General features: G+C 67.9%; 43 protein-coding genes and 5 pseudogenes. 27 read left to right on the top strand and 21 right to left on the bottom strand.

Annotated features, from left to right (window positions below; genetic code table 11):
* From NC4_RS37505 to NC4_RS37515, 3 genes are all read left to right on the top strand, one after another.
* Positions 1 to 746 (top strand): hypothetical protein (locus NC4_RS37505; RefSeq protein WP_218021398.1); only part of this gene is annotated, 746 nt, incomplete at its 5' end.
* A 17-nt stretch (positions 747 to 763) separates the two neighbouring features.
* Positions 764 to 1441, top strand: coding sequence for an endonuclease NucS (gene nucS / locus NC4_RS37510; RefSeq protein WP_067548991.1), 678 nt, complete (start codon positions 764 to 766; stop codon positions 1439 to 1441).
* An 11-nt stretch (positions 1442 to 1452) separates the two neighbouring features.
* Positions 1453 to 1764, top strand: a complete 312-nt coding sequence (locus NC4_RS37515; protein WP_067548994.1) for an Rv1322 family protein — start codon at positions 1453 to 1455, stop codon at positions 1762 to 1764.
* Between the two features lie 178 nt (positions 1765 to 1942).
* Here NC4_RS37515 and NC4_RS37520 read toward each other — a convergent pair whose 3' ends face one another.
* Positions 1943 to 2899 carry a coiled-coil domain-containing protein gene (locus tag NC4_RS37520; RefSeq protein WP_084530169.1) on the bottom strand — a complete coding sequence of 319 codons (957 nt, stop codon included), beginning with the start codon at positions 2897 to 2899 and terminating at the stop codon, positions 1943 to 1945.
* Between the two features lie 86 nt (positions 2900 to 2985).
* Positions 2986 to 3456: a methylmalonyl-CoA epimerase gene (gene mce, locus NC4_RS37525; RefSeq protein WP_439957592.1), complete on the bottom strand. Its 471-nt coding sequence runs from the start codon at positions 3454 to 3456 to the stop codon at positions 2986 to 2988.
* 115 nt (positions 3457 to 3571) lie between these two features.
* Between mce and NC4_RS37530 the strand changes: the two genes are divergently transcribed.
* From NC4_RS37530 to NC4_RS37545, 4 genes are all read left to right on the top strand, one after another.
* Positions 3572 to 4750 carry an acetyl-CoA C-acetyltransferase gene (locus NC4_RS37530; RefSeq protein ID WP_067549003.1) on the top strand — a complete coding sequence of 393 codons (1179 nt, stop codon included), beginning with the start codon at positions 3572 to 3574 and terminating at the stop codon, positions 4748 to 4750.
* Between the two features lie 144 nt (positions 4751 to 4894).
* Complete coding sequence (locus NC4_RS37535; protein ID WP_157555461.1) at positions 4895 to 5104, top strand: hypothetical protein; 210 nt, start codon at positions 4895 to 4897, stop codon at positions 5102 to 5104.
* Positions 5105 to 5159: 55 nt separating this feature from the next.
* Positions 5160 to 5510: a DUF3817 domain-containing protein gene (locus tag NC4_RS37540; protein ID WP_439957593.1), complete on the top strand. Its 351-nt coding sequence runs from the start codon at positions 5160 to 5162 to the stop codon at positions 5508 to 5510.
* Between the two features lie 58 nt (positions 5511 to 5568).
* The gene (locus NC4_RS37545; RefSeq protein WP_067549012.1) at positions 5569 to 6420 is read left to right on the top strand and encodes a tetratricopeptide repeat protein; all 852 of its coding nucleotides are present in this window, start codon (positions 5569 to 5571) and stop codon (positions 6418 to 6420) included.
* A gap of 97 nt (positions 6421 to 6517) precedes the next feature.
* Here the strand turns inward: NC4_RS37545 and NC4_RS37550 are convergent, their stop codons facing one another.
* The 5 genes from NC4_RS37550 to NC4_RS37570 form a co-directional block, all read right to left on the bottom strand.
* A complete protein-coding gene (locus NC4_RS37550) occupies positions 6518 to 6742 on the bottom strand; it encodes a hypothetical protein (protein WP_067549014.1) in 225 nt (74 codons plus the stop codon).
* 306 nt (positions 6743 to 7048) lie between these two features.
* Entirely contained in the window at positions 7049 to 7423 is a 375-nt protein-coding gene (locus NC4_RS37555; protein WP_067549017.1) for a VOC family protein, read from the bottom strand.
* 55 nt (positions 7424 to 7478) lie between these two features.
* Positions 7479 to 9647 carry a 1,4-alpha-glucan branching protein GlgB gene (gene glgB / locus NC4_RS37560; RefSeq protein WP_067549020.1) on the bottom strand — a complete coding sequence of 723 codons (2169 nt, stop codon included), beginning with the start codon at positions 9645 to 9647 and terminating at the stop codon, positions 7479 to 7481.
* Positions 9644 to 11647 carry an alpha-1,4-glucan--maltose-1-phosphate maltosyltransferase gene (locus NC4_RS37565; RefSeq protein ID WP_067549023.1) on the bottom strand — a complete coding sequence of 668 codons (2004 nt, stop codon included), beginning with the start codon at positions 11645 to 11647 and terminating at the stop codon, positions 9644 to 9646. The genes glgB and NC4_RS37565 overlap by 4 nt, the downstream gene beginning before the upstream one ends.
* Before the next feature lie 32 nt (positions 11648 to 11679).
* Positions 11680 to 12339 carry a PaaI family thioesterase gene (locus NC4_RS37570; protein WP_067549026.1) on the bottom strand — a complete coding sequence of 220 codons (660 nt, stop codon included), beginning with the start codon at positions 12337 to 12339 and terminating at the stop codon, positions 11680 to 11682.
* A gap of 288 nt (positions 12340 to 12627) precedes the next feature.
* On the opposite strand from NC4_RS37570, the gene glgP reads away from it, so the two are divergent.
* Both glgP and NC4_RS37580 read left to right on the top strand, forming a co-directional pair.
* Positions 12628 to 15222 carry an alpha-glucan family phosphorylase gene (gene glgP, locus NC4_RS37575; protein WP_067549028.1) on the top strand — a complete coding sequence of 865 codons (2595 nt, stop codon included), beginning with the start codon at positions 12628 to 12630 and terminating at the stop codon, positions 15220 to 15222.
* 78 nt (positions 15223 to 15300) lie between these two features.
* On the top strand, positions 15301 to 15507 hold the full coding sequence (locus NC4_RS37580; protein ID WP_157555462.1) for a dehydrogenase: 207 nt from the start codon (positions 15301 to 15303) through the stop codon (positions 15505 to 15507).
* Positions 15508 to 15510: 3 nt separating this feature from the next.
* On the opposite strand, the pseudogene NC4_RS37585 reads toward NC4_RS37580, so the two are convergent.
* Positions 15511 to 16341: pseudogene (locus tag NC4_RS37585) on the bottom strand (AMP-binding protein); the annotation flags it as partial.
* 24 nt (positions 16342 to 16365) lie between these two features.
* Between NC4_RS37585 and NC4_RS37590 the strand changes: the two are divergent.
* Positions 16366 to 16917 carry a DoxX family protein gene (locus NC4_RS37590; RefSeq protein ID WP_067549101.1) on the top strand — a complete coding sequence of 184 codons (552 nt, stop codon included), beginning with the start codon at positions 16366 to 16368 and terminating at the stop codon, positions 16915 to 16917.
* A 139-nt stretch (positions 16918 to 17056) separates the two neighbouring features.
* Here NC4_RS37590 and NC4_RS37595 read toward each other — a convergent pair whose 3' ends face one another.
* The 3 genes and pseudogenes from NC4_RS37595 to NC4_RS37610 all read right to left on the bottom strand — a co-directional run bounded on the left by NC4_RS37595 (position 17057) and on the right by NC4_RS37610 (position 21368).
* Positions 17057 to 19117, bottom strand: coding sequence for an ATP-dependent DNA helicase (locus tag NC4_RS37595; protein WP_067549033.1), 2061 nt, complete (start codon positions 19115 to 19117; stop codon positions 17057 to 17059).
* Positions 19118 to 19194: 77 nt separating this feature from the next.
* Positions 19195 to 19762 (bottom strand): annotated as a pseudogene (locus NC4_RS39785) (nicotinamidase).
* Positions 19763 to 20054: 292 nt separating this feature from the next.
* On the bottom strand, positions 20055 to 21368 hold the full coding sequence (locus tag NC4_RS37610; protein WP_067549104.1) for a nicotinate phosphoribosyltransferase: 1314 nt from the start codon (positions 21366 to 21368) through the stop codon (positions 20055 to 20057).
* Between the two features lie 135 nt (positions 21369 to 21503).
* On the opposite strand from NC4_RS37610, the gene clpS reads away from it, so the two are divergent.
* From clpS to NC4_RS37660, 10 genes and pseudogenes are all read left to right on the top strand, one after another.
* The gene (gene clpS, locus NC4_RS37615; protein ID WP_157555464.1) at positions 21504 to 21860 is read left to right on the top strand and encodes an ATP-dependent Clp protease adapter ClpS; all 357 of its coding nucleotides are present in this window, start codon (positions 21504 to 21506) and stop codon (positions 21858 to 21860) included.
* Between the two features lie 22 nt (positions 21861 to 21882).
* Positions 21883 to 22452, top strand: coding sequence for an oxidative stress transcriptional regulator AosR (gene aosR / locus NC4_RS37620; RefSeq protein ID WP_067549111.1), 570 nt, complete (start codon positions 21883 to 21885; stop codon positions 22450 to 22452).
* A gap of 281 nt (positions 22453 to 22733) precedes the next feature.
* Entirely contained in the window at positions 22734 to 23807 is a 1074-nt protein-coding gene (locus NC4_RS37625; RefSeq protein ID WP_067549043.1) for a P1 family peptidase, read from the top strand.
* Between the two features lie 137 nt (positions 23808 to 23944).
* Entirely contained in the window at positions 23945 to 24370 is a 426-nt protein-coding gene (locus NC4_RS37630) for a M67 family metallopeptidase (protein WP_084530170.1), read from the top strand.
* A gap of 32 nt (positions 24371 to 24402) precedes the next feature.
* Positions 24403 to 24681 (top strand): MoaD/ThiS family protein, encoded by a 279-nt coding sequence (locus tag NC4_RS37635; protein ID WP_067549046.1) that lies wholly within the window; start codon positions 24403 to 24405, stop codon positions 24679 to 24681.
* Between the two features lie 2 nt (positions 24682 to 24683).
* Positions 24684 to 25646: a PLP-dependent cysteine synthase family protein gene (locus NC4_RS37640; protein WP_067549049.1), complete on the top strand. Its 963-nt coding sequence runs from the start codon at positions 24684 to 24686 to the stop codon at positions 25644 to 25646.
* Positions 25647 to 25790: 144 nt separating this feature from the next.
* A pseudogene (locus tag NC4_RS37645) lies at positions 25791 to 26480 on the top strand (rhomboid family intramembrane serine protease).
* A gap of 69 nt (positions 26481 to 26549) precedes the next feature.
* Complete coding sequence (locus NC4_RS37650) at positions 26550 to 27314, top strand: cyclic nucleotide-degrading phosphodiesterase (protein WP_067549052.1); 765 nt, start codon at positions 26550 to 26552, stop codon at positions 27312 to 27314.
* 21 nt (positions 27315 to 27335) lie between these two features.
* Positions 27336 to 28112: a ribonuclease PH gene (gene rph, locus NC4_RS37655; RefSeq protein ID WP_067549055.1), complete on the top strand. Its 777-nt coding sequence runs from the start codon at positions 27336 to 27338 to the stop codon at positions 28110 to 28112.
* Positions 28112 to 28720, top strand: coding sequence for a non-canonical purine NTP pyrophosphatase (locus NC4_RS37660; protein ID WP_067549059.1), 609 nt, complete (start codon positions 28112 to 28114; stop codon positions 28718 to 28720). The genes rph and NC4_RS37660 overlap by 1 nt, the downstream gene beginning before the upstream one ends.
* Positions 28721 to 28786: 66 nt before the next feature.
* On the opposite strand, the gene NC4_RS37665 is transcribed toward NC4_RS37660, so the two are convergent.
* Entirely contained in the window at positions 28787 to 29341 is a 555-nt protein-coding gene (locus tag NC4_RS37665) for a TetR/AcrR family transcriptional regulator (protein ID WP_067549062.1), read from the bottom strand.
* A 131-nt stretch (positions 29342 to 29472) separates the two neighbouring features.
* Here NC4_RS37665 and NC4_RS37670 point away from each other — a divergent pair, with 131 nt between their 5' ends.
* Positions 29473 to 30633 carry an FAD-dependent monooxygenase gene (locus tag NC4_RS37670; protein WP_067549065.1) on the top strand — a complete coding sequence of 387 codons (1161 nt, stop codon included), beginning with the start codon at positions 29473 to 29475 and terminating at the stop codon, positions 30631 to 30633.
* Between the two features lie 178 nt (positions 30634 to 30811).
* Here NC4_RS37670 and NC4_RS37675 read toward each other — a convergent pair whose 3' ends face one another.
* The 5 genes and pseudogenes from NC4_RS37675 to NC4_RS39790 form a co-directional block, all read right to left on the bottom strand.
* Complete coding sequence (locus NC4_RS37675) at positions 30812 to 31153, bottom strand: DUF3817 domain-containing protein (RefSeq protein WP_157555465.1); 342 nt, start codon at positions 31151 to 31153, stop codon at positions 30812 to 30814.
* A 53-nt stretch (positions 31154 to 31206) separates the two neighbouring features.
* On the bottom strand, positions 31207 to 31686 hold the full coding sequence (locus tag NC4_RS37680) for a transcriptional regulator (protein WP_067549071.1): 480 nt from the start codon (positions 31684 to 31686) through the stop codon (positions 31207 to 31209).
* Between the two features lie 70 nt (positions 31687 to 31756).
* A complete protein-coding gene (locus NC4_RS37685; RefSeq protein WP_245722200.1) occupies positions 31757 to 32611 on the bottom strand; it encodes an oxidoreductase in 855 nt (284 codons plus the stop codon).
* 205 nt (positions 32612 to 32816) lie between these two features.
* Positions 32817 to 33023 (bottom strand): sigma factor-like helix-turn-helix DNA-binding protein, encoded by a 207-nt coding sequence (locus NC4_RS43780; protein WP_067549074.1) that lies wholly within the window; start codon positions 33021 to 33023, stop codon positions 32817 to 32819.
* Positions 33024 to 33117: 94 nt separating this feature from the next.
* A pseudogene (locus NC4_RS39790) lies at positions 33118 to 33819 on the bottom strand (sigma-70 family RNA polymerase sigma factor); the annotation flags it as partial.
* A 110-nt stretch (positions 33820 to 33929) separates the two neighbouring features.
* On the opposite strand from NC4_RS39790, the gene NC4_RS37700 reads away from it, so the two are divergent.
* On the top strand, positions 33930 to 34583 hold the full coding sequence (locus NC4_RS37700) for a TetR family transcriptional regulator (RefSeq protein WP_067549080.1): 654 nt from the start codon (positions 33930 to 33932) through the stop codon (positions 34581 to 34583).
* A 68-nt stretch (positions 34584 to 34651) separates the two neighbouring features.
* The gene (locus NC4_RS37705; RefSeq protein ID WP_067549083.1) at positions 34652 to 36691 is read left to right on the top strand and encodes an MDR family MFS transporter; all 2040 of its coding nucleotides are present in this window, start codon (positions 34652 to 34654) and stop codon (positions 36689 to 36691) included.
* A 52-nt stretch (positions 36692 to 36743) separates the two neighbouring features.
* On the opposite strand, the gene NC4_RS37710 is transcribed toward NC4_RS37705, so the two are convergent.
* The 3 genes from NC4_RS37710 to NC4_RS37720 all read right to left on the bottom strand — a co-directional run bounded on the left by NC4_RS37710 (position 36744) and on the right by NC4_RS37720 (position 39650).
* Positions 36744 to 37931, bottom strand: a complete 1188-nt coding sequence (locus NC4_RS37710; RefSeq protein ID WP_067549086.1) for an FAD-dependent monooxygenase — start codon at positions 37929 to 37931, stop codon at positions 36744 to 36746.
* Positions 37932 to 38154: 223 nt separating this feature from the next.
* Positions 38155 to 38778 carry a PadR family transcriptional regulator gene (locus tag NC4_RS37715; protein ID WP_067549089.1) on the bottom strand — a complete coding sequence of 208 codons (624 nt, stop codon included), beginning with the start codon at positions 38776 to 38778 and terminating at the stop codon, positions 38155 to 38157.
* Positions 38779 to 38837: 59 nt separating this feature from the next.
* Positions 38838 to 39650, bottom strand: coding sequence for a helix-turn-helix domain-containing protein (locus NC4_RS37720; protein ID WP_067549092.1), 813 nt, complete (start codon positions 39648 to 39650; stop codon positions 38838 to 38840).
* A gap of 166 nt (positions 39651 to 39816) precedes the next feature.
* On the opposite strand from NC4_RS37720, the gene NC4_RS37725 reads away from it, so the two are divergent.
* Positions 39817 to 40260 carry a hypothetical protein gene (locus NC4_RS37725; RefSeq protein WP_067549095.1) on the top strand — a complete coding sequence of 148 codons (444 nt, stop codon included), beginning with the start codon at positions 39817 to 39819 and terminating at the stop codon, positions 40258 to 40260.
* Between the two features lie 30 nt (positions 40261 to 40290).
* A complete protein-coding gene (locus NC4_RS37730) occupies positions 40291 to 41313 on the top strand; it encodes a zinc-dependent alcohol dehydrogenase family protein (RefSeq protein ID WP_067549098.1) in 1023 nt (340 codons plus the stop codon).
* Here the strand turns inward: NC4_RS37730 and NC4_RS37735 are convergent.
* Positions 41253 to 42128, bottom strand: coding sequence for a LysR family transcriptional regulator (locus NC4_RS37735; RefSeq protein ID WP_218021399.1), 876 nt, complete (start codon positions 42126 to 42128; stop codon positions 41253 to 41255). The two genes, NC4_RS37730 and NC4_RS37735, sit on opposite strands and share 61 nt — an antisense overlap.
* A gap of 117 nt (positions 42129 to 42245) precedes the next feature.
* On the opposite strand from NC4_RS37735, the gene NC4_RS37740 reads away from it, so the two are divergent.
* Entirely contained in the window at positions 42246 to 42764 is a 519-nt protein-coding gene (locus NC4_RS37740) for a nuclear transport factor 2 family protein (protein ID WP_218021400.1), read from the top strand.
* Positions 42765 to 42898: 134 nt separating this feature from the next.
* A pseudogene (locus NC4_RS37745) lies at positions 42899 to 43179 on the top strand (hypothetical protein); the annotation flags it as partial.

Consider the following 43179-nt stretch of genomic DNA (forward strand, 5'->3'; position numbering starts at 1 on the left):
GCGTATTCATACGCTGTTGCACGGCAACCGATTCGGCGAAGCTCACCCCCATGAAGAAGTACTGGGGGTTGTTCTGGGCGTTCGCCGCGTTGATCATCGTGGTTGCCGCCCTTGCGATATGGGCCGAGGTCGATACCGAGACGGTGATCGGCGCGGGCCTCGGATTCATCAGGTTCTTCTGGCTGGTCGTCGTCATCACGGTGCCGTGGAATGTCTACTTCGCCGCCCGCCAGGCCGGTCATCGCGCCGAAGCCGCACGGCGACGGCAGGTTTCGGTGCATCCGGAGTACGACGCCGAGATCACGACACTGAGCAAGCGGACCCTGACCATCGCCATCGCGGCGCACGTGCTGTCCGCGGTCATCGCGGCGCTGGTGGCGGTGCTTTCGGGATACGCGATCGGGTACTACGCGGCCGGGTTCTTCCTGGGGAGCATGGTTTTACGCCCTGCGGCAGCGTATTTCGCCTACCTTCGCACCAGGATCGCGACGATCTCACACGAGGTCGCCTATCCGCCCGACGATGTGCGCGAACTCCGGCAGCGGCTGGAGGACGTCGAACACGAGTTGAAGGAGCGTCGGGAGGAGCAGCGGAATCTACGCGAGGTGGTCGCCAGGCATGATCGGCACATTGTCACGATGAAGGCGCATTTCGACTCCACCCTTGACCGGGTGATCGATCGGGAGGAAATCATTGCCGGTCTACGCGCTTTCGCGCGCCTCCTGCGCGAAGCGCCCGAGGCGTGAACCTCTAGACTCGACCGGTGCGCCTCGTGATTGCTCGTTGCCAAGTGGACTACGTCGGCCGACTCACCGCTCATCTGCCGATGGCGCGTCGTCTTCTCATGATGAAGGCCGACGGCTCGGTGCTGGTGCATTCCGACGGCGGCTCCTACAAGCCGCTCAACTGGATGAGCCCGCCGTGCTGGCTGGAGGAGCGCGACTCTGAGACGGAGGCCGCCAAACTCTGGGTCGTCACCAACAAGGCCGGTGAGGAACTGCGCATCACCATCGAGGAGATCGAACACGACTCCTCGCATGATCTGGGCATCGATCCGGGCCTGCAGAAGGACGGCGTCGAGGCGCATCTGCAGGAGTTGCTGGCCGAGCACATCGAAACCCTCGGCGCGGGTTACACACTCATTCGCCGCGAGTACATGACGGCCATCGGCCCGGTCGACATTCTCTGCCGCGACGCCGATGGCGCGACGGTCGCGGTGGAGATCAAGCGCCGCGGCGAGATCGACGGCGTGGAGCAGCTGACCCGGTATCTCGAGCTGCTCAACCGCGACCCGCTGCTGGCTCCCGTGGCCGGTGTCTTCGCCGCGCAGCAGATCAAGCCGCAGGCGAAGACCCTCGCCACCGACCGCGGTATCCGGTGCCTCACTCTCGACTACAACGCCCTCCGCGGCACCGAGAGTGACGAATTCCGCCTGTTCTAGGCTCATAGTCCATGCCCCGCCGGAAGCCTCCTCGCGCCAACCAGTCGCAGGCGCGGTCGCAACGCGAGCCGCGCCCGCTGGGCGATGTCTTCGGCCGCACCGAATCCGGTCCGGGTACCGACGAAACGTACATAGTTCGCACCGTCCCGGGCACTCGCGCCACCAAGTACTACCGCTGCCCCGGTTGCGATCATGAAATCCCGCCGGGCACTGCCCATATCGTGGCTTGGCCCGCCGATGGCGGCGAGGATGACCGCAGGCACTGGCACACCGGCTGCTGGAAGGGCCGCCACACTCGCGGCATCACCCGCCGCTGGTCCTGAATCACGCTGTGCGCGTGGCTGTCCGGGTGGGCGCGTGGCTGTTCGGGTAGCGGGCGGGCCATTCGGGCATAAGGCACAGGCATCCGGACATAAGGAAGGCCGCTCCCGGGATGGGAGCGGCCTTCGAGGTGGAGTGGGTTGTCGCCCGGTCGGTTTACTAGCTGGAGATGTCCGCGTTCTAGCGCTCTTCGTCGACGATGTCGTCTTCGCGAACGTCGGAGATCGCCTTCCGACCGACGGTCTTACCGCCGAGCGAGCGCTGTTCCGGCGCGCCGTCGAGCAGTTCGCTTTCGCGGTTGACCGCCGCCAGCATGGCGGGGACGGAATCGAGCTGGCCGCGGATGCCGAGCAGCTGGGCCAGGACGCGGCCGCGCAGTACGCGCATTTCCTCGGCCAGTTCCTTGGCGTGCGCGATCTTGCGATCGGCGGTCTGGGTGGCGGAGGTGATGAGGCGGTTGGCCTCGTCGGTGGCATCCTTGATGCGCTGGGCGGCCTCGGCGCGGCTGGTGGCCTCCAGCTCCTCCATGGCGCGGGTCAGCTTGGTGCGCCGCTCGGCCATGGTGACCTCGAAGTCCTGCTGCGCGGCCTTGCGCTTGGCCTCGGACTCCTTGGTGAGGCGGTCGGCCTCGGCGTTGGCGGCGTCGATGATCTTGGCCGACTCGGAGCGGGCATTGGAGAGGGTCTGCTCGAATTCGATTTCGAGCGCTTCCCGCTTCTCCTTGGTCTCGGCGAGGAGCGACTCGTACTTGCCGCGCATCTCGGTGGCCTGCTGCTCCGCGATGGAGATCATCTCGGCGGCCTCGGCCTGGGCCTGCGCGCGCACCTCGGAGGCCTCGTCGGAGGCCAGGCGCAGCATGCGGGAGATGCGGTCGGACATGCCCTCGGCCGTGGTCGGCGGCACCGAGAGGCGGTCGACCTCCTTGCGGAGCTCGTCGATCTCGTCGCGCGCGTCCTCGAGCTGGGCGGCCAAATTATGGGCCTGCGCAGCGGCGGCATCGCGATCGGTCGCGGTGACCCTTAGCTCGGCATCAAAACGGTCGAAGTAGTTGCGCACCTCATCACGGTCATACCCCTTCCGCACGACGGTAAAGGGCAGAGCAACGAAGCGATTACGATCGGGCTCAGTGGACGACATGCCCCACAAACTACAGCCTGGCGACCACTGATGGTGACCCGACCGCGAATGTTGTTACAGCCTCTTTAGGGTGTCCGATTCCGGTACTAGTGAGTAGATTTCGCGGCTGGCTCCACTAGTTCGACCAGCACACCGCCAGCATCCTTGGGGTGGATGAAATTGATGCGCGAACCTGCGGTTCCGGCGCGTGGCGCCTCGTACAGCAAACGCAAGCCCCGTTCACGCAGAAATGTGGCGACAGCCTCGATATCGGTGACCCGGTAGGCGAGCTGCTGCAGGCCAGGGCCGTTTCGATCAATGAACTTGGCGATCGTGGAGTCCTCGTTCAAGGGCGCGAGCAACTGCAGGGAAACTGAGCCCGCCGGTGCCGCCGCAAACGACAGCATGGCCTCGTGAACGCCCTGTGCCTCGTTGATCTCGCGATGCGTCTCCACCATCCCGAGATTGTCTCGGTACCAGGCGATGGCGGAATCGAGATCGGGTACGGCGATACCGACGTGATCGACGGCCGTGACGTATTCCGCGGGGATGAATTCGGTGTTCTCGGTGGTGCTCACCCTTCGAACGGTAGCGCGTACCCACATAGTGGGCCTTTCGGCGCTCCCGTTACCTTTGAGTAGGGCTCCGATGGTTGGCGGAGCCAGACATACACGACGTAAGCGAGGGCTCATCGTGACCACCACCGTCATCGTCTCCGGCGCGCGCACCCCGATGGGCCGGTTGCTCGGATCGTTGAAGGACTTCAGCGGGTCGGACCTGGGCGGTATCGCCATCAAGGCGGCCCTGGAGAAGGGCGGCGTGCGTCCGGACCAGGTCGACTACGTGATCATGGGCCAGGTGCTCACCGCGGGTGCGGGCCAGATGCCCGCCCGGCAGGCCGCCGTGGCCGCGGGCATTGCCATGGATGTTCCGGCGCTCACCGTTAATAAGGTGTGTTTGTCCGGAATCAATGCAATTGCGCTGGCGGATCAGCTGATTCGCGCCGGAGAGTACGAGATCGTCGTCGCCGGTGGCCAGGAATCCATGACCAATGCGCCGCATCTGCTGGAGAAGTCCCGTGAGGGCTTCAAGTACGGCGATGTGAAGATGCTCGACCACATGGCGTACGACGGCCTGCACGACGTGTTCACCGATCAGGCCATGGGCCTGCTCACCGAACAGAAGAACGACGTCGAGCCGGTCTCCCGCGAGGATCAGGACGCCTTCGCGGCCGCCTCGCACCAGAAGGCCGCGGCCGCCTGGAAGAACGGCGTCTTCGACGACGAGGTCGTGCCGGTGTCCATCCCGCAGCGCAAGGGCGACCCGGTGAAGTTCGCCACCGACGAGGGCGTTCGCGGCGACACCACCGCCGAATCGCTGAGCAAGCTGCGCCCGTCCTTCCGCAAGGACGGCACCATCACCGCCGGGTCCGCCTCGCAGATCTCCGACGGCGCCGCCGCGGTGGTCGTCATGTCCAAGGCCAAGGCCGAGGAGCTCGGCCTGACCTGGATCGCGGAGATCGGCGCCGCCGGTGTCGTCGCCGGTCCGGACTCCAACCTCCAGGACCAGCCCGCCAACGCCATCCTGAAGGCCTGTGCGCGCGAAGGCATTTCGCCCGCCGATCTGGATGTCGTCGAAATCAACGAGGCCTTCGCCGCCGTCGGCGTCGCCTCCACCCGCATGCTCGGCATCGATCCGGCCAAGGTCAACGTCAACGGCGGCGCCATCGCCGTGGGCCATCCCCTCGGCATGTCCGGCGCCCGCATCGTCCTCCACCTCGCCCTCGAACTGAAGCGCCGCGGCGGCGGCGTCGGCGCAGCCGCCCTCTGCGGTGGCGGCGGCCAGGGCGACGCCCTCATCATCCGCGTCTAGCACGCGACGCACGTTCGGGCCCCGATTCGGCAGGATCGGGGCCCGAAATCGTGTGGCGGGGCTCTCGCCGCGGCGGATATCCTGGTCGGCTCGCCGTTCGGTGCGGCAGCACGGGTGGCGGTCGCCACCGGGCCGGAGGTCGAGATGTCTCGAACGGACAACACCATGCCCTATCGCATCCAGGTGCGGGACGGGAAGACCATGTTCACTCGGGGCGGCGCGTACCGCGGAATCCGCAAGGAGGCCAAGGTATTCGAGCGGCGCGCACGCCAGCGCAAGCGTCTCGCGCTGCACAAGGGGGTCGAGGTCGAGCCGACTCGCCACCGCCACGGTGCGAAGTGGAATTACTACTGAACTTGTGACGAGGTCCACTACGGGGTGTCGTAGTGCATACGGCACAATGGGGGCCGTGGAAATCTTCGATCTGAGCACGGTCGCGAAGCGGGTTCGATTCTTCGGGATCCTCGAGGCCATCACCTGGGTGTTCCTGCTGACCGGTTCGGTGCTGAAGCGACTGCCGGAGCCCATTACGTGGCCGGTGATGGTGTTCGGGATGGCGCACGGCATCGTGTTCATCATCTTCGCCATCAGCTGCCTGCTCGCCTCGCGCGAGTTCGAATGGCCCGCCAAGACCACGCTGCTGGCGCTGGCGTCGACCATCATCCCGTTCGCCAGCTACTTCTTCGAGCGGTGGGCTATCAATACCGGCCAGCTCGGTGAACTGAGCCGTACCCCGGGGACTTCCGCCGCCCGTTCGTGACAGACTGGATGTCGTGACTCGACCTGCACGACGACCCTCTGCCGCCGTCGCCGCCGCCATGTCCGGCGCGGTGGACCTGTCCGCCCTCAAGCAGCAGCCCAGCGCAGATGTGCCCGGCGGCCATACTGTCACCGAGGCCGATTTCGAGACGAAGGTGCTGCGCCGCTCCACCCAGGTGCCGGTGGTCGTGGCGCTGTACTCCCAGCGAAGTCCGGGCAGCGTCGAACTGGTGCAGTTACTCGAGCGCCTGGTCGGCGAATCCGGCGGCGACTGGGATCTGGCCGTCATCGAGGCCGAGCAGAACATGCGCATCGCGCAGGCCTTCGGGGTGCAGGGCATTCCGACGGTGATCGCGGTCGCCGCGGGCCAGCCGCTCGCCGATTTCCAGGGCAATCAGCCCGAAGCCCAGGTCACCCAGTGGCTGGCCGCGGTGGTGGATGCCGTGCGCGGCAAGCTGCCCGGTGTGGGTGAAGGCGGCGAGGAAGAGCCGCAGGTGCCGGAGGACCCGCGTTTCGTGGCGGCCGAAGAGGCTTTGGAGCGTGGCGATTTCGCGACCGCCGAGGCGGCGTACAAGGCCATTCTGAATGCCGAGCCGGGCAATGTGGACGCCAAGGCCGCGCTGCGCCAGGTCCAATTCATCGCGCGCGTACAGGATCTCGATCCCGCCTCGGTCGGCAAGGCCGATGCCGATCCGTCCGATATCGACGCCGCGCTCGCCGCCGCCGATCTCGAAATGTTCAACCAGCAGCCGGAAGCCGCCTTCGATCGCCTGATCGCCCAGGTCAAGCGCACCGCCGGTGACGACCGCACCCGGGTCCGCACCCACCTGCTGGAACTGTTCGAGCTCTTCGACCCGGCCGAGCCGATCGTGGTCGCGGCCCGCCGCAAACTGGCCGCCGCACTGTACTGACGCACTCGGGCAACCGAAGACAATCGCAGGAAACCAGCGCAACCGCGCCGCTCGAGCGGCGCGGTTGCGGTATGAGTACCCTTTGCAGTTTCGCGAACTACGGGGTGGCCGGGGTCGGCGCGGTCTTGGAGCTACCCGAGGACAGCGCCTTGATCACGTCGGTGAGGGCCTGCGACGACCCGGTGCCGTTCGGGCTCGGCTCACCCGGGGCGACGATCGGGGCCACAGTGCTGTGATCGTCGGCGGAGGCCATACCGGCGCCGAAGGCCAGAATTCCGGCCGCGGCCATACCGATGATCGCGAACTTGCCCAGCTTCTTCATGTGGTTCCGTTCCTATCGAGTGAAGATTTCAAATCGGGGGGTGTGCGGCGCCGCGACCTCAAATCCACTACACGGCAATATATCTCGGAAAGACCAGACTCTTCGGGTCAATAAACCTATGGGGCCGTGCACATCTCACGGAATGCGTGGTAACGAATTCAACGCGGCGTCGATACGGGACTGTGGGAGTTCGTAGTCGGCCATTTCGCCCGAGCGATGGCGTTCGGCCGCGGCAACTCGGACTCGTCCAGCGTGATCTTGGTGCGCCCGTCCACGGGAGCCTCCTGGCTCGAGATCAGTGCCTATTCAAGGTGCGACCGATTCGAGCTTGGCGGTGTCGAATTCGACGTATTCGATCTGCGCGCCACCCGGGTGCCGGACGGTCAGATTGCGGCCGGTGGGCACATCGTTGGGGCCGTCGAGAATATCCGCGTTCGTTTCGGCCAAGAGGGCGAGGACCGCGTCCAGATCGTCGACGATCGTCGTGGCATGCGTACCTCGGTACGGCGCCAGGGCCTCGGGCGTACCGGCGATGAGCAGGTAGTCGCCGATCCTTGCCAGCTCCAGATCCTGATAAGGGAACCGCAGGCCCGGCTGTAGTCCGGTGAGTGCGGTGAAGGTCGGCAGGGCGGTGTTGAGATCGTCGACGTACACACGCGCCAGGGTTTCGAGAACTGCCATGGATCCTCCTCGGGCTCTGCGCATTCCGAAGATGTGAGCCTCCGCGGTCGGCAGGTTATTCCCGTTCGAGGGGGAGGCCGCGCAGCCAGACGGCGCTGTGCGGGGCGAGGGTGAGGGCGGCCGACATCGGGCGGCCGTGCCAGGGTTCCGGATCGGCGGTGACCTGGCCGAGGTTGCCGATCCCGGCGCCGCCATAGGCGATCGCGTCGGTATTGAGGATCTCGGTCCAGGTGGTGCGATCCGGGTCGGGCAGGCCGATGCGGTATTTGTCGAGCTGGCGGCCGGAGAAGTTGTAGACGCAGGCGAGGACGGAATCGTCGGTGCCGTAGCGGAGGAGGGACAGGACATTGTTGTCGCGGTCGTCGGCGTCGATCCAGGAGTAGCCGCCGGGGGAGGTATCCTGGCTCCACAGGGCCGGATTGGCGGTGTAGACGGCATTGAGGTCGCGGACGAGGGTCTGGATGCCGCGGTGCAGCGGATTGCCGAGTTCGTGCCAGTCCAGGCCGCGGTCGTGATCCCATTCGCGGAACTGGCCGAATTCCTGGCCCATGAACAGCAATTGCTTACCGGGATGCGCCCACATGTAGGCCAGCAGGGCGCGGACGCCACCGGCTCTGGTGTAGTCGTCGCCAGGCATGCGGGTCCACAGCGTGCCCTTACCGTGCACCACCTCGTCGTGGCTGATGGGCAGGACGTAGTTCTCGCTCCAGGCGTAGGTGAGGGAGAAGGTCATCTCGTTGTGATGCCAGGCGCGATGCACCGGATCGTGGCCGAGATAGCCGAGGGTGTCGTGCATCCAGCCCATATTCCACTTCATGGTGAAGCCGAGACCGCCCACCTCGGTGGGGCGGGTGACGCCGGGCCAGGTGGTGGACTCCTCGGCGACGGTGATCACGCCAGGGTGCAGTTTGTGCACGGTCGCGTTCATTTCCTGCAGGAACGCAACGGCTTCCAGGTTCTCGCGGCCGCCGTGGACATTGGGTTCCCAGTCCGGGCGCGAGTAGTCCAGGTAGAGCATGGAGGCGACGGCGTCGACGCGCAGGCCGTCGATGTGGAACTCCTCGATCCAGTACAGCGCGTTGGCCACCAGGAAATTGCGGACCTCGTAGCGGCCGAAGTCGAAAACATAGGTGCCCCAGTCGAGTTGCTCGCCGCGGCGGGGATCGGCGTGCTCGTAGAGGGGCGTGCCGTCGAAGCGGGCCAGGGCCCATTCGTCGCGCGGGAAGTGCGCGGGCACCCAGTCGAGGAGGACGCCGATCCCGGCGCGGTGCAGGTGGTCGACGAAGGCGCGGAAGTCGTCGGGGGAGCCGAAGCGCGCGGTGGGTGCGTAGTAGGAGCTGACCTGGTAACCCCAGGAGCCGCCGAAGGGATGCTCGGCGATCGGCAGCAGTTCGATATGGGTGAAGCCCTGGGCCGCAACATATTCGGCCAGCTGCTCGGCGAGTTCGAGATAGCCGAGGCCGGGCCGCCAGGAGCCGAGGTGCACCTCGTAGACGCTCATGGGCGCGCGCGTCGGATCCCGGCGTTCCCGCGCGGTCACCCACTGCGCGTCCTGCCATTCGTAGTGGCTCTCGGTGACGACCGATGCCGTGGCGGGCGGCTTTTCGGTCGCGAACGCCATGGGGTCGGCATGGTCGACGGTGCGCCCGTCGGCGCCCTGGATCCGGTACTTGTACTTGTCGCCCGGGCCGATGCCCGGCACGAACAGCTCCCACACCCCCGAACCGCCGAGTCGGCGCATGGGCGCGGTATTGCCGCTCCAGCCGTCGAAATCGCCGATGACGGCCACACCGCGCGCATTCGGCGCCCACACCGCGAACGAGGTGCCCGAGACCTCCCCGTCGAGGGTGTCGTAGCGGCGCGGATGCGCGCCCAGCACCTCCCACAGCCGCTCGTGGCGTCCTTCGGCGAGCAGATACAGATCCATGGCGCCCAGCGTGGGCAGGAACCGATAGCCGTCGGCGTCGATCACGGTGCGGCCGTGCGGATACGAGGTGACGATCCGGTAGTCCCACAGCTCCGGGAACGGCGCCACGCCCTCGAAGACCCCTTGCTCGACATGCTCCAGGGGATGATCCTCCCCGCCGATGCGGGCCAGCACGGTCTCGGCGTGCGGCCGCAGCACCCGGATGACGGTGCCGCCCGGATGCGGATGCGCGCCGAGCACCGTGTGCGGATCGGGATGGGTGCCCGCGGCCAGCAGCAGCAGGTCGCGCCGGTTCATCGGAACGAACGCCGATAGGCGAGCTCGGTGCGGGCCGGGGCCGCCACCGGCGGCAGCGCGAGAATGTGCGCCACCGCGCGCGCCGGATCCAGCCGCACGTAATTGCTTTGGCCCCAGTGATATTCCTCGCCGCTGATCTCGTCGTACACCACCGGCCGATCGTGCCACTCCCGCCCGATGGCGGGCAGATCCAGCGACACCATGCCCTGTTCGGCGCCGAACGGGTTGAGGTTCACCACGATCAGCACCGCGTCGCCGGTGGTGGGATCGACCTTCGAATAGGCCAGCAGCGAATCGCTGTCGGTCTGATGGAAGTGGATGCAGCGCAGCTGTTGCAGCGCCGGATGCGCCCGCCGGATCTCATTGAGCCGGGTCAGCCACGGCTCCAGGGATTCTCCGCGCGCCGCCGCCTCCGCGAAGCGCCGCGGCCGCAGCTGATACTTCTCGGAATCGAGGTACTCCTCGCTGCCCGGCTGCACCGCTTGATGTTCGTACAGTTCGAAACCCGAGTACACGCCCCAGGTCGGTCCCAGCGTGGCCGCCAGCACCGCGCGAATCGCGAACATGCCGGGCCCGCCGTATTGCAGTGTCTCGTGCAGGATGTCGGGCGTATTCACGAACAGGTTCGGCCGCGCCTCATCGGCCTTGGCGGCCAATTCCCGTCCGAACTCCTCGAATTCGTGCTTGTGCACCCGCCAGGTGAAGTACGTGTAGGACTGGCTGAACCCGCGCCGCGCCAGCCCGTACAGCCGCGCCGGGCGGGTGAACGCCTCGGACAGGAAGATGATCTCCGGGTGCTCGCGATGGACCTGCCCGATCAGCCACTCCCAGAAGTCCGCCGGTTTGGTGTGCGGATTGTCGACCCGGAATATGGTGACGCCCAACCCGATCCAATGCCGCACCACGCGCAGCACCTCGGCGTAGAGCGCGTCCGGCTCGTTGTCGAAGTTGAGCGGGTAGATGTCCTGATACTTCTTGGGCGGGTTCTCGGCATAGGCGATGGTGCCGTCCGGCAGGGTGGTGAACCATTCCGGATGCGCCGCCACCCACGGATGGTCCGGGGCGCACTGCAGGGCCAGATCCAGGGCGACCTCCATGCCCAATCCCCGTGCGGACTCGACGAATTCGGCGAAGTCCGCCTCGGCGCCGAGCGCCGGGTGAATCGCGTCGTGCCCGCCCTCGCCGGATCCGATGGCCCACGGCGAGCCGACATCCCCGGGCGCGGCCGTCAGGGAATTGTTGGGCCCCTTGCGATTCACCTTGCCGATCGGATGCACGGGCGGCAGGTACACCACGTCGAAGCCCATGGCGGCAATGCGCGGCAGCTCCTTGGCGGCGGTGGCGAAGGTCCCGTGCAGCGGCCGGCCCTCGGCATTCCATCCACCCGTGGATCGCGGAAAGAATTCGTACCAGGCGCCGAACAGCGCCCGCTGCCGTTCCACCAGCACCGTGTGCTGCGGACCGGCGGTCACCAGTTCGCGCAGCGGATTGGCGCGCAGGATCTCGCCGACCTCACTGCTGAAGGCAGGCGCGACCCGGGCGGGCAGTTGCGCATCGGCCCGCAGCGCCTCGGCCGCGGCCCGCAGGGTCTCCCACTGCTTCTTGGGCACCGCCTGCGCGGCCTTGTCCAGCAGTCGCGCGCCGAGCTCCAGATCATTGGCCAGATCGACCGCGCTCTGCCCGACCGCGAGCTTGGCCTCCACCGCGGCCCGCCAGGTCGTGATCGGATCGCTCCACCCTTCGATGCGGTAGGTCCACACGCCCGGCTTGGCCGGTGTGAAGGTGGCATTGAAGACGTCGGGCTCGTAATTCGGGGTCATCCGGATGCGCTGTGTGCGCGAGGAACCGGGCGCTCGCACCGCGAGGGTGGCCGCCACCGCCTCGTGCCCCTCCCTCCACACCACGGCCCGCACCGGGAAGACCTCGCCGACCACGGCTTTCGCGGGCCGACCGCCGGGAATCGCGGGGGCAGTGTCATCGATGGCGATGCGGCCGGTCACGATGTCGAACTTACCGGTGCGGCCCCGGTGGGCTATTGCTGGCCGGGCTTCAGCATGAGGAACAAGCCGTTGGCCTCGGCGCAGAGGCGGTCGCCGTCGTGCAGGGTGGCGCGCACGAAGACCTTGCGGCCCTCCACCCGCTCCACCCAGCCGTGCACCCGCAATTCGGTGTTCAGCGGCGTGATGGAGCGGTAGTCGACGTGCAGATAGGCCGTGCGGGTGACGGCGCGGGTGTGCACGGCCGCGGTCATGCCGAGCAGATCGTCGAATCCGAGCGCGATATGCCCGCCGTGGGCGGCGCTGTTGCCGCCCAGATGGAAGGTCCGGAAGGTGATGCGCGCAGTGACGCCGTCGCGTCCGGCATGGTCCACCAGGAACGGCGGCAGGGTGATATTGCCGCGCGAGGGCAGATCGGTGCGATGCCAGGTGGGTGCGGACCATTCGTCCACCACGGCCCTGTCGAGCTTGTCGTTGAGCTCCTTCAACGTGGCGATGGCCTCCAGGGCCAGCTCGTCGTCCGGGCTGGCGAGGCGCACCTTGTCCATGAGCGTGCGCATCTGCTCGATGAGCTCGCCGTAGTGGGGACCGCCCTTGGTGGTGTCGCGCGCCAGTTGCTCGATCGGCCGGAACCCGCCCTCGTGATGCTCCTGGGTGGGCAGCGCTTCGACCGCCTCGACCTGCTGTTCGCTCATAAGAACACGTTATAGGTAGCCTGCCGTCTGCTCACCTCAGGTGCCATTTCGCGCCCGGGGAACGTGGTTCACCACCGGTCCGGAGGTCGGGCCTGCGCCCGCCCCGAGCGCGGGCTGTATTGCGGCGCAGCGCATCTGGCGGTCGCCCGGCCGCGGCGTGGGCGGATGTCCGAGCGCGGCGCCCGACGTTCGAGTCCGGTCTGGTCCGGACCGAACGGAGGGCGGGAGGAACGAGACTTTGCGGGACTCGAACACGCCCGCAGCGAAGCGCAGGGCAAAATAGGCACAGTGAAGGCATTGCGTCGTTTCACCGTCCGCGCCCATCTGCCCGAGCGGTTGTCCGCGCTGACCGAGCTGGCGACGAATTTGCGCTGGTCTTGGCATGGGCCCACGCAGGATGTGTTCGCCGAGCTGGATCCGCGGTTGTGGGTCGAGGTCGGGCGGGATCCGGTGCGGATACTGGGGGAGGTGCCCGCGGAGCGGCTCGACGAGCTGGCTCGGGACGAGGCGTACCTGCGGCGTGTGGACGCGGCGGCTGCGGATCTGCGCGACTACCTGACCCGGCCGCGGTGGTTCGGCAAGCAGGAGCAGGGGCCGCAGGGGATCGCGTACTTCTCCATGGAGTTCGGCGTGACCGAGGTGCTGCCCAACTATTCGGGCGGGCTGGGCATCCTGGCGGGCGATCATCTCAAGGCCGCCTCGGATCTGGGATTGCCGCTCACCGGGGTGGGGCTGCTGTATCGGTCCGGATACTTCCGGCAGGCGCTGACGGCCGACGGCTGGCAGCGCGAGCACTATCCGGCGCTGGATCCGCAGGGGCTGCCGCTGCGGCTGCTCACCGGCGGGGGCGGTGGGGCGGGAGCGGACACGGTCGGCGCGCCGGTACTGATCCATGTGGCCATGCCCGAGGGGCGGGTGCTGCGGGCGCGGGTGTGGATCGCGCAGGTAGGGCGGATTCCCTTGCTGCTCTTGGATTCCGATATCGCCGAGAACGATCCGGAGCTGCGCGCGGTCACCGACCTGCTCTACGGCGGTGATCAGGATCATCGGATCAAACAGGAGATCCTGGCCGGTATCGGCGGGGTGCGGGCGGTGCGCGCCTTCACCCGCGCCAACGGGCTACCGGATCCGGACGTGTTCCATATGAACGAGGGGCACGCCGGGTTCCTGGGCATCGAGCGCATTCGCGAATTCATGAACACCGGAATGGATTTCGACGCCGCGCTGACCGCGGTGCGGGCCGGGACGGTGTTCACCACGCACACCCCGGTGCCCGCCGGTATCGACAGGTTCGCGGGCGCGCTGGTGCGCCGCTACTTCGGTGGCGCGCACGGCGAACGGGAATCCATTCTGCTGCCGGGCGTTTCGGTGGATCGGATCCTGGCGCTGGGCCGGGAGGCCGATCCGTCGGTATTCAACATGGCCCATCTCGGGCTGCGACTCGCGCAGCGCGCCAATGGCGTTTCGCAATTGCACGGTGAGGTCAGCCGCGGCATGTTCGCGCCGCTGTGGCCGGGCTTCGATGCCGGAGAGGTGCCCATCGGGTCGGTGACCAATGGCGTGCACGCGCCCACCTGGGCGGCGCGCGAATGGATCGACAAGGCGCGCGAGCTCATCGGTGACGAGCTGGTGGAGGAGGCGCGCGGCTGGGAACGGCTCTGCGATGTGGATCTGCGCGAGCTGTGGTCGACCCGGAATGCCCTGCGCGGCCTCCTGGTCGACGAGGTGCGCCGCCGCGTGCACGCCTCCTGGCTGGAGCGCGGGGCGGCCCCGGCCGAACTCGGCTGGATCGACGAGGTCTTCGATCCGCGGGTGCTGACCGTCGGCTTCGCCCGCCGGGTGCCCACCTACAAGCGGCTCACCCTCATGCTGCGCGATCCGGAGCGGCTGCGCGCGCTGCTGCTGGATCCGGACCGTCCGGTGCAACTGGTGGTGGCGGGCAAATCCCATCCCGCCGACGACGGCGGAAAGGCCCTCATCCAGCAGGTGGTGCGCTTCGCCGACGATCCGGAGGTGCGCCACCGCATCGTGTTCCTGCCCGACTACGACATGTCCATGGCCCGCTATCTGTACTGGGGCTGCGATGTCTGGCTCAATAATCCGCTGCGCCCACTGGAGGCGTGCGGCACCTCGGGCATGAAGTCCGCGCTCAACGGCGGCCTCAATCTCTCCATCCGGGACGGCTGGTGGGACGAGATGTACGACGGCGAGAACGGCTGGGCCATCCCGACCGCCGACGGCGTGCGCGACGAGCACCGCCGTGACGATCTGGAGGCATCGGCCCTCTACGAACTCCTGGAACGCTCGGTGCTGCCGCGCTTCTACGATCGCGATCACGACGATCTGCCGGTGCGCTGGACGGAGATGGTCCGTCACACCCTGCAGACGCTCGGCCCGAAGGTGCTGGCCTCCCGCATGGTTCGCGATTACGCCGTCGACTACTACGCCCCGGCGGCCGCGGCGTACGCGGCCGTCGCCCAGGACGACTTCAAGGGCGCCCGGGCCCTGTCGGAGTATCGCCGCCGCATCGAATCCGCGTGGCCCACGGTCAAAGTCGTGCAGGTCGACAGCTCCGGCCTGCCGGACACCCCGGTCATCGGCGCGAATCTGGCCCTGCACGCCCGGATCAATCTCGGCGGCCTCACGCCGTCGGATGTCAGCGTGCAGGCCGTCCTGGGCCGGGTGTCACCCGGCGACGACCTCTCCGATGTGCACATCTTCCCCATGACCCACACCGGAACCGACGCCGGGACGGACCTTTTCGTGGTGGAGACCCCGGTCCCGCTCTCGGGCGCGGTCGGCTACACCATCCGTATCCTGCCGCACCACCCGCTGCTGGCCTCCGATGCCGAACTGGGTTTGATCGCCACACCCAGCCCCTGATCCGGCCCGCGAACACGCCCGCGCGACACTCCGAACAGAGGTTTAGCCCCCGGTCGCCGGGCTCGTACTATGCCTGCCGTGCCAATCCAGAATGCGGGCCCGGTATGCCCGGAATGCGGAGCGGAAATGGTCAGTCGCGGACTGGTTCTCACCGAACTGGGCGCGACCGGCCGGGGCAGCGCGACCGTCTGGGGGTGCGGCGATCAGCACACCTGGTGGCAGCTGTCCGGGCGGCCCGATCTGCCGCTGGAGAGCTGCCCGTTTCCCCGGCAGTTCGGCGGGTAGGGCTCAACTGGGCTGTGCCAGCATGCGTTTGAGGATCTTTCCGGTGGCATTGCGGGGCAGGGCCTCCAGGAAGGTCACATCGCGCGGCACCGAGAACCGGCTGACGCGGTGCCGGATGTAGTTGCGCACCATGTCCGAATCCAGGCCCGAACCGGGGCGCTTGACCACGAAAGCCGCCAGGCGCTGGCCGAATTCGTGATCGGGCACGCCCACCACGGCCACCTCGCACACCTGCGGGAGATGCGACAGCGCCTCCTCCACCGCGCGCGGGAAGACGTTCTCGCCACCGGAGATGATCATCTCGTCGTCGCGGCCCGCCACGAACAGCTTGCCGGTCGCGTCGAGATAGCTGATATCGCCGGTATCGAGCATGCCGTCGGCCTCATCGGGCGGGGTCGCGTCGGTATAGCCGTCGAAGAGCATGTGATTGCCGACGAAGATGCGGCCCACCGCGCCCACCGGCAGCGGCCGCCGATCCGGGCCCAGCACACCGATTTTCGTGCCCAGCGGCGGTCGCCCCGCGGTGGTGGGGGAGACCCGCAGATCCGCCGGATCGGCAATGCTGGCCCAGGACACCTCGGTGGAGCCGTACACGTTGTAGAGAATGTCGCCGAAGGCCGCCAGGAAGCGCAGCACGGTCGCCCCGGCCAGCGGCGCGCCGCAACTGGCCACGATCTTCAGGCTGGACAGGTCGTAGCGCTCGCGCACGCGCTCGGGCAGATCCAGAATGCGATTCACCATGACGGGCACCACGATCAGCGCCGTCACCCGGTGTTCGGCAATGCGGCGCAGGCAGTCCTCGGCGTCGAACCGGTCCGACAGCACCACAGAACTGACCGATGAGGAATGAGTAGAGCAATGACCGCACCCACTTCCGAAAAGGCCACCGCCACCACGCGAAACACCGTCGACGCCACCGCATCCGATATCGGCCTGCTGGTCCTGCGCGTCGGGTTCGGCGGCCTGCTGGCCGTGCACGGCGCGCAGAAGCTGTTCGGCTGGTTCGGCGGCTACGGCCTGAGCGCCACCCAGGCGGGCTTCGAGCAGATGGGCTACAACCCCGGCAAGCTGTTCGGCACCCTCGCGGGCCTGACCGAGCTGGGCGGCGGGCTGCTCCTGCTGCTGGGCCTGTTCACGCCGCTGGCCGCGGCTGTTTCGCTGGGCACCATGCTCAATGCCGTCAATGCCACCTGGGCGAGCGGTCTGCAGGGTTCGGCCGACGGGCCGGGCTACGAGATGGCGCTGCTGTTCGCGATCGCGACCGCCGCGCTGGCCTTCACCGGTCCGGGTCGGTTCTCCCTCGACGCGGGCCGCCCGTGGGCCCGGAACGGCGTCGTGTGGGGCGGTGCGGCCGTGGTGATCGCCGTGCTGGCCGCCGTGGGCACGCTCATCCTGAAGTGGGCGCTGTAAGAAAGTTTCGGGTCCCCGCGCCGCGTGCAGGGCTTGGCGCGGGGACTATGACACATCCGATGTGGGAATTGGGGGTCATCGGAGCATCGAAAGCCAATTTACTTCCGATCGGAAGTGAGAACCACCCGTGTGAGGACTTTCACACGGGTGTTTTCTTTTGCGAAAGACTCTGTGTCAAGCGCTCCAAAGCCTTTGCGACAACTTGGGGATCGGATGTTTCCCAATAGGGCGGCAATGAGGCGCGCAGATATCCGCCGTAGCGGGCGGTGGCCAGCCGCGAATCGAGAATGGCGATTACGCCGCGATCATCGGTACTGCGCAACAACCGTCCGGTGCCCTGTGCCAGCAGCAGTGCGGCGTGATTGGCGGCCACCGAGAGAAATCCATTGCCGCCCCGCGATTCCACCGCGCGCTGCCGGGCCACCAGCAGCGGATCGTCCGGGCGCGGGAACGGAATGCGGTCCAGGATCACCAGACTCAGCGACGGGCCCGGCACATCCACGCCCTGCCACAGCGAAAGCGTGCCGAACAGTGAGGTTTCCGGGTCCTCGGCGAACTTGCGCACCAGTGCGCCGGTGGCGTCCTCGCCCTGGCACAGGATGGGGGTGCCGAGGCGCTCGCGCAGCATTTCGGTGGCCGCCTTGGCCGCTCGCATGGAGGAGAACAGGCCGAGGGTGCGGCCGCCCGCGGCGGTGATGAGCCGCTCGATCTCGTCCAGATACGCGGGCGGCAGGCCGTCGCGGCCGGGGGCGGGCAGATGCTTTGCCACATAGAGGATTCCGGACTTGGCGTGGTCGAACGGGGAACCCACGTCGACCGAATTCCACCGCATCGGCTTATCGTCCGACGGCGCCTCCGCGCCGGTGGCGAGCGCCGGATCCACCTTCGTCCCCGACTGCGGCGGCAGGCCCCAGGTGACGGCCAGATTGTCGAAGGATCCGCCCACTTGCAGCGTCGCCGAGGTCAAAACCACTGTGGCGGTGCCGAACAGGCGGCTGCGCAGCAGTCCGCCCACCGACAGCGGGGCCATGTGCAGAGTGCGCCGCGCAATGCCGCGCACGTCGTCGGAGGCCAGCCAAATGACATCGCGATGGGCGGCCGGATCGGACTCCTCGAAGGTGGTGAGCACGCGCACCGCGGCATCGTGCACCTCCTCCACCGCGGCCAGGGCCTGATTGCGCGCGGCCGCGCCCTCGGGATCGCTCGGCTGCGGGGAGCCTTGCGGCGCAAGGGCGGTGCGCGCATTCCAGGCGGCGTCGCGAATGAGAGCCAGCACCGGCGTGGCCCCGTCGGGCATAGTGTCCCAGCGCCCCGGCTGTAGGTCGTCGAGCAGGGCGTGCCAGGCTTCGGCCGCGCCCTCGAGGCGGTCGACCTCCTGCTCGTCGATGAGCTTGGTGCACCGCTTGGCGGCCGCGCTGATGGCGGCGGTGGACAGCTCCGCGGTGGCCACGCCGGTCACCCGGTCCACGAGCTCGTGCGCCTCGTCGACCACCACCACATCGTGTTCCGGCAGCACCTGAATCCCACTGATGGCATCGATGGCCAGCAAAGCGTGATTGGTCACCACCACATCGGCCTGCCCCGACTCCGCCCGCGCCTTCTCCGCGAAACAGTCCTGCCCGAACGGGCACCGCGACTTCCCCAGGCATTCCCGCGAACTCACGCTCACCTGCCGCCACGCCCGGTCGGTGACACCCGGCGTGACCTCGTCCCGATCCCCCGTCTCGGTCTCCGAAACCCACTCGTTGAGCCGCTGCACCTCCCGCCCCAGCCGCGAAATGGCGAACGCATCGAACAACTCCGCCTCCGCGGGCTCGTCCGGAATCGCACTATTGATCCTATTCAAACACAGATAGTTGTTGCGCCCCTTGAGAATCGCGAACTGCGGCACCCGCCCCAGCGGTTCGGCCAACGCCTCGGCGAGCCGGGGCAGATCTCGGTCGACGAGCTGCCGCTGCAAGGCGATGGTCGCCGTCGACACCACAACCGTCCGTCCGGTCCGCACCGCATGCCGCAGGCTCGGTACCAGATAGGCGAGCGACTTACCGGTGCCGGTCCCGGCCTGTACCGCGAGATGCTCCCCGGTATCGATGGCGTGCGCCACGGCGGCGGCCATCGTCTGCTGTCCCTTGCGCTCCTTACCCCCGAGCGCCTGTACTGCGGTGGCCAACAGCTTCGGAACAGGTGGGAGTTCAGGCACCCGGCCACCCTACTGCGCCCAGCCGACAACCCGTCGCAAACCTGGTCCCGGCCATCCGTGACGCCCGGCACGTCGGGCTACTTCTCCAGGGTCCCCGCGAGGTCGACGCCCGCGGCGCGGAGTTTGTCCAGTGCCGTGCGCACGGTGGTGGGGGAGACGGCGGCGGTGAGGCCGAGGAGGACTCGGGTGTCGAAGCCCTCGGAGCGGGCGTCGAGGGCGGTGGCGCGGACGCAGTGGTCGGTGGCTATGCCGCAGACGTCGACCGTTTCGATGGCGCGGGCGCGGAGCCAGTCGCCGAGGGTGGTGCCTGCGGCGTTCGCGCCCTCGAAGCCCGAATAGGCGGCCGTGTAGGCGCCTTTGGAGAAGACCTCTTCGATGGGGGGCGGTGTTCAGGTTGGGGTGGAACTCCGCGCCGGGGGTGCCGACCCGGCAGTGCGAGGGCCAGGTGTCGACGTAGTCCGGGTGCTCGGAGAAGTGGGCGCCCGGATCGATGTGGAAGTCGCGGGTGGCGACGACGGCGGTGTAGTCGGAGACGCCCAGATAGTCGCTGATCCGCTCGGCCACCGCCGCGCCGCCTTCGACGGCCAGGGACCCGCCCTCGCAGAAATCGTTCTGTACGTCGACGACGATCAAGGCTCGGTTCATGGGGATACCTCCCGGTGCCCGGCGAATATGAACTGTGGCGATGGTGCCCGCGTATTGCATTGTGCCGCCCGGTCGCCGACCGGTCCACGCGGCGCGGGGCGGAGGGATCCCATGTTTCGGAAGTTGTGGCCGGTGCTCGGCGGCTTCACACTGATCGTCTCGCTGGCCAGCATTTCGATGGACACCGACGAGGGCGGCTTCTTCGGCTCCGGCTGGCCCGCGGTGGTGTTGTTCTGCGCCTTGCCCGGCGCGGTGATCGGCGCCTTCGTGGTGCTGCTGTGGAACCGGCGGACTACGTCAGGAAAGTCGTCGGAATCGCGGGATCGCCGTCCGACAGCTTCAGACCCTCCCGCGGAATACTGACCAGCCCGCGCGCCACCAGCTCCCGGCTCTCCTGCAAGGTCGGTTGATCGGCGACCACCTCGCCCGCGCGCACCAGCGGGGTCTGCAGATCACGGATCTCGTAGCCATTGGGCTCGGGGCGCCGCGCGGCAGCCGGGTAGACGATTTCCTCGACAATGGTGCCGGTGCGGCGCGCCAGCCGGATCGCCTTCTTGGTGCCGCCGCGGGATTCCTTGTGCGAGCTGCGTTTCGCGACGGGGATGCCGTCGACCTCGACCAGTTTGTAGACCATCCCGGCGGTGGGCGCGCCGGAGCCGGTGACCAGCGAGGTGCCGACGCCGTAGACGTCCACGGGCTCCGCGCGCAGGGCGGCGATGGCGTATTCGTCCAGGTCGCCGGAGACGACGATCTTGGTGCGGGTCGCGCCGAGGGCGTCCAACTGCTCGCGGACCTGGCGGGCCAGCACGCCCAGATCGCCGGAATCGATACGCACGCCGCCCAATTCGGGCCCGGCCACCTCGATGGCGGTGGCCACGCCGCGGGTGATGTCGAAGGTGTCGACCAGCAGCGTGGTGCCCACCCCGAGCGCCGCCACCTGGCTGCGGAAGGCCTCGGCCTCGTGCTGGCCGTCGGCCCCGCTGTGCAGCAGGGTGAAGGCGTGCGCGCTGGTGCCCGCGCTCGGCACGCCGAAGCTGCGGGCGGCCTCCAGATTGGAGGTGGCGTCGAAACCGGCCAGATAGGCGGCGCGGGCGCTGGCCGGTGCGGCGAGTTCGTGTGTTCGGCGCGAGCCCATTTCGATCATGTGGCGGCCGCCGGAGGCGCTCACCATGCGGGCGGCGGCCGAGGCGATGGCGCTGTCGTGGTTGTAGATCGACAGGATCAGGGTCTCCAGCACGACGCATTCGGCGAAGCTGCCGCGCACGGTGACGATGGGCGACCCGGGGAAGTAGAGCTCGCCCTCGCGGTAGCCGTCGATCTCCCCGCCGAAGCGGTAATCGCGGAGCCACTCCAGGGTGCGGGCGTCCAGGAACTTCGCGGCGACCGCGAGTTCCGGTTCCCCGAAACGGAATTCGGTGAGCGCGGACAGCAATCGGCCGGTCCCGGCGACCACACCGTAGCGTCGGCCGTGTGGCAATCGCCGGGCGAATACCTCGAAGGTGCAGCGCCGATGCGCGGACCCGTCGGCCAGGGCCGCCGCGAGCATCGTCAGCTCATACTGGTCGGTCAACAAGGCTGTGCTGGTAACCCCGTCAGCGATCTTCACGAATCCCACAATAGGCACAGCCGTCCGAGAGACCGCGCCCTCGCCGCGTAGCCCCCGTCACGGAGGCGGCACGCTCGTCCACCGGCGTGTCGCGGGACTGTTGTTTCTCTGGCGTGTGGTCGTACCCTGGACGTTATGGGTCTGTGCAAAGAAGACGCTGTCCGGGCCGCCGCCGGTCCGGTCGGTGCGAACGTGACATTGTCGGCGGCACAGGCGACGCCTGAGGCGATCGAGTACACCGAGATTCTGGAAGCCGAGGATCGGCCCTGGGTAACGGTCGTTTGGGACGATCCGGTCAACCTCATGCATTACGTGACCTACATATTCCAGAAGCTCTTCGGCTACAGCAAAGGCAAGGCAACCGAGCTGATGCTGAAAGTGCACAACGAGGGCAAGGCAGTGGTGTCGTCCGGCTCGCGCGACAAGATGGAACACGACGTACAACGCCTGCACTCGGCGGGTCTGTGGGCGACCATGCAGCGTGACGAGTGATCCGGGCGACTACGGTTACCCCGTGCGGAAGTGGAGCAGGAAGAACTCCCTGAGCGGGTTGAAACTGCGTTCGGAAATGGACGCCCATGAGGCCGATGTGCTGCGGTCGCTGGTGGGCGCGGTCACCGGGCTGTTGACCGACCGGGCGCGCTCGGCGCCCGAGGATGATCTGGCGGCCCTGACCGGGCTACAGATCGGCAACACCAGCCCGCCCGACGACCCGCGATTGGCCCGGCTGCTGCCGGATTTCCACCGCCCCGAACCCGGTTCCCCCGACGCCGACCGCGCCGACCTCAACAGCGCGCTGCGCAGCCTGCACGAACCCGACATCATCGAATCCAAGGTCGCCGCCGGGCTGGTAATCCTGGAAACCCTTCCCCCGCAGGGCGGAAAGATCGTCCTCACCCCCGAACAAGCCGACTGCTGGCTCACGGCCCTCAACGACGTCCGACTAGCCCTCGGCACCGCCCTCGACATCAACCCCGACACGCCCGACCAACTCGACGAAGACGACCCCCGCGCCCCCAGCCTCGAGGTCTACCACTGGCTCACCTGGATCCAGGACTCCCTCCTCCAAGCCCTCGCGCTTTGAGCGGGAACAACTCTCGTAACTCTCAGGGGCAAGCCCCTGAAACCCCATGAGCAGCAGGAGGGACCCGCGCCCCAGAACCCCGACAGTCGCTGGCGGGTGCTGCGTCCCGAGCCCTGGCGGCCGTTGGCGGGTGCTGCGTCTCGAGCTCTGGCCGCCGTTGGCGGGTGCTGCGTCCCGAACCCCGGCTGCGGCTGCGGGAGCTGCGTCCCGAATCTCAGGTCTCGAACGTCGGGAGTGGCTCGTGAAGGCTTGGCTCGGAACATTCTGAGGAGGTAGGCGTCGTGAACAGTGTTGTGGAACCGCGTAACTCGATTACGGATGTGGCGGGTGTGCTGGTGGGGCACCACCATTCGGTGGATGCGGGGGCCACCATCGGGGCGGGTGCGGCCACCGGGTGCACTGTCGTTCGAGTTCCGGGCGGGGCCACCGAATCCGTGGATGTGCGGGGTGGCGGGCCGGGTACGCGGGAGACCGATCTGCTCGATCCGGGCAATACGGTGCGGCAGGTCGATGCTGTGTTGCTGACCGGCAGCAGCGCTTATGGGCTGGCTGCGGCGGACGGTGTCATGCGCTGGCTGGAGGAGCACGGGGAAGGGATCCCGATGGATCCGGCGGATCCGTCGCGGGTCGTGCCCATCGTGCCCGGGGCGGTGATCTTCGATCTTCCGGTGGGGGCGTGGGATATTCGGCCCACCGCCGACTTCGGGTTCCTCGCCGCAGAGGATGCGGCCGAGGAATTCGCGCGCGGCTCGGTCGGGGCGGGCACGGGTGCGCGAGCCGGATCCATCAAGGGTGGTATCGGCACCGCCAGCGTCCGTTTCACCGACGGTCCGGCGGCGGGTATGACCGTCGGCGCGCTCATTGTGGCCAATCCGGTCGGTTCGGTCTTCGATCCGCGCACCGGACTGCCGTGGGGTGTGGGCACCGACGGTCCGGAGCACTTCGGCCTGCGTCCGCCCAGCGGTGAACAGCTCGCCGCGGCCAATGCGCTGCCCGTGAAGGGCACGGTCCTCAACACCACGATCGGGGTGGTCGCCACCGATGCCGCGCTCGATCCGGCGGCGTGTCGGCGTTTGGCGGCGACCGCGCACGACGGTTTGGCGCGCGCCATCCGCCCGGCGCATTCACCGCTGGACGGCGACACGCTGTTCGCCCTGGCCACTGGAACGGCCGAGCCCGCAGCCGGTTTCCCGCTGCCTCCGGCCTTCCCGGCCGATATGCTCGTCCTCGACCAGCTGTGCACGGCCGCCGCCGTCTGCGTGGAGCGCGCGATCGTGGACGCCATCCTGTCCGCCACGACCGTCGCGGGAATCCCGTCCTACGCGGACCTCTTCGGCGAGTCCGGCCGGGCCTAGCCGCCGGGCGGGGTGGCGGGGCGCGCGGGGGTGTGCGCGGGGAGCTGGGAATAGGCGCATATTCTGACCCGTTGACGACAGGGATTCGACTGCTCCGACAGTCGGTGTGTCGGGCGGTGAGCGGAAGGAATCGAACTGTGCTGGTGATCCGGGCCGATCTCGTGGAGGCAATGGTCGCGCACGCGCGCGCCGATCACCCCGACGAGGCGTGCGGCGTGATCGCCGGGGCCGAGGGGTCCGATCGGCCGGAGCGGTTCATTCCCATGATCAATGCGGCGCGCTCGCCGACGTTCTACGAGTTCGACTCCGGTGAGCAGTTGCGGCTGTGGCGGGAGATGGACGATCGGGACGAGGAGCCGGTGGTCATCTACCACTCGCACACCGCGACCGAGGCGTATCCGAGCCGCACCGATATCTCGTTCGCGTCCGAGCCCAATGCCCACTACGTGCTGATCTCCACCCGCGATCCCGAGGCCCACGAATTGCGCAGCTACCGGATCCTCGACGGTGTGGTCACCGAGGAACCGGTGGAGATCGTCGCCACCGAATCCGCCGACGCCTGAACACCTTCAGCCGGAACAAGCAAGGAGTCCCCATGCCGGTCATCGTGTCCATCCCGACCATCATGCGCCCGATCACCAAGGGTGAGAAGCGCGTCCAGGCCGAAGGCGCGACCCTCGCCGCCCTCATCGAGGATCTGGAAGCCAACTACCCGGGCCTGAAGGAGCGGCTGCTCAAGGACGGCAAGCTGAACCGCTACGTCAATATCTATGTCGACGACGAGGACGTGCGCTTCGCGGGCGGACTCGAGGCCGAGGTGCCCGCCGAAGGCACCGTCACCATCCTTCCGGCGGTCGCCGGAGGCTCGCGCTAATCATGGCGCGCTACGAGTCGCTGATCGCGACACTCGGCAATACTCCGCTGGTTGGGCTGCGCACGCTGTCCCCGAAATGGGACGGCGAGGACCATGTGCGGCTGTGGGCCAAGCTCGAGGACCGCAATCCGACCGGGTCCATCAAGGATCGCCCGGCGCTGCGCATGATCGAGCAGGCCGAACGGGACGGGCTGCTCACCCCGGGCTGCACGATTCTCGAACCGACCAGCGGCAATACCGGCATCTCCCTGGCCATGGCGGCCAAGCTCAAGGGCTACCGCCTGATCTGCGTCATGCCGGAGAACACCTCGGTCGAGCGGCGGCAGCTGCTGACCATGTTCGGCGCCGAGATCATCGACTCACCGGCCGCGGGCGGCTCCAATCAGGCTGTCGCGCGGGCCAAGCAGATCGCGGCCGAACATCCCGACTGGGTCATGCTCTACCAGTACGGCAATCCGGCCAATGCGCTCGCGCACTACGAGACCACCGGCCCGGAGATCCTGGCCGACCTCCCCGAGATCACGCATTTCGTCGCGGGTCTCGGCACCACCGGCACGCTCATGGGCACCGGCCGTTTCCTGCGCGAGAAGGTCCCGACCATCGATATCGTCGCCGCCGAACCCCGCTACGGCGAACTCGTCTACGGCCTGCGCAATATCGACGAGGGCTTCATCCCCGAACTCTACGACGAGTCGGTGCTGACCTCGCGCTTCTCCGTCGGCCCCTACGACGCCGTCCGCCGCACCCGCGAATTGGTGCTCGAGGAAGGCATTTTCGCGGGCATCTCCACCGGCGCCATCCTGCACGCCGCGTTGGGCGTGGCCAAGAAGGCCGTCAAGGCCGGTACCCGCGCCGATATCGCCTTCGTAGTCGCCGACGGCGGCTGGAAGTACCTGTCGACGGGCGCCTACGACGGCACCCTCGAAGAGGCCGAAGAGCGCCTCGACGGCCAACTCTGGGCCTGACCTCAGCTGGACGAACGATCACCGGGAACTGGTGGCGGCATCGCGCGAGAAGCCCCCGCCACCAGTTCCCGGTCGTCGCGTTTTCGGTTCGGTACCCTCGGGAGGGGAGTGGCCTAGGAGGTACTGATGGGCGGCGGAGGCGGTATGGGGGCGTCGTTCGATCCGGATCGGATCGCGCGGCTGCGCGGGCAATTGGCGAATCCGGGGGCGGCCTCGCGCGGCGGCGGGGCGGTGAAGCTGCTGTGGCAGCGGGCCATTGTGATCATTCTCGGGTTTACCGGCTTGCTCTATGGGGTATAGGCCGTGGACAGCGCCACCGGGCACGAGCTCGACTACACCCTCGGCGTGGAGCCGCGGGTGACGCACGGCCTGGACGGGATCGTCTTCGCGCCTGTGCTGCACGCCAATTGGGATCACCTCATGGGCAATACCGTGCCCGTGCTGGTACTGGGCCTGCTCACGCTGCTGACCGGGATCGGGCGCGGGCTGACCGCCACCGCGATCGTGTGGGTGGTGGGCGGTTTGGGCACCTGGCTCACCGGCGCCACCAACTCCGTGCATGTCGGTGCGTCGGTGCTGGTGTTCGGCTGGCTCACCTATCTGATCTCGCGCGGCTGGTTCGCGCGCAATGTGGCGCAGATCGCCATCGGCGTGGTCGTGGGGTTGCTGTACGGGTCGATCCTGTGGGGAGTTCTGCCCGGACAAGAGGGAATCTCTTGGCAGGGGCATCTTTTCGGGGCGGTGGGTGGTCTGATTGCCGGGTGGGTACTCTCTGGGGACGAACGTCGTCATCGCCGCGGGGCCAACGCCGGCCGCTTCGCGTCGTCGGGGTGACGCTGGACCCGGTCGGCGAATTGGGGGATCCCTCCGTTGAGTGAGACAGCAGCGTGGCAGCATGGGGGAATGCGCCTCACCGTCATCGGGTGCTTGGGCAGCGTGTCCGGCCCGGATTCCCCGGCGTCGGGATACCTGCTCACCGGCCCGGATATGACTCCCACCGTCATCGATTTCGGCCCCGGAGTGCTGGGCGCGCTGCAGCGCTACCTGGATCCGGGCGAGGTGGACGTCTTCCTGACGCACCTGCATGCCGATCACTGCCTGGATCTGCCCGGTCTGCTCGTCTGGCGGCGTTATCACCCCAACCCGCCCACCGGTAAGGCCATCGTGCACGGCCCCTCCGATACCTCGTTGCGCATCGGCAATGCTTCGGCGGAGATCGGCGGCGAGACCGACGACTGGTCCGATGTCATCGATATGCGGCAGTGGGTGGCGGGCGAGCAGATCTCCTTCGGCCCGGGCCACACTGTCGAGGCCCGCCGCATGTTCCATCCGCCGGAGTCCTACGGCCTGCGCATCACCACCGCGACCGGGCGCACCCTGGTCTACACCGGCGACACCGCCATCTGCGACGAGGTCTTCGAACTTGCCAGCGGTGCGGACGTACTGCTCGCTGAGGCCTCCTGGACCCACGACCCGGCCAACCGCCCGCCGGGCATCCACCTCTCCGGCCACGAGGCGGGCCTGGTCGCCGCCCGCGCGGGTGTCGGCGAACTCCTGCTCACCCACATTCCGCCCTGGACCTCCCGCGAAGACGTCATCGCCGAAGCCAAGGCCGTCTACTCCGGCCCGGTCCACGCCGTGTCCCCGGGCGAAGTCTTCGAAATCTGACCGCACGCTACGCTGAGGCCCGTGTCTAAACGAGCCGATGGCAGGGCGGATGACGAACTCCGCGAGGTACGGATCACCCGGGGATTCACCACGCATCCGGCGGGTTCGGTGCTGGTGGAGTTCGGTTCGACGCGGGTGATGTGCACCGCCAGCGTCACCGACGGCGTGCCGCCGTGGCGGCGCGAATCCGGATTGGGCTGGCTGACAGCGGAGTACGCCATGCTGCCCGCCGCCACCCACACCCGTTCCGGGCGAGAGTCGGTGAAGGGCAAGGTCGGTGGTCGCACCCAGGAGATCTCCCGCCTGATCGGCCGTTCGCTGCGCGCCTGTATCGACCTGTCCACCATCGGCGAGAACACCATCGCCATCGACTGCGATGTGCTGCAGGCCGACGGCGGCACCCGCACCGCCGCCATTACCGGCGCGTACGTGGCGCTCTCGGATGCCGTCACCTATCTGGCGGCCGCCGGTCAGCTCACCGATCCGCAGCCCATCTCCTGCGCCATCGCCGCCGTGAGCGTCGGCGTCGTGGACGGCCTGGTGCGCCTGGACCTGCCCTATGAGGAGGATTCGCGCGCCGAGGTCGATATGAACGTGGTCGCCACCGACACCGGCACCCTGGTCGAGATCCAGGGCACCGGCGAGGGCGCCACCTTCCCGCGCTCTACCCTGGACAAGATGCTCGATTCCGCGCTCGCGGGCTGTGAGCGGCTGTTCGTGGTGCAGAAGGAAGCCCTCGCCCTGCCGTACCCGGGCACCCTGCCGGAACCGGCCGAGACCGCGAAGAAGAAGTCCTGATGCCCCGTAAGGTCCTGGTCGCCAGCCGGAATGCCAAGAAGCTCAACGAACTTCGCCGCATTCTCGACGAGGCGGGCATCGCGGGCATCGAGATCGTCGGCCTGAACGACGTCGCACTCTACGACGAGGCTCTCGAAACCGGCGCCACCTTCGAGGAGAACGCCGTCGCCAAGGCCCGCGACGGCCATGCCGCCACCGGATTGCCCTGTATCGCAGACGATTCCGGCATTGCGGTCGACGCCTTGAACGGTATGCCCGGCGTCCTGTCCGCTCGCTGGTCCGGCACGCACGGAAATGACGAGGCCAACAACACCCTGCTGCTGGCCCAGCTCGGCGACGTCCCGGACGAGCGCCGTGGCGCGCGCTTCGTCTCCGCCTGCGCCCTGGTCGCCGATGGCGGCGAGGTGATCGTTCGCGGCGAATGGCCCGGCGCCATTGCCCGGAAGCCGGTCGGCGACGGCGGTTTCGGCTACGACCCCCTCTTCGTCCCGGACGGCGGCACCGTCTCCGCCGCCCAGCTCGCCCCGGCCGACAAGGACGCCGCCTCCCACCGCGGCCGCGCCCTCCGCCAGCTCCTCCCCGCGCTGGCGGCTCTGGCCGAGAGCTGAATTCCATTCGGTAGCAGATAAATACGTGCCCCCTTTCCTACGGAAAGGGGGCACGTTCGTTGTGGGTCACCGTTCGCCCAATAGAGCTCGGATCATGTGTTCCGCCCCCGGGCGGGGGTCGAATTGGGGTGCGGGGCTGGTCAGTTCGTGCCAGAGGACGCCGTCGAAGTAGTCGGCGAGGAGTTTGGCGGCGTCGGTACGAGGGGTGACTTCGCGGACCATGGCTGTGAACCATTGGATGATGCGGTCGTGGCCGCGGCGCATGCTGTCCTGGAGGGCGGGGGTGGTCTGGGCTTCCAGGACCAGGGCGTAGCGGGCGAGGGTGCGGGTGCGGTCGGTGGTGGCGGCGTGGGTGATGAACAAGGCCAGGGCGTCGGCCAATTGGGGGATGGTGGCGGGGGCGGGCATGCGGTTCACGGCGTTCCAGTCCGCGTAGTCGCGTTCCTCGAGCCGTTCGGCGATCGCGGCCAGCAGGGTTTCGCGGGTGCGGAAGTAGTTGGAGCTGGATCCCGAGGGCATGCCCGCGGCGGCGTCGACCGCACGGTGGGTGAGTGCGCGCGAGCCGCGCGATCCGAGGAGTTCGATCGCGCTGTCGAGTAGCTGCTCGCGTTTGGTGGGCATCCGTGGATACTACATCAGTAGCGAGTTCTACTACATCGGTAGTGCTGAAACTACATCTGCAGTAGCGTTCCTCTCATCGAACGGTACAGCGGGGCCAATCCGGATCCACGCGAACTCGAGGGGAGTACGAAATGTCCAAGGCGTTGATCGTCGGTGGCGGAATCGGGGGATTGGCCACGGCCGTAGCATTCGCCCGGCAGGGCTGGGATGTGGAGGTGCTGGAGCGGGCCGAACGGATCACCGAGGTCGGCGCAGGTTTGTCCTTGTGGGCCAATGCGCTTCGCGCCCTCGACGCGCTGGGCCTGGGCGACCGAGTGCGGGCGCGCGCCGTCGACGACGGCTCCGCCGGTATCCGGGACAGCAAGGGGCGCTGGCTTTCCCGTGTCGATGCCGAGGCGATTCGGACGCGCTTCGGCAGCCCGATCGTGCTGCACCGCGCCGACCTGCTGGACATCCTGCGCGAAGCCGTGCCGGAATCGGCCCTGCGCACCGGGATATCGGTCAGTGAGGTGCGCGCCGACGGTTCCGTCGTGCACTCCGCGGGAGTCTCGACCGGCGATGTGATCGTCGGCGCCGACGGCATCCACAGCGTAGTCCGCCGGGCGGTCTGCGGCGAGGTCACGCCCCGCTACAGCGGATACACCGCCTTGCGGGTCGTCGTCACCCCGACCGCGCCGATGGGCGATCTGGGCGAAACCTGGGGCAAGGGTGAGCGTTTCGGCTTCGCCGCGCTCGCCGACGGCCGCGCCTACTGCTTCGCCGCCGTCAACGCCCCCGCCGGTGCGCCCAGCGGCGGACTGCGCGAATTGCGCGCTCGCTTCGGCGACTGGCACGAGCCGATCCCGAGCCTGCTCGCAGCCGCCGACGAATCGGCATTGCTGCACAACGACATTCACTTCCTGCCGCCGCTACCGACCTACGTCTCCGGCCGCATCGCGCTCATCGGCGACGCCGCGCACGCCATGACGCCGAACCTGGGCCAGGGTGCCTGCCAGGCGCTCGAGGACGCGGTGGTGCTGGCCGAGGTGGCCGCGCACGATCCGGATCTCGCCCGCTACGACGCCGAGCGCCGCCCGCGTACTCGAATGATCGCGGACCGCTCGGAGCGAATCGGGGTCGTGGCCCAGCTCTCCTGGGCTCCGGCGGTCGCGGTGCGCAATGCGATCATGCGTTTGATACCGGCATCGGCCCAGATCAAAGCGCTTGTCCCGGTGCTGGAATGGGAGCCGCGCCCGGCTCGGCCGTCGGCGGGTTTCCGCCGGAATGCTTCGCGGAGCCCCGAAAGGTCGTAGCGCGCGGCCCCGTGCGGGGCAAGCTCGAAGTATGGCTGACGGGACTGTGCTTCGGCGGATGACGGCCCGGCTCGCGCTGCCGATGGCACTCGCCCTCGCGGTACCGGTATCCGCTGACGCCCGAGGGCCGGTCGGCCTTTCTGCGCGATCTGCCTGGGGCATCCGGGAGCGCTGACCCCTACAGGCCGAAGGTGGCCTTCACTTCCTGGGTGCGGCGGTGCTCGAAGACGAAGGACAGGAAGGGGACGGTGCCCGCGAGGCAGGTGAGTGCGGTGGTGACCGGCTTCCATCGGGCCTTGATGCCGAGGTCGATGGTGAAGACCAGGTAGAGCATGTAGAAGATGCCGTGCACCTGGCCGATGTAGAACAGCCAGCCGGGGGCGGTGCTGCTGTCCTCCAGAAGCAGGTACTTGTAGATCATTTCGCCGGTGAGGACCAGCAGCCACAGGCCGGTGATCCAGGCCAGGATGCGGTAGCGCAGTAGCGCGCCGCGGATCTTCTCGGGGGCGGCGGCGCCGATCGGGCCGGGCGCGAGGGTCTCGACGGCGGGGGATTCGGCGTTGTCGCGGGTGCTCACCCTGCGTTCCTCTCGTGGTTGCGCAGCCCGGCATCGCGGATCTGCTGATCCATATCGTGGGCGTGCAGATCGGCCAGGTATCGGTTGTATTCGGCGAGTTCGGGATCCTCGTCCCGGGCGGCCTTGGGGCGCTCGGGCAGGATGCCGTCCGGAATCTCGCGCGGCGCGGCCGCTTTCGCCCGCGTCAGGCGTGCCAGCCGCGATTCGACGGCCCGCGGCTCATCGGAGGGCCGCGGCTCGCCGGACGGTTGCGGCAGGGACTGCCGGGCGGCGTCCTTCTCCAGGCGCACGAAACGCAGGTAGGCCCACACCACGAAGCCTGCGAACAGCGGCCACTGCAGGGCGTACCCCAGATTCTGGGCGGTGCCGTTACCGGATTCGAACCGCGTCCACTGCCAATATCCCAAGGCCAGGCAGGCCGCCGATGCCACGACCACGAAGACGATCAGGGCCGGGCGGCGGTGAGGAGCGGACACGCCCTCAACGGTACCTGCCTACTACGGAGTCCGTAGTAGGCAGGTGTGCACCGGGTGACCTGGATCGCGGTCAGAATTTGTAGCTGACGCCGGTGAGGCGTTCGGACTCTTTCCACAGCCGCCGCCAGAGTTCCCGGTTCTGCGACAGATTGGTCGAGGGGGAGGGTTGCACCGGGCCCTGGCTGCCCATCCAGCGGGTCGGGCCCCAGTAGACGGCCGGGTCGGCATTCGGGTCGGTGGCCGCGAACAGGGAGGAGTAGGCGGCGTGGAAGGGGGACTGGCCGACGAGGCGGATGAAGGGCTTGGAGATCTTGTCCAGCGGGGTCTCGGTGCGCGCGAACAGATCGGTGGCCGAGACGCCCGGGTGCACGCCGTAGGAGCGCTTGGCCGAACCGGCCTCGCTCAGCCGCCGCTGCAGTTCGCGGGCGAACATGAGGTTGGACAGCTTGGACTGCGCGTAGGCGAGATTGCGCTGGTAGCGGCGGTTCTCGTAGTTGAGGTCGTCGATCCACAGCTTGGGCGTCTGCCGGTGCGCGATGGAGGCCAGGGTCACCACGCGATCGCGGACCCGGTCCAGCAGCAGGCCGGTGAGCGCGAAGTGTCCGAGATGGTTGACGCCCCACTGGGTTTCGAAGCCGTCCTCGGTGCGCGAGAACGGGATGTTCATCAGCCCGGCATTGTTGATCAGCACATCGAACTCGCCCTGGCTCTCGGCGAATTCGCGCACCGAGGCGAGGCTCGCGAGATCCAGCGCCGCCACCCGCACATCGCCGCCGATGCGATCGGCCACCTCCTGCGCCTTGGCGGTATTGCGGCAGGCTATGACCACGGTGGCGCCCTTGCCCGCGAGCACCTTGGTGGTCTGCTCGCCGATACCGCCGTTGGCTCCGGTGATCACGAAGGTGCGCCCGGACTGATCCGAGATTTCGCTTGGCTTCTATGCCATGGCTGTTGACCTCACAGGTTCGGCGTCATTGTGCTGCGAGAGCACGCGCCCCTCGACCTAACTCCAGAGTAAGTTCCTGGGGAAGATGTCTGGGTCAGTGGCGCCGAATGACAAACGCCCCGCCGCGACTGTACGTCGCGGCGGGGCGGAATGGTGGCGGGGGTCGGGGCCCTGGGGGCTGGGCTCAGCCGAGGAGGTCTTCGAGGGCCTGGGCTCGTTTGGGGTGGCGGAGTTTCTGCATGGCCTTCGCTTCGAGTTGGCGGATGCGTTCGCGGGAGACGCCGAAGAGGCGGCCGACTTCCTCGAGGGTGCGGGGGTCCGAGCCGTCCAGGCCGTAGCGCAGGGCGACCACCTGGGCTTCGCGTTCGGGGAGGCCGGACAGGACCTTCATGAGCTGGCCGTGGACCGTCTTCGGTGACCGTGACGGCCGGGCCGGGCGCGCTGTCGGCGAGGATTTCGCCCAGTTCGGTGCCGCTTTCGTCATCGCCGATCTGGAGGTGCAGGGAGATCGGGTTGCGGTCGTGGCTGAGGACCTGGCGGACCTGCTCGACGGGGAGGTCGAGCTCGGCGGCCAACTCCTCCAGGGTGGCGTCGCGGCCCAGCTGCTGCGACAGCGCCCGCCGGGTGCGTATGGCGCGGTTCAGCACCTCGACCACGTGGCCGGGAATCCGGATGGTGCGGCTCTGGTCGGCCAGGGCGCGGCCGATGGACTGCTTGATCCACCAGGTGGCGTAGGTGGAGAACTTCAGGCCGCGACGATGCTCGAACTTCTCGATGGCGCGGATGAGGCCGAAGGTGCCCTCCTGGGTGAGGTCCAGCAGGGACATGCCCGCCGGGATCGGGTAGTGCTTGGCGATGGACACCACCAGGCGCAGGTTGGCGCGGACCATATGGTCCTTGGCCTGCTGTCCGTCCCGGATGGCGCGCTGTAGTTGGCGGCGCTCGGCGGCGCTGAGTTCGATTGCCGCGGCGGCATTCTCGTCCAGTCGCTGCTGTGCGAGCACGCCGGTCTCGATGCGCTCGGCGAGCTCGTATTCCTGCTCGCCGGTGAGCAGGGCCGTGCGGCCGATCTGCCGCAGATAGTCCCGCACGGAGTCTTCGCTGACCGTATTGACGGTGATGGGCATGGAGGTTGCTCCCTTCCGGCCGGTGGTGGTGCTGGCGACTGCCGTGAGAGTGCGGGTCATACGGGAGTTCCTCCTTCGGTCGTGCCGTCTCCGGCGACGAGAACAAAGTTATATCAGACCTAAAAATATGTCAACCATGAGTTTATGACGAACTTGGGTATGCTGTTCCCATGAGTGCACAGACCGCCGCCCCGCCGCTGGGCCTCCGCGAGCGGAAGAAGCAGCAGACCAGGCAGCACATCTCCGATATCGCGACCGGTCTGTTCCTGGAGCGCGGGTTCGAGAGCGTGACCATTGCCGAGATCGCGGCGGCCGCCGATGTCGCCAAGATGACGGTCACCAACTACTTCCCACGCAAGGAAGACCTGGTGCTGGATCGCTCGGCGGAGTTCGCGGGCTGGCCCGCGCGCACGGTGCGGGAGCGGGAACCGGGCGAATCGGCGCTGGCCGCGCTGCGCCGCGCCTACCTCGCCAGCGTGGCGGAGCAGGACCGGCTCAATGGCTTCGCCCCGCCGGAGTTCGCCCGGCTCATGATCAGCAGTCCGGCCCTGGTCGCGCGCGTGCGCGAATTCCACGATGAGCGCGAGCGCGTGCTGGCCGCCGAACTGGCCGCCGAAACCGGCATCGCCGAGACCGATTTCGCGCCGCGTATTGCCGCCACATTGCTGACCGGCGTGCACCGCATCCTGTTCGACGAGACGCTGCGCCGCAATCTCGCGGGCGAACCGCATTCCGCCATTGCCGCCGTCATGACCGGCTACGTCGCCGAATCCTTCGACGCGCTGGAGCCGTCGCTCGGCGACTACGCGGTGCGCCCGCGCTGAGCCTCCCGGCGCAGACGTTTGCCGTGTCGTTGCCAATGGGTGGCGGATGAGCGCAACATACTGGGCCGATGACCGGTGCCAGTGCAGCAGTCGCCCCTCCGGCATCCCCGCAATTGACCCGGGCCGGAACCAATCTGGTCTTCGCCACCGTGGTCGTCGGCATGCTCATGTCGGCGCTGGACCAGACCATCGTCTCCACCGCCCTGCCGACCATCGTGGCCGATCTGGGTGGAGCCGGGCATATGGCCTGGGTGGTGACCGCCTATCTGGTCACCTCGGCGATCGCCACCGCGCTGGCCGGGAAATTCGGTGACCTCTTTGGCTACAAACTGGTCTTCATCCTCAGCGGCCTGATCTTCATCATCGGTTCCATGATCGCCGGGATGTCGGGCGGCATGACCCTGCTGATCGTGGCGCGCGGCATTCAGGGCGTGGGCGGCGGCGGGCTCATGGTCACCGCCATGGCCTTGATCGCCAATGTGATTCCGCTGCGCGAACGCGGCAAGTACCAGGGCGCGCTGGGCGCGGTCTTCGGCGTCACCACGGTGCTGGGCCCGACTCTGGGCGGGCTGTTCACCGATCATCTGAGCTGGCGCTGGTGCTTCTACGTGAACGTCCCGGTCGCGGTGGTCATGATCGTCATGGCGCTGCGCTTCATCCCGTCCACGCGCGCCGAGACCAAACCGGTCGTCGACTATCTGGGCATTGCCGTCGTCGCGGGCGCGGTCACCACCCTCATCCTCGGCCTGGAGTGGGGCGGGCAGGAATACGCGTGGGATTCGCCGATGATCATCGGGCTGTTCCTCGCCGCGGCGGCGCTGTTCGCGCTGTTCGTGGTCGTGGAACTGCGGGCGACCGAACCCATGCTGCCCATGAAGCTGTTCCGCGGCAATGTCTTCACCGTCTGCTCGATCCTCAGTTTCATCGTCGGCTTCGCCATGCTCGGGGCGATGACCTTCCTGCCCGCCTTCCTGCAGTACGTCATGGGCGTCTCGGCCACGGCCTCCGGTCTGCGTACCCTGCCCCTGGTGATCGGCCTGTTCACCACCTCGATCTTCTCCGGCACGGTGGTCGGCAGGACCGGGCACTACAAGATCTTCCCCATTGTCGGCACCGCGGTCATGGCCGTCGGGCTGTTCCTGATGTCGACCATGAACCAGCACACGAGTTTCTGGTTGCAGTCGCTGTACATGCTGATCCTCGGCCTGGGCATCGGGCTCACCATGCAGGTGCTGACCATCGTGGTGCAGAACACCGTGCCCTACAACGATCTCGGCACCGCCACCTCGGGCGTCACCTTCTTCCGCACCATCGGCAGTGCTTTCGGCACAACGATTTTCGGAACCCTCTACACCAATCAGCTGACGCCGAACATGACCAGGGCGCTCGAACAGGCCAAGGTGGTGCCGCCCGAGGTCGCCCAGAATCCGGAAAAGCTGGCGAAACTACCGGATTCGGAGAAGGAGCCGATCCTCACCGCGTACGCCGACTCCATCGATTACGTCTTCCGCTGGGTGGTGCCGGTGGCCGTGCTCGGCTTCCTGATCGCCTGGTTCCTGAAGCAGGTGAAGCTGCGCGATACCGCGCGCGCCGGGGCCGTCGACCTCGGCGAGGGTTTCGCCATGCCGGACTCCGACGATCGGGCCGTGCATCTGGAGCGGGCCGTGGCGCATCAGCTGCGCAAGCTGCGCGACAATGCGGTGCCCGAACCGGGCATTCTGGCCGCGGCGGGCAGTGCGCTGGATCGGGACGAGGCGTGGGCGCTGGTGCAGGTCCGCACCTATGCGAATTTGCTGGATACCGTGACGATCTCGGAGATCGCCCGCACCCACTGGGTGCCCGAGGAACTGGTCGGGCCGGTCTTCGCCAAGGCGGAACGGGACGGCCTGGTCCGCACCGACGGCGACGTGGTGACGCTCACAGACCGCGGTGTCGAGGAAGTGGACCGGGTGCGCGCCGCCTGGCGGCGCTGGCTCGATGACCGGCTCGCCGACTGGGATCTCACCGATCCGGCCGACCGCGCCCTGCTGGATCGGGCCGTGGACAATATCGCGCTCGAGCTTCTCGACGCGGGCGATCGGCCCGAGGCGCTGGCCAAACGCGACTGACGGCTGCGCCGATTCCGCCGAGCGGAACCGGCGCTACCGCAACCGATTCGGATCAGACAGCGGTCGCGACCGGCCGGACCGGGGCGTCCCAGTCGATGCGGAATCGCTGTTCGGGACCGAACGTCTTCTCCGGGTCCATCATCTTGAACATCACCGGCATCACCACCGACATCATCGTGCGGGCGACCGGACCGGCGGCCTTGGTCTGGTTGATCCGCGCCACCCGCGCCGCGACGGCCTCCACCCGGGGCCGCCGCAGCGCCTCGTAGGTGGCGAAAGCCGTTGCCGGATCCGGGATGTCACGCAAGCAACGAGCCAGCTCGATGGCGCTCTCGATGGCCAGCGACGCACCCTGACCCGAGGTATTGCTCGGCGCGTGGATGGCATCGCCGGTGAGCGCCATCCGCCCGCGATTCCAGTGCGGCACCGAGGGCATCACCTGTAGCGCGCCCACCACCTGCAACTGCTCCGCCGTGGTGTTGCGGGCCAGTTCGGCGCCGGGGGTGTCGTCGGCGTAGGTCTCGCGCAGGATGCGCAGCCACTCCGAGTTCGGCACGGTGCGCGCCTGGGTCAGCGAAAGGTACTGCTCGTGCGGCAGATTCGCGCCCCAGCCGATCCGCCCGTCCGGCATGGCCCAGTACAGGTAGTAGGCCCGTTTGCCGAAGGCGAAGATCATCTGCTCGGGCGGCAGGTCGAACGAGCACTCCGTGAAGCCGCCGAACCCGAGCATGCGCAGATACTTCGGCCCCGGCGCCTGCGGGTCGACCAGGCCGCGCACGGTGGAACGGATACCGTCCGCGCCGATGAGCACATCGGCTGTGGCGCTGCTGCCGTCGGCGAACCGCGCGGTGACGCCGTCGGCATGCTCGTCGACGCCGACCAGGCGTTTGGAGTACTCGAACTCCACCCCGCTCGCCACGGCGTGATCGTGCAGGTCCGGGCGGTCGACCAGTTGCAGCGGCTCGACCCCCGTGAGTGACGGGGCCTGGATCATGCGGTTGCCGACGAACATGGCTTGCCGCGAGAACGGCGTGGCGATGGCGCGCACCCGATCGGCCACGCCGATGATCTCCAGTGCCGCCAGGCCATTGGGCGCGAGCCCGAGCGCGGACCCGATGCCGTAGGCGGCGCCGGGATAGGCCTCGTAGACGCGGGCGTCGATGCCCGCCTTGCGGAGTGCGGTGGCGGCCACGGGGCCGGAAATGCCGCCGCCGATGACGATTGCGGTTCGAATGGACATGGGGTTTCTCCCTGAGGTTTTTAGATAACCCCGAACCCGTATGCGCGTGGTGAACCCAGTTATTCTGTAGTTGCCAAACTCGTTGCCAAGTTCGCCTGCACGGACGCGGTTCGAGACGGTGTATTCCCGGGCCTCGGCGGTGGTGTTGCAGCACCTTCGCCGGGGCCCGGCTCATGAAAAGATCAATCCGGCTGAGTGTGCGAGTCGGACGGCCCTCCCTCCATCAGTGCGAGCACATCGGGGGGGGCAGGCTGCCGTCGTGATGCCAGGCCCGCCAGGTGTCGAGGGCCGGGAAGCTGCCGTCGGCGAGCGCATCGCGCAGCGAACGCGCCCACGCCGCCTCGGCCTCCAGCATGGCCAGCTCATAATCGTCTTCGATCCAGAAAAGGCGCGGCAATGTGCCTTCCAACGCTGCCATTTGGGCGCGAGCGGCGGTAATCGCCGTCTCCAGCTTGGTAATTCGCTGACCGAGCAATTCGATGACGTCCTCGGGCGGCAATACCGACAGGACCGAGAGTCCGGCCATGAACGGCCGCGTCTCGGGCACCGGATCGGCAATGAGCTCCCGGGTCCAGTCGTCGAGTTCGGCGCGACCGGCCGGGGTGATGCGATAGATGGTGCGCTCGGGCCGGGCGCCGTCGCGCTCACTGCCCGCGACCTCGAGGAAGCCGTGCTTGGCGAGATTGTCCACCACGGTGTAGAGCGAGCCCCATTTGATGCCCATATCGCGGTCCTTGCCCCACTCCCGCAATCGGGCGGCGATCCCGTAGCGGTGGGTGGGGTGCATGACGAGCACCGACAGCACGGCCAGGGCCATGAGGTTGTTGACCTTGCGCTTGCGGGCCATCTCGCACCTCCTTACTCGTAGACGAATATATGTCTACGAGTATTCGGGCACAAGTAGTGTCAAGCGGGGGAGAAACGGGTGCGCAGATAGTCCGCGGTCGGCTGGTCGGCGGGCAGAAACGCCTCGAGGTGCATTTCGGCCAGGGTGATATCGGTGGCGGTCGCGAAGCTGGTGAGGGTCGTGATCAGGCGCAACTCAGCGGGCGCTGTGGCGTCCGGGTCGACGGGCAGCAGGCGCAGCGGCACCGCGAACCCCACGTGATTCGGTCCCGGGTCGATGGGCGGCAGATAGGAGTCGAGTTCGGCGGTGAAGGCATCCAGTTGCGGATCCGGGCTGCGCAGCGCGAGGGTGCGCAGGCTGTCGGTAATGTGGCGACCCCATTCGGGCAGGTTCAGCACCCGACGGGCCAGGCCGTCCGGATGCAGGGCCAGGCGCAGCAGGTTCGGCGGCTCGAGCAGCGCGGGCGCGCAGCCCTCGGTGAGCAGTTCGAAGGCCGGATTGGCGGCCACCAACTCCCCGTAGCGGCGGGTGACCACCGCCGGATACGGCATATGCCCGTGCAGAATGGTCCGCAGCGCCGCCCGCACCGCTTCGAGCTCCGGTGCGTCCAAACCGGATTCGGGAAAGGCCGAAGCGTAGCCCGCCGCGAGCAGCAGATTGTTGCGATCGCGCAGCGACAGCCCGAGCGATTCGGCCAACCGCACCACCATGGTCCGCCCCGGATGCGAGCGGCCCTGTTCCAGGAAGCTGAGATAGCGCTGGCTGGTCTCGGCGCGAATGGCCAGATCCAACTGGCTGATGCGGCGCAGCGTCCGCCACTGCCGCAATTGCTGCGCGAACGGGCTCGCCGTCGCTATCGCCATGGCCGTCATACCTCCACTGTCGGTGCGGGTGGGCGGTTCCGCGATTCCCTCCAGGGAATAACGGCACCGCCCTCCGGGGAACGACCGCACCGCCCTCCGGAAATGACAGCACGGCCCGCGCGATCATTCCCTGCGGGAATCGCGCACATTCGCACCGCCGAACAAACTCGCTGCCATGAACATTCGACTCGACGACATCGCTCTCGCCGAACTCACCGAGCAGTACGTGGCCCTCTGGAACGAAGCCGACCCGGATATCCGGGGTAAGCGCATCGCGGATCTGTTCGCCGTCGACGGCACCCAGATCCTGACCGATCCGCCCGAGCAGATCCGCGACGCGGCGACCGGTCTGGCCTTCCCGATTCCCTATCTGCAAGTGCGCGGCCACGCGGAACTCTTCGGCCGCGCCACCCGCGCCTACGAAATGTTCCTCGCCTCCGGCGAATTCGTCTTTGGTTCCCGGGGCGGCGCGATCCGGCTGGCGGAGGGACTGGCGGGCATCGGCTGGGACATGGTCGCGACCGCCGACGGCGTCGTGGCCGCCACCGGGTACGACGTGCTCGCCCTGGACGCGGACGGCCGGATCCGCAGCAGCCATCAGTACATCGGCCCCGCCTGACCGTCATCGATACCACTCGGGAGTAGAACCATGAATGCCATTGCCTACCAGCTGGAACCGCTGCGCGGACTCGACGGACTGACCACGCGGACGCTGGACATCCCGGCGCCGGGCCCGCATCAGGTGCTGGTGCGGGTCCGCGCGGCCTCGCTCAATCGCCGCGACATCATGCTCATGGACGGGACCTATCCGTTGCCCGCCCGGCCCGGCGTGGCGCCGCTCTCGGATGGTGTCGGCGAGGTGGTGGCGGTGGGGGACGGGGTGATTCGCACCGCCGTCGGCGACCGGGTCACCGGCACCTACTTCGTCGGCTGGAACGGCGGCCCGCAGACCCTGGCCCTGGCCGCGCAGCAGTACGGGGCCAATCACGACGGCTGGCTCGCCGATTGCATCGTGCTGGAAGAGGATTCGGTGATGGCGGTGCCCGCGCACCTCACCGATACCGAAGCCGCCACGCTCACCTGTGCGGGTCTGGTGGCCTGGTCGGCGCTCACCAAACCCGTTCCGGTGCAATCGGGTGAGACGGTGCTGACCGTCGGCACCGGGACCGCGGCGCTGTTCGCGGTGCAGTTCGCGAATCTGCTGGGCGCACGGGTCATCTCGATCACCTCCTCGCTGGAGAAGGCGGCGCGCCTGCGCGCGCTCGGCGCCGACGAGGTCATCGATCGCACCGAGACGCCGGAGTGGGAGACCCGGGTGCTCGAACTCACCGGCGGTGACGGCGTGCAGCACGTGATCGATGCGGTCGGACGGCTCACCCTGCCGAAATCCCTTGCGGCATCGGCCTACAACGCGCAGGTCACCCTGCTCGGCGCATTTCCGCCGCCGCCCGGACAGGAGCTTTCTGATCCGCTCGGCGGACAGTTCGTCTCGCTGCGCCGCATCGCGGTGGGCAGCCGCGCCGACTTCGAGGCCATGAATCGGGCGATCGCCGAACACGGCCTGCGACCGGTGATCGACCGGGAGTTCACCGTGGACGAGGCGGCGGACGCCTATCGGTACTTCACCGAGAGCGATCCGTTCGGGAAGGTCGTCATCACATTCCCGAGGTGATCACGCCGCGGCACGTGCTGCGGCATGGGCGAATTCGCGAATGCGGGCGGATTCGCGGGTGGACAGCCACAGCAGGCCCCAGCGCACGGGCGGGCCGCCGCGGAATGGGATGTAGGCGATATCGGGACGGGCGTGATAGCGCTGGGCGTGCGCGGGCATCGGCGCGACGCCCCGGCCCGCGCCGACGAGGGTGAGCAGTTCGTTGTAGGTGGCGGCCTCGGGGCCGGGGCGCAGGGTGGTGACCCCCCCGCCAGGTCGGAGCCGGTGATGGAGCGGCGGTGCGCCCAGCGGTGCTGCGCGGGCACCGCGAGCACGCGGGCCTCCTCGACCAGGACCGCGCCGGTGCTGATATCCGGATCGGTCACCGGGAGCATATCGAGGGCGATATCGATCTCGCCGTCGCGCAATCGGGAAATCGCTTGTGCCGGTGGGACTTCGCGAATGCGCATGGTGCAGTCCGGCAGTTCGGCGTTGAAGTATTCGGCGGCCCGGGTGAGCAGCTGGCCGGTGGCGGCATCGGTGAAGGCGACGGTCAGGGTGCCGCCGCGGCCGTGGCCGGTATCGATGGTGTGTCGGACGGCGGCGGCAATGCGATCCCAGGCCGGGCGGATATCGGCGTACAGGGCGCAGGCCGCCGGGGTGGCCGTGACGCGGCGGCTGCTGCGCTCGAAGAGCGGAACGCCCAGTCGGCGTTCGAGTTTCGTGACCGTCTGGCTGACCCGGGCGGTGGAGAGATGCAGCTTCTCGGCGGTGCGGCCGAAATGGAGTTCGTCGACGAGGGTGAGGAAAACCTCGATCTCGTGTCGTTCCAGCATCCGACCGCCCTACCTTGATCGTTAAGCTCAGCTTGATGATCGTTCCATACTCTCGCATTGTTCGGGCGGTTGTGGGGGTTCAGAGTGAGGTGGTCCGCTCAACGATCAGGAGTTCCCGTGTCCACCACCCTCGACATCGCGTCCGTCACCGGATCCCAGGCTCTGGCCGCCGCCGACACACCCGCCCTGGTGGCGGAGCTGCGCGATCGCGCCGAGATCGTCGACGCGCTTTACCGCTTCGCCCTCGGCCAGGATCTGCGCGACCGCGACCTGTTCGCCTCCGCCTTCACCGCCGACGCCGAACTCGACTTCCAGCCCACCGCCGGGAAGTGGGGCGGGGTCGCACCGCTCATGACCGGCCGGGACTTCATTGTCGACACCATCCTCGGCGGCTTCGCCGGGCGGGTGGACACCAGCCATCAGGTCACCAACCCGCGCATCGTGATCGAGGGCGAGACCGCCCGGCTGACCGCGCTGGTCGAGGCGCAGCACCTGCTCACCGCCGACCACGGCGTCTTCGCGCTGCTGAAGAACCGCTACGACGTCGAGCTGCGCCGCGAGGGCGCCCGCTGGCTGCTGCACCGCATCCGGATCGAGAACATCTGGTTCACCGGAGAGCCGACCGCGATCTTCTAGCTACCTGCTCGAATAGATATGTAGCTGGAATATTTCCCTTATCCGCATCCCGTTCTGCTGGACAGCAAACCTGTGTACGGTGCCTTGAAGGATGAGCTTTTCGGATCGACGACTCGAATCGAAGGAGTTCCCCGGTGGCACTGGGTGCGGTCCAGGACAAACCCGCCGCGACACGTGCGGACGGCACGCCCGGCGTCTCCGCGCCGGGCGAGATGTCGCCGAAGGTGCTGGTGGTACTGATCGCCCTGTCGTTCTGTCTGGTGTTCGGCCTCATCGGAGGCAGCCTCCACGAAGGATTCGGACCCTCGACCGAAGGCGCCGTGGAGACCACCACCTCGACCCCCGGTTCCAGCACCACGAACCCCGCGAACTCGCCCCTGCCCCCACCCCCGCCGCCTGCTCCCGCCGCGCCCGT

Source organism: Nocardia crassostreae, from assembly GCF_001613405.1.
GTDB classification, from domain to species: domain Bacteria; phylum Actinomycetota; class Actinomycetes; order Mycobacteriales; family Mycobacteriaceae; genus Nocardia; species Nocardia crassostreae.

Coding starts and splice junctions, on each gene's coding strand:
- NC4_RS37715 (WP_067549089.1), bottom strand. CDS start 38,778: ATGGCCCGCAAGCGCAAGGTCAACAACCTCATGGCCCTGGCCGTGCTG.
- NC4_RS37520 (WP_084530169.1), bottom strand. CDS start 2,899: ATGTCGTCCACTGAGCCCGATCGTAATCGCTTCGTTGCTCTGCCCTTT.
- NC4_RS37555 (WP_067549017.1), bottom strand. CDS start 7,423: ATGGCAGTTCTCGAAACCCTGGCGCGTGTGTACGTCGACGATCTCAAC.
- clpS (WP_157555464.1), top strand. CDS start 21,504: ATGGGTCTGTGCAAAGAAGACGCTGTCCGGGCCGCCGCCGGTCCGGTC.
- NC4_RS37635 (WP_067549046.1), top strand. CDS start 24,403: ATGCCGGTCATCGTGTCCATCCCGACCATCATGCGCCCGATCACCAAG.
- NC4_RS43780 (WP_067549074.1), bottom strand. CDS start 33,023: ATGAAGGTCCTGTCCGGCCTCCCCGAACGCGAAGCCCAGGTGGTCGCC.
- NC4_RS37545 (WP_067549012.1), top strand. CDS start 5,569: ATGTCCGGCGCGGTGGACCTGTCCGCCCTCAAGCAGCAGCCCAGCGCA.
- NC4_RS37650 (WP_067549052.1), top strand. CDS start 26,550: ATGCGCCTCACCGTCATCGGGTGCTTGGGCAGCGTGTCCGGCCCGGAT.
- NC4_RS37725 (WP_067549095.1), top strand. CDS start 39,817: ATGAACATTCGACTCGACGACATCGCTCTCGCCGAACTCACCGAGCAG.
- NC4_RS37700 (WP_067549080.1), top strand. CDS start 33,930: ATGAGTGCACAGACCGCCGCCCCGCCGCTGGGCCTCCGCGAGCGGAAG.
- NC4_RS37550 (WP_067549014.1), bottom strand. CDS start 6,742: ATGAAGAAGCTGGGCAAGTTCGCGATCATCGGTATGGCCGCGGCCGGA.
- NC4_RS37720 (WP_067549092.1), bottom strand. CDS start 39,650: ATGACGGCCATGGCGATAGCGACGGCGAGCCCGTTCGCGCAGCAATTG.
- NC4_RS37705 (WP_067549083.1), top strand. CDS start 34,652: ATGACCGGTGCCAGTGCAGCAGTCGCCCCTCCGGCATCCCCGCAATTG.
- NC4_RS37735 (WP_218021399.1), bottom strand. CDS start 42,128: ATGCTGGAACGACACGAGATCGAGGTTTTCCTCACCCTCGTCGACGAA.
- NC4_RS37665 (WP_067549062.1), bottom strand. CDS start 29,341: ATGCCCACCAAACGCGAGCAGCTACTCGACAGCGCGATCGAACTCCTC.
- NC4_RS37640 (WP_067549049.1), top strand. CDS start 24,684: ATGGCGCGCTACGAGTCGCTGATCGCGACACTCGGCAATACTCCGCTG.
- NC4_RS37570 (WP_067549026.1), bottom strand. CDS start 12,339: ATGAGCGAACAGCAGGTCGAGGCGGTCGAAGCGCTGCCCACCCAGGAG.
- NC4_RS37660 (WP_067549059.1), top strand. CDS start 28,112: ATGCCCCGTAAGGTCCTGGTCGCCAGCCGGAATGCCAAGAAGCTCAAC.
- NC4_RS37590 (WP_067549101.1), top strand. CDS start 16,366: ATGACCGCACCCACTTCCGAAAAGGCCACCGCCACCACGCGAAACACC.
- NC4_RS37515 (WP_067548994.1), top strand. CDS start 1,453: ATGCCCCGCCGGAAGCCTCCTCGCGCCAACCAGTCGCAGGCGCGGTCG.
- NC4_RS37535 (WP_157555461.1), top strand. CDS start 4,895: ATGTCTCGAACGGACAACACCATGCCCTATCGCATCCAGGTGCGGGAC.
- NC4_RS37730 (WP_067549098.1), top strand. CDS start 40,291: ATGAATGCCATTGCCTACCAGCTGGAACCGCTGCGCGGACTCGACGGA.
- NC4_RS37670 (WP_067549065.1), top strand. CDS start 29,473: ATGTCCAAGGCGTTGATCGTCGGTGGCGGAATCGGGGGATTGGCCACG.
- glgB (WP_067549020.1), bottom strand. CDS start 9,647: ATGAACCGGCGCGACCTGCTGCTGCTGGCCGCGGGCACCCATCCCGAT.
- NC4_RS37710 (WP_067549086.1), bottom strand. CDS start 37,931: ATGTCCATTCGAACCGCAATCGTCATCGGCGGCGGCATTTCCGGCCCC.